Annotated in this window: 54 protein-coding genes and 1 pseudogene (1 of these 55 only partly in view); 28 read left to right on the top strand and 27 right to left on the bottom strand. The window is 61.9% G+C overall.

The annotated features are described in order from the left end of the window. From dctP to ACP151_RS07260, 7 genes are all read left to right on the top strand, one after another. Positions 1-229, top strand: partial view of a TRAP transporter substrate-binding protein DctP gene (dctP, locus tag ACP151_RS07290; RefSeq protein WP_424978219.1) — the 3' portion only. It extends 779 nt beyond the left edge of the window; the window shows 229 of its 1,008 coding nt (coding positions 780-1,008); its start codon lies beyond the left edge, outside the window; it ends in the stop codon at positions 227-229. A gap of 7 nt (positions 230-236) precedes the next feature. Beyond that, positions 237-773, top strand: a complete 537-nt coding sequence (locus ACP151_RS07285; protein WP_424978218.1) for a TRAP transporter small permease — start codon at positions 237-239, stop codon at positions 771-773. Beyond that, entirely contained in the window at positions 773-2,065 is a 1,293-nt protein-coding gene (locus ACP151_RS07280) for a TRAP transporter large permease (protein WP_424978217.1), read from the top strand. The genes ACP151_RS07285 and ACP151_RS07280 overlap by 1 nt, the downstream gene beginning before the upstream one ends. Positions 2,066-2,081: 16 nt before the next feature. Continuing rightward, complete coding sequence (locus ACP151_RS07275) at positions 2,082-2,486, top strand: OsmC family protein (protein WP_424978216.1); 405 nt, start codon at positions 2,082-2,084, stop codon at positions 2,484-2,486. A gap of 48 nt (positions 2,487-2,534) precedes the next feature. Next, complete coding sequence (locus ACP151_RS07270) at positions 2,535-3,731, top strand: cytochrome P450 (protein WP_424978215.1); 1,197 nt, start codon at positions 2,535-2,537, stop codon at positions 3,729-3,731. A gap of 153 nt (positions 3,732-3,884) precedes the next feature. Then, positions 3,885-6,302 carry a GcvT family protein gene (locus ACP151_RS07265; RefSeq protein WP_424978214.1) on the top strand — a complete coding sequence of 806 codons (2,418 nt, stop codon included), beginning with the start codon at positions 3,885-3,887 and terminating at the stop codon, positions 6,300-6,302. Between the two features lie 137 nt (positions 6,303-6,439). Further along, a complete protein-coding gene (locus ACP151_RS07260; RefSeq protein ID WP_424978213.1) occupies positions 6,440-6,973 on the top strand; it encodes a GNAT family N-acetyltransferase in 534 nt (177 codons plus the stop codon). Positions 6,974-6,988: 15 nt separating this feature from the next. Here ACP151_RS07260 and ACP151_RS07255 read toward each other — a convergent pair whose 3' ends face one another. From ACP151_RS07255 to ACP151_RS07245, 3 genes are all read right to left on the bottom strand, one after another. Further along, complete coding sequence (locus ACP151_RS07255) at positions 6,989-7,360, bottom strand: type II toxin-antitoxin system death-on-curing family toxin (RefSeq protein ID WP_424978212.1); 372 nt, start codon at positions 7,358-7,360, stop codon at positions 6,989-6,991. 24 nt (positions 7,361-7,384) lie between these two features. Then, on the bottom strand, positions 7,385-7,609 hold the full coding sequence (locus ACP151_RS07250; protein ID WP_424978211.1) for an AbrB/MazE/SpoVT family DNA-binding domain-containing protein: 225 nt from the start codon (positions 7,607-7,609) through the stop codon (positions 7,385-7,387). Between the two features lie 81 nt (positions 7,610-7,690). After that, complete coding sequence (locus tag ACP151_RS07245) at positions 7,691-8,578, bottom strand: LysR substrate-binding domain-containing protein (RefSeq protein WP_424978210.1); 888 nt, start codon at positions 8,576-8,578, stop codon at positions 7,691-7,693. A 206-nt stretch (positions 8,579-8,784) separates the two neighbouring features. Here ACP151_RS07245 and ACP151_RS07240 point away from each other — a divergent pair, with 206 nt between their 5' ends. Continuing rightward, positions 8,785-10,131, top strand: coding sequence for an MmgE/PrpD family protein (locus ACP151_RS07240; RefSeq protein ID WP_424978209.1), 1,347 nt, complete (start codon positions 8,785-8,787; stop codon positions 10,129-10,131). 92 nt (positions 10,132-10,223) lie between these two features. On the opposite strand, the gene ACP151_RS07235 is transcribed toward ACP151_RS07240, so the two are convergent. Next, complete coding sequence (locus tag ACP151_RS07235) at positions 10,224-11,645, bottom strand: aldehyde dehydrogenase family protein (protein WP_424978208.1); 1,422 nt, start codon at positions 11,643-11,645, stop codon at positions 10,224-10,226. A gap of 307 nt (positions 11,646-11,952) precedes the next feature. Here ACP151_RS07235 and ACP151_RS07230 point away from each other — a divergent pair, with 307 nt between their 5' ends. Continuing rightward, positions 11,953-13,362, top strand: coding sequence for an efflux transporter outer membrane subunit (locus tag ACP151_RS07230; protein WP_424978207.1), 1,410 nt, complete (start codon positions 11,953-11,955; stop codon positions 13,360-13,362). A 36-nt stretch (positions 13,363-13,398) separates the two neighbouring features. On the opposite strand, the gene nqrM is transcribed toward ACP151_RS07230, so the two are convergent. The 3 genes from nqrM to ACP151_RS07215 all read right to left on the bottom strand — a co-directional run bounded on the left by nqrM (position 13,399) and on the right by ACP151_RS07215 (position 14,982). Next, positions 13,399-13,644: a (Na+)-NQR maturation NqrM gene (gene nqrM, locus ACP151_RS07225; protein WP_424978206.1), complete on the bottom strand. Its 246-nt coding sequence runs from the start codon at positions 13,642-13,644 to the stop codon at positions 13,399-13,401. Positions 13,645-13,679: 35 nt separating this feature from the next. Continuing rightward, positions 13,680-14,714 carry an FAD:protein FMN transferase gene (locus tag ACP151_RS07220; protein ID WP_424978205.1) on the bottom strand — a complete coding sequence of 345 codons (1,035 nt, stop codon included), beginning with the start codon at positions 14,712-14,714 and terminating at the stop codon, positions 13,680-13,682. Positions 14,715-14,793: 79 nt separating this feature from the next. Beyond that, positions 14,794-14,982 carry a hypothetical protein gene (locus ACP151_RS07215; RefSeq protein WP_424978204.1) on the bottom strand — a complete coding sequence of 63 codons (189 nt, stop codon included), beginning with the start codon at positions 14,980-14,982 and terminating at the stop codon, positions 14,794-14,796. Between the two features lie 110 nt (positions 14,983-15,092). Here ACP151_RS07215 and ACP151_RS07210 point away from each other — a divergent pair, with 110 nt between their 5' ends. Further along, the gene (locus ACP151_RS07210; RefSeq protein ID WP_424978203.1) at positions 15,093-15,617 is read left to right on the top strand and encodes a CBS domain-containing protein; all 525 of its coding nucleotides are present in this window, start codon (positions 15,093-15,095) and stop codon (positions 15,615-15,617) included. A gap of 224 nt (positions 15,618-15,841) precedes the next feature. Here ACP151_RS07210 and ACP151_RS07205 read toward each other — a convergent pair whose 3' ends face one another. Then, positions 15,842-16,285, bottom strand: a complete 444-nt coding sequence (locus ACP151_RS07205) for a MarR family winged helix-turn-helix transcriptional regulator (RefSeq protein ID WP_424978202.1) — start codon at positions 16,283-16,285, stop codon at positions 15,842-15,844. A 155-nt stretch (positions 16,286-16,440) separates the two neighbouring features. On the opposite strand from ACP151_RS07205, the gene ACP151_RS07200 reads away from it, so the two are divergent. Beyond that, positions 16,441-17,019 carry a YceI family protein gene (locus ACP151_RS07200; RefSeq protein ID WP_424978201.1) on the top strand — a complete coding sequence of 193 codons (579 nt, stop codon included), beginning with the start codon at positions 16,441-16,443 and terminating at the stop codon, positions 17,017-17,019. Between the two features lie 92 nt (positions 17,020-17,111). On the opposite strand, the gene nqrF is transcribed toward ACP151_RS07200, so the two are convergent. From nqrF to ACP151_RS07135, 13 genes are all read right to left on the bottom strand, one after another. Next, a complete protein-coding gene (nqrF, locus tag ACP151_RS07195; RefSeq protein WP_424978200.1) occupies positions 17,112-18,335 on the bottom strand; it encodes an NADH:ubiquinone reductase (Na(+)-transporting) subunit F in 1,224 nt (407 codons plus the stop codon). A gap of 17 nt (positions 18,336-18,352) precedes the next feature. Then, entirely contained in the window at positions 18,353-18,961 is a 609-nt protein-coding gene (gene nqrE, locus ACP151_RS07190) for an NADH:ubiquinone reductase (Na(+)-transporting) subunit E (RefSeq protein ID WP_424978199.1), read from the bottom strand. Further along, on the bottom strand, positions 18,961-19,614 hold the full coding sequence (locus ACP151_RS07185; protein WP_424978198.1) for an NADH:ubiquinone reductase (Na(+)-transporting) subunit D: 654 nt from the start codon (positions 19,612-19,614) through the stop codon (positions 18,961-18,963). The genes nqrE and ACP151_RS07185 overlap by 1 nt, the downstream gene beginning before the upstream one ends. Then, on the bottom strand, positions 19,614-20,417 hold the full coding sequence (locus tag ACP151_RS07180; protein WP_424978197.1) for a Na(+)-translocating NADH-quinone reductase subunit C: 804 nt from the start codon (positions 20,415-20,417) through the stop codon (positions 19,614-19,616). The genes ACP151_RS07185 and ACP151_RS07180 overlap by 1 nt, the downstream gene beginning before the upstream one ends. Then, positions 20,410-21,618, bottom strand: coding sequence for an NADH:ubiquinone reductase (Na(+)-transporting) subunit B (locus ACP151_RS07175; protein ID WP_424978196.1), 1,209 nt, complete (start codon positions 21,616-21,618; stop codon positions 20,410-20,412). The genes ACP151_RS07180 and ACP151_RS07175 overlap by 8 nt, the downstream gene beginning before the upstream one ends. A gap of 5 nt (positions 21,619-21,623) precedes the next feature. Next, the gene (locus ACP151_RS07170; protein ID WP_424978195.1) at positions 21,624-22,967 is read right to left on the bottom strand and encodes a Na(+)-translocating NADH-quinone reductase subunit A; all 1,344 of its coding nucleotides are present in this window, start codon (positions 22,965-22,967) and stop codon (positions 21,624-21,626) included. A gap of 401 nt (positions 22,968-23,368) precedes the next feature. Then, positions 23,369-24,493, bottom strand: a complete 1,125-nt coding sequence (locus tag ACP151_RS07165) for a mandelate racemase/muconate lactonizing enzyme family protein (protein ID WP_424978194.1) — start codon at positions 24,491-24,493, stop codon at positions 23,369-23,371. Beyond that, entirely contained in the window at positions 24,490-25,584 is a 1,095-nt protein-coding gene (locus ACP151_RS07160) for an alcohol dehydrogenase family protein (RefSeq protein ID WP_424978193.1), read from the bottom strand. Before ACP151_RS07160 ends, ACP151_RS07165 begins: the two co-directional genes overlap by 4 nt. Before the next feature lie 96 nt (positions 25,585-25,680). After that, the gene (locus tag ACP151_RS07155) at positions 25,681-25,920 is read right to left on the bottom strand and encodes a hypothetical protein (RefSeq protein WP_424978192.1); all 240 of its coding nucleotides are present in this window, start codon (positions 25,918-25,920) and stop codon (positions 25,681-25,683) included. 3 nt (positions 25,921-25,923) lie between these two features. Beyond that, positions 25,924-27,375, bottom strand: coding sequence for an aldehyde dehydrogenase family protein (locus ACP151_RS07150; protein ID WP_424978191.1), 1,452 nt, complete (start codon positions 27,373-27,375; stop codon positions 25,924-25,926). Further along, the gene (locus ACP151_RS07145) at positions 27,372-28,526 is read right to left on the bottom strand and encodes an aromatic ring-hydroxylating oxygenase subunit alpha (protein WP_424978190.1); all 1,155 of its coding nucleotides are present in this window, start codon (positions 28,524-28,526) and stop codon (positions 27,372-27,374) included. The genes ACP151_RS07150 and ACP151_RS07145 overlap by 4 nt, the downstream gene beginning before the upstream one ends. Positions 28,527-28,621: 95 nt before the next feature. Then, positions 28,622-29,536, bottom strand: a complete 915-nt coding sequence (locus ACP151_RS07140) for a LysR substrate-binding domain-containing protein (protein WP_424978189.1) — start codon at positions 29,534-29,536, stop codon at positions 28,622-28,624. 92 nt (positions 29,537-29,628) lie between these two features. Then, entirely contained in the window at positions 29,629-30,579 is a 951-nt protein-coding gene (locus ACP151_RS07135) for a GlxA family transcriptional regulator (RefSeq protein ID WP_424978187.1), read from the bottom strand. Between the two features lie 225 nt (positions 30,580-30,804). On the opposite strand from ACP151_RS07135, the gene ACP151_RS07130 reads away from it, so the two are divergent. From ACP151_RS07130 to ACP151_RS07115, 4 genes are read left to right on the top strand one after another with little or no spacing between them, the layout of a single operon-like run. Continuing rightward, positions 30,805-31,515, top strand: a complete 711-nt coding sequence (locus tag ACP151_RS07130) for a GntR family transcriptional regulator (protein ID WP_424978186.1) — start codon at positions 30,805-30,807, stop codon at positions 31,513-31,515. Positions 31,516-31,523: 8 nt separating this feature from the next. Beyond that, positions 31,524-32,441 (top strand): dihydrodipicolinate synthase family protein, encoded by a 918-nt coding sequence (locus tag ACP151_RS07125; protein WP_424978185.1) that lies wholly within the window; start codon positions 31,524-31,526, stop codon positions 32,439-32,441. 3 nt (positions 32,442-32,444) lie between these two features. Beyond that, entirely contained in the window at positions 32,445-33,944 is a 1,500-nt protein-coding gene (locus tag ACP151_RS07120) for an aldehyde dehydrogenase (RefSeq protein ID WP_424978184.1), read from the top strand. Next, the gene (locus tag ACP151_RS07115; protein WP_424978183.1) at positions 33,941-35,281 is read left to right on the top strand and encodes an NAD(P)/FAD-dependent oxidoreductase; all 1,341 of its coding nucleotides are present in this window, start codon (positions 33,941-33,943) and stop codon (positions 35,279-35,281) included. The genes ACP151_RS07120 and ACP151_RS07115 overlap by 4 nt, the downstream gene beginning before the upstream one ends. Positions 35,282-35,366: 85 nt before the next feature. On the opposite strand, the gene ACP151_RS07110 is transcribed toward ACP151_RS07115, so the two are convergent. The 4 genes from ACP151_RS07110 to ACP151_RS07095 form a co-directional block, all read right to left on the bottom strand. Then, a complete protein-coding gene (locus tag ACP151_RS07110; protein ID WP_424978182.1) occupies positions 35,367-36,101 on the bottom strand; it encodes an SDR family NAD(P)-dependent oxidoreductase in 735 nt (244 codons plus the stop codon). Continuing rightward, entirely contained in the window at positions 36,098-36,832 is a 735-nt protein-coding gene (locus tag ACP151_RS07105) for an SDR family NAD(P)-dependent oxidoreductase (protein ID WP_424978181.1), read from the bottom strand. Before ACP151_RS07105 ends, ACP151_RS07110 begins: the two co-directional genes overlap by 4 nt. A gap of 14 nt (positions 36,833-36,846) precedes the next feature. Beyond that, entirely contained in the window at positions 36,847-37,950 is a 1,104-nt protein-coding gene (locus ACP151_RS07100) for a mandelate racemase/muconate lactonizing enzyme family protein (RefSeq protein WP_424978180.1), read from the bottom strand. 61 nt (positions 37,951-38,011) lie between these two features. Next, a complete protein-coding gene (locus tag ACP151_RS07095) occupies positions 38,012-39,568 on the bottom strand; it encodes a trimethylamine methyltransferase family protein (RefSeq protein WP_424978179.1) in 1,557 nt (518 codons plus the stop codon). Between the two features lie 479 nt (positions 39,569-40,047). Between ACP151_RS07095 and repA the strand changes: the two genes are divergently transcribed. The 8 genes from repA to hutU all read left to right on the top strand — a co-directional run bounded on the left by repA (position 40,048) and on the right by hutU (position 50,386). Beyond that, positions 40,048-41,223, top strand: a complete 1,176-nt coding sequence (gene repA, locus ACP151_RS07090) for a plasmid partitioning protein RepA (RefSeq protein WP_424978178.1) — start codon at positions 40,048-40,050, stop codon at positions 41,221-41,223. After that, entirely contained in the window at positions 41,223-42,197 is a 975-nt protein-coding gene (repB, locus tag ACP151_RS07085; protein ID WP_424978177.1) for a plasmid partitioning protein RepB, read from the top strand. The genes repA and repB overlap by 1 nt, the downstream gene beginning before the upstream one ends. Positions 42,198-42,376: 179 nt before the next feature. After that, a complete protein-coding gene (repC, locus tag ACP151_RS07080) occupies positions 42,377-43,519 on the top strand; it encodes a plasmid replication protein RepC (RefSeq protein WP_424978176.1) in 1,143 nt (380 codons plus the stop codon). A gap of 246 nt (positions 43,520-43,765) precedes the next feature. Beyond that, a complete protein-coding gene (locus tag ACP151_RS07075) occupies positions 43,766-45,091 on the top strand; it encodes an MFS transporter (protein ID WP_424978175.1) in 1,326 nt (441 codons plus the stop codon). Positions 45,092-45,172: 81 nt separating this feature from the next. Then, a complete protein-coding gene (gene hutI, locus ACP151_RS07070) occupies positions 45,173-46,405 on the top strand; it encodes an imidazolonepropionase (RefSeq protein WP_424978174.1) in 1,233 nt (410 codons plus the stop codon). Beyond that, the gene (gene hutH / locus ACP151_RS07065; protein WP_424978173.1) at positions 46,402-47,925 is read left to right on the top strand and encodes a histidine ammonia-lyase; all 1,524 of its coding nucleotides are present in this window, start codon (positions 46,402-46,404) and stop codon (positions 47,923-47,925) included. Before hutI ends, hutH begins: the two co-directional genes overlap by 4 nt. Then, on the top strand, positions 47,922-48,707 hold the full coding sequence (gene hutG / locus ACP151_RS07060) for an N-formylglutamate deformylase (protein WP_424978172.1): 786 nt from the start codon (positions 47,922-47,924) through the stop codon (positions 48,705-48,707). The genes hutH and hutG overlap by 4 nt, the downstream gene beginning before the upstream one ends. Next, complete coding sequence (gene hutU, locus ACP151_RS07055) at positions 48,704-50,386, top strand: urocanate hydratase (protein WP_424978171.1); 1,683 nt, start codon at positions 48,704-48,706, stop codon at positions 50,384-50,386. The genes hutG and hutU overlap by 4 nt, the downstream gene beginning before the upstream one ends. Before the next feature lie 47 nt (positions 50,387-50,433). Here hutU and ACP151_RS07050 read toward each other — a convergent pair whose 3' ends face one another. Beyond that, positions 50,434-51,108: a GntR family transcriptional regulator gene (locus tag ACP151_RS07050; RefSeq protein WP_424978170.1), complete on the bottom strand. Its 675-nt coding sequence runs from the start codon at positions 51,106-51,108 to the stop codon at positions 50,434-50,436. A gap of 107 nt (positions 51,109-51,215) precedes the next feature. Between ACP151_RS07050 and ACP151_RS07045 the strand changes: the two genes are divergently transcribed. From ACP151_RS07045 to ACP151_RS07025, 5 genes are all read left to right on the top strand, one after another. Next, on the top strand, positions 51,216-51,818 hold the full coding sequence (locus tag ACP151_RS07045; protein WP_424978169.1) for an amino acid synthesis family protein: 603 nt from the start codon (positions 51,216-51,218) through the stop codon (positions 51,816-51,818). Then, positions 51,790-52,605: an alpha/beta fold hydrolase gene (locus ACP151_RS07040; protein ID WP_424978168.1), complete on the top strand. Its 816-nt coding sequence runs from the start codon at positions 51,790-51,792 to the stop codon at positions 52,603-52,605. The genes ACP151_RS07045 and ACP151_RS07040 overlap by 29 nt, the downstream gene beginning before the upstream one ends. After that, complete coding sequence (locus tag ACP151_RS07035) at positions 52,602-53,528, top strand: flavin reductase (protein ID WP_424978167.1); 927 nt, start codon at positions 52,602-52,604, stop codon at positions 53,526-53,528. The genes ACP151_RS07040 and ACP151_RS07035 overlap by 4 nt, the downstream gene beginning before the upstream one ends. Beyond that, entirely contained in the window at positions 53,525-54,562 is a 1,038-nt protein-coding gene (locus tag ACP151_RS07030) for an LLM class flavin-dependent oxidoreductase (protein WP_424978166.1), read from the top strand. The genes ACP151_RS07035 and ACP151_RS07030 overlap by 4 nt, the downstream gene beginning before the upstream one ends. A 142-nt stretch (positions 54,563-54,704) precedes the next feature. Then, a complete protein-coding gene (locus ACP151_RS07025; RefSeq protein WP_424978165.1) occupies positions 54,705-56,168 on the top strand; it encodes an aldehyde dehydrogenase in 1,464 nt (487 codons plus the stop codon). Between the two features lie 189 nt (positions 56,169-56,357). On the opposite strand, the pseudogene ACP151_RS07020 reads toward ACP151_RS07025, so the two are convergent. Then, a pseudogene (locus ACP151_RS07020) lies at positions 56,358-56,583 on the bottom strand (IS5/IS1182 family transposase); the annotation flags it as partial.

Raw genomic sequence — 56,583 nt, 5'->3', positions numbered from 1 at the left:
AAAGGACCTGTGGGACCGCACCAACCAGTATGAAGATGACTTTGAGCGTGAACTGGCAGCGCGGGAGGAATTGGGAAAGAACGGCGTCACCTGGGGCGACGACTTCCCGCAGGAAGACCGCGACCTGTTTGTTGCTGCGGTCACGGAAACCTGGGCCATGCTGGCCGAGGAGGCGGGCGGCAAGGCGCCAGCCTACCGTGAACGCGTGCTGACTGCATTGGGCCGCTGATCCGGACATGACCCGGACTGCAAGGAACTTTGTCGCGCTGGGGCTGGACCGTCTGGCCCTGGCCTGCGCAGGTGCGGCTGCACTGTGCATGATCGCCATTGTCGGCATCATTGTCACCAGCGTGCTGATGCGCAAATTCGCCAACACCCCGCTGCACTTCACGGAGGAAGTGGTCGGCCTGCTGCTAAGCGTGTCGCTGTTCCTGGGACTGCCAATGGTGACATTGCGGGCCAAACACGTCCGGGTGGCGCTGTTGGCGGATTTCCTGAAAGGACGCGCCCATGCAGCGGTTCAGATCGCTGCGCTTCTGGTGGGCTGTGTCTTCTTCTTCTGGCTGATCGTCGAGACGGTTCCCTGGTTCGAATTTGCCTTCAAACGCAACCTGAAAACCGAAACCTCGCGGGTGCTGCTGTACCCTTGGATGGCCGTCATGCCGCTGTCTCTGACGCTGACCGCTGCGGTGCTGGTGGCCCGGCTGACCGGGCTGATAGAGCGGCGAGACGACAGCGAGGCGGATCGCCCTTTCACGGATGAGGCTTCCTGATGGCATTCTGGCTGACGTTGATCGGCGGGTTGGTGGCGACCGCCGGCACCGGTGTTGCCCTGGGCGCCGCATTGGGGCTCACCGGGCTTTTGATCCTGCACTTCTTTTCCAACGGCGCAACCTCGCTGGCGGTGGACGCGATCTGGAGTGTTTTCAACTCTTTCACCCTCAGTGCGGTGCCGATGTTCATCCTGCTGGGCGAAGTCCTGTTGCGCAGCGGTATCAGCGAGAAGGCCTATTCCGCCTTTTCGCCGCTGTTCCGGCGGATCCCTGGCGGGCTGTTGCACACCAATATCGCCGTCTGCACGTTGTTTGGCGCAGTCAGCGGCTCCAGCCTGTCGACGGCTGCTGCAGTGGGGTCAGTGGCCTATCCAGAGATGTCCAGGCGCGGCTATGACAAAGATGCCATTGTCGGCAGCCTGGCCGGCGGCGGCACCCTTGGGCTGCTGATCCCGCCCAGCCTGTCGTTTCTGATTTACGGCGCCCTGACAGAGACCTCGATCGGGCGGCTGTTCGCGGCGGGCATTATTCCGGGTTTTCTGGTGGGGGCGATGTTCATGGCCTATCTGCTGGTCAAATCCATCCGGAACCCCGCAATTGCACCGCGCAGCGAGACCCCGGTGCCGCTGGGTCAGGCCCTGGCGGGTTTCGCGCAGATTTGGCCGCTGCTGGCGCTGATCCTTGCGGTGATCGGCAGCATTGTCGGCGGTCTTGCGACCCCAACCGAGGCCGCGGGCGTTGGCGTGGTTCTGGCTGTCATCATCTGTTCCATCTGGGGGGATCTGACCTGGCAGAAACTGGGTGAAGCAGTCTATCATTCGGTGCTTTTGTTCACCTCTGTCGGCTTTCTGGTGCTGGGGGCAACCATTCTGGCAAAGTCTGCCAGCATCCTGGGCATTCCGCAGCAGGTGCTGGAAGCCGTGTCTGAAAGCGGACTGGGAACCTACAGCGTTCTGCTGATCGTCGTGCTGATCTATCTGCTGCTGGGCTGTTTCTTTGACGGGCTGTCACTGATGATCATGACCCTGCCGGTAGTGTTTCCGCTGCTGACAGGGCTGGGCTTCGACCCGGTCTGGATCGGGGTGATCATCACCATTGTGATCGAAATCGGCCAGGTGACGCCGCCGGTCGGGCTGAACCTGTCGGTGCTGACGGCGCTGACCGGCAATGACGTCAGTCTGGGCCGTGTTGCCATTGCCACGGTGCCCTATTGGCTGATCCACCTGTTTGCCATCCTGCTGCTCGCCTTGTTCCCGGCCCTGGCACTGTTCCTGCCCGGCCTGCTGTTCTGATTTAGGAAATCTGAAAATGGTTGTGAAAGTGAAACCCAAAAGCTTTGGCCCGGTGTTCGTCTTGTTTGATGGCAGCGCAGAGCTGCTCTACGCCTATGGCGACCCGTCGCAAACCAGCCCCTATCCGCCGGTCACCTCGCCGGTTGATACGATGCTGGCGTCTTTGGCGGCCTGTATCGTGCGGTCAGTGGAATGGGCCGCAAACCAGCACAAAGCCCCGCTCAGCCCTTTTCAGGTCAGGGTGGACGGGCTGAAATCAGCCGAACTGCCAGGACGGATTGAAACGGCCCGGATCACTGTCATTGGCAGCTTGGTTGAGGATGCTGAAGTCGCCGCCAGAATTCTGAAGCAGGCCAAATCGATCTGCACAGTCAGCAACTCAATGAACACCGAAGTCACGGTAACCCTGCAGCCGGATTGACACAGCGGCCCCAGCCGCGGTTTGCCCGCTGCTCACCTGGAAACACAGATGACTGATCAGATGATGAATGCCGGCGACATTCCCGTTGATACGCTGACCACATTGGAGATGCTGGACCGGGATCCCGCTGCCGTCTACCGGCGCTTGCGGCGGGAAACCCCGGTTGTCAGGATCAAGGCGATCAACCGGATCGTGCTGACCAAAGCAGACGATTGCCATCTGGCCAAGACGGACACCCGCCATTTCCACTCCACCGACAGCACAAGCGCGATGCAGCGGGCGTTTGGTGGCCACACCTTGATGCGCAAGGATGGACCTGCGCATCTGCAGGAGCGGCAGGCCATGTGTCCAAGTTTTCATGCCAGTCACATGTGCAGCACATGGCAGCAATTGTTCGATCAAGTTGCCGATGCGGTGGTCGCTGCGCTGCCAAACGCCGGCGTCACTGATCTTCGTCAGTCTCTGGCGGCTCCTTTGTCGGCGCTTTACGTGCAACAGGTTCTGGGGATTGAGCCCAGCAGCCAAGATCAGCTGTTCGAATGGGCCAATGCGCTGATCACCGGCGCGATGAATGCAGGCTTCGATCCGGCGGTCTTTGCCATCAGCGACCGCGCCAACGACGAGATGAACGCCTGTTTCGACCAGATGATCATCCATCATCGCCGCAATCCCAATGCGTCTCTTTTGTCGGTGATGGCAAATGCTGCTGATCCGCTGCCGCTGAGCCAGATCCGTACCAACATGAAAATCTGTGTCGGCGGGTCGGTGGTTGAAAGCCGGGATGCGATCCTGTCCACTCTGGACGGGTTGTTGCGAAACCCTGACCAGTTGCGGTTCTCGATTAAAACCGGCCGCTGGGATCTGGCCTGCGAAGAAGGCCTGCGCTGGGTCGCGCCGATACAGGCCAGCCCGCGCATCATCGCCAAAGCTGTTGCGCTGCGCGGCGTGACCCTGCCCCAAGGAGAAACGATTATGGTGATCCAAGGGTCTGCCAACCACGACGAGGACTATTGGCAAAACCCGGAGCAATTCGACATTCACCGCCCGCAGATCGCGAACCAGACCTTTGGCCTTGGCCCGCATCGCTGCATGGGCGGCGATATGTACCGCCGTCTGGTCAGCGACGCCTTGCTCCCCAAGTTGTTCGAACGGTTTCCGAATTTGACCGCAGCAGCAGACACCCCGGTGGAATACCGCGGCTTTGCCTTTCGCGGGCCCACGGCCCTGCCGGTTCAACTGAACTGATCCGCAATGACCCCGCAACTCCGGGGCCAATGGGGCAGATTTTTTCATGGGTCATCTGCCACCCTCTTCGCTAGTGTCGCGCGCAGGAAATGACGGTGCTCTCTTGCCTGCAGGGCGCGCCGTGCCGGAACCGCAGGCAAGGGAACACATCGCATGAAAACCCATGCACAGGCAGTTGTCATCGGCGGTGGGCTGGTCGGCTGCTCGATCCTCTACCATCTGGCGAAACTCGGCTGGACCGACGTGGTACTGCTGGAACGTGACGAGCTGACCGCAGGATCCACCTGGCACGCGGCGGCCAACATCCACGGGCTGCACGACAACAACAACGTGACCCGCATCCAGCACTACACGATGAACCTGTATAAAGAGCTGGAGAAGGAAACCGGACAGGGCTGCGGCGTGTTCCAGCCGGGCAGCCTCTATCTGGCCAAGACCGAAGAGCGCGAGCACCAGCTGCGCCTGCAAGAGGCCAAGGCGAAATACTATGGTCTGAACTTTCATGAAGTCAGCCGTGAACAGGCCAAGGAACTGCACCCGCTGGCCCAGTTCGACGACATCCGCTGCATCATGTTCGAACCCGACGGCGGCAATGTCGATCCTTCGGGCGTGACCATGGCCTATGCCGCCGGCGCCCGCGCCATGGGGGCCCAGATCGAACGCTTCTGCCCGGTGATCGGCACCGAACAGCAGCCCGACGGTTCCTGGATCGTGAAAACCGAAAAGGGCGACATCCACACGCAATGGGTGGTGAACGCAGGCGGTCTCTGGGGCCGTGAGGTCGCCGCCATGGCCGGTCTGACCCTGCCCCTGCAGCCGACCGAGCATCAGTATTTCGTGACCGAAAGCATTGACGAGGTCGCCAATCTGGGCCGCCGCCTGCCCTCTATCGCTGACCGCGACGGCGAATACTATTTCCGCCAGGAGGGCAACGGCTTCCTGATCGGCGCCTATGAAAAAGACATGCGGTTCTGGGCCGAAAACGGCACCCCGCTGGACTTTGCCCACGAACTGTTCCCCGACGATCTGGACCGGATCATGGAGAACGTGATCCGCGCCACCGAACGTGTTCCTTGCGCCGAGACCGCAGGCGTCAAACGCGTGATCAACGGCCCAATGATCTGGTCGCCCGATTCCAACGCCATCTGGGGCCCGGTGCCAGAGCTGAAAAACTACTTCTGCTGCACCGGCATCATCCCCGGCTTCTCGCAGTCCGGCGGGCTCGGCCTCTTGGCAGCGCAGTGGATGATCGAGGGCGAGCCGCAGTACGACATGTTCGCCTGGGATCTGGCGCGCTTTGGCGACTGGGCCGACAAGGCCTTCACCAAGGCCCGCGTCGAAGACCAATATGCGCATCGTTTTGCCATCCATTTCCCGAACGAGGAACGCAGCGCCGGCCGCCCGGCCCGCGTGCGCCCCGCCTATGAAATGCAAAAGGACATGGGCTGCGTTTTCGGCCTGAACTGCGGCTGGGAGCATCCCGTGTGGTTCTCCGGCACCCCCGGCACCAGCGACACCAACAGCTTCACCCGTCAGAACTGGTGGGAGCCCGTGGGCCGTGAAGTGAACATGCTGCGCGAAAACGTCGGCGTGATCGACATCTCCAACTTCGCCAACTACGTGATCAAGGGCGCGGGCGCGTTTGACTGGCTGGACAAGCTGGTCTCCAACAAGGTGCCCACCGAAGTCGGTCGTAGTTGCCTGACCCCGCTGATTTCCGTGCGCGGCGGCGTGGCTGGTGATTTCACCATCACCAAGGTGGCCGATGACGAATACATGATGGTCGGTTCCGGCATGGCGGAACGCTATCACCAACGGTTCTTCAACATGGTTGAACTGCCAGAGTGCACCACATTCGAGGTTGCCACCGACCGTATCACAGGCTTCAACGTGGCCGGTCCGAAATCGCGTGACATGCTGCAGCGGATGACCAATGCGGATCTGTCGAATGAGGCTTTCCGCTTCATGCGCTCGCGCACCATCGAAGTGGGCGGTGTCGAATGCCTGGCAATCCGCGTCTCCTTCACTGGCGATCTGGGCTGGGAACTGCACTGCGCCGAAGACGATCAGGTCAAACTCTATTCCGCCCTGCTGGCAGCGGCGGCCGACTTCGACGGTGGCCCGGTGGGCGGCCGTGCGCTGGGATCATTGCGGATCGAGAAGGGCTATGGCTCCTGGGGTCGCGAATACAGCCAGGAATACTGGCCGCAAGAGGTTGGCCTGGCCGGACTGGTCAAGCTGGACAAGGACTTCCTGCACAAGGATGCCTATCTCAAAATCAAGGACAACGCCCCGCGCGAAATGCTGGTGGGTTTCGAGATCGAAGCCGACAAAAACGCGGACGCCACCGGCGGTGAGCCGATCTTTACCGCAGATGGCAAACCAGTGGGCCGGGTGACGTCGGGCGCCTATGGCTACTCGGTCGGCAAATCGCTGGCGCTGGGATATGCCGATCCCAAAGTGGCAGGTCCGGGAGACGAGGTTGAAGTCTATATCCTCGGCAAACCACATAAGGCGCGTATTCTGGAAACCGCGGCCTTCGACCCTTCGGGCGCACGTCTGCGGGCCTGAGCCTCAATCATCCCAATGAACACATGCAGCCCCGGTCAAATGGCCGGGGCTGCCGTGCTTTTGTCGTGCCCATGACCTATATTCATCAGCAGGCTGCCGGACGGAACCGCAGAGCGGTGGCCGCAAGGGAGCACAGCATGATGCCGGAAATCGAAATCATTCATTGCGATGCACTGCCACCGGAACAAGAGCTGAGCAGCATTCTGACGCAATACTATGATCTTATTGTCCAGCGGATGGGCGCCATGGGGCTCAGCATTGACCCGGCGGCCCCGCAAAGCGCGCTGGCGGAGTTCTGGGCCAACGCCGGCGATTACCTGCCTCCGAACGGTTGCCTGCTGCTGGCACGGGATGAAAACGGACAAATCGTCGGATGCGGCATGCTGAAACGGCTGGACCGGGAAACCGGAGAGCTGAAACGGGTTTTCGTCACCGAAGCTGCCCGTGGCACCGGGACCGGGCGGCGGCTCATCGAAACGCGCGAGGAAGCCGCACGTGCAATGGGGCTGAAACGGCTGGTGGCCGACACGCTGACCCCCAATGTCGAAATGCGCAGCCTCTACCCCAAGCTTGGCTTTACCGAGGTGCAGACGCCGCTGAAGACAACGAGCTATCTCGATCAGCCGATGCTGCGTCCGCATATGCATTTCTTTGTCAAGAACATCGGGTAGCCCGGCACGCGGCAATCAGAGTGCCTGCATCCCGGCTTTCAGCCACTCCGCAAATACAGCTTCATCCACATCGCCGGTGGCCAGATCCTCCATCATCCGCACACCCTCAACCGGGTCGGGGCGGAACTGGAAACCGTTGAGACGCAGGAAGGTCACAGCTGTTACAAAGGCTGTCCGCTTGTTGCCATCGACAAAGGCATGCGCCTTGGCGATGCCGAACGCATAGGCCGCGGCCACTTCTGCCACGTCAGCATCGGAAGAGGCCGCCAGGTTCATCGCCCGGGCGCAGCCCATCCCCAACAGCGCCTTGTCGCGCATCCCTGCCGCGCCGCCATGGCGGGCAATCTGACGGTCATGAAAAACAGTAACGGCGCCAGCGGCACTCATTTGTAGCTGCTCACGGAAATCCGCTCATGCCAGCGCCTGAAGCAGGTCGCGGTTCTCGTCCATAACCACTTCTGCCGCCGCCAGCGCCGCAGCCACCGAGGGGTCATGCGCCATCACACGCAGGCTGCCGTCATCGCCACGCACCACAAACAGCGTATCGCCTTCCTTGGCGTCCAGCATCGTCAGCATTTCCGTCGTCAGGGTGATGACGGCAGAGTTTCCAACTTTCCTGATCTTGGTCTCAATCATGGGCAGGCCTCGTGTATATATACCCGTATATACGGCAGCGGGCGCCAAATTTCAATGCCGCCGGCAGGTCGCACTCAGCGGCTATAGCGCTACTTGCGCTGCGGCCTTCAGCAGCCAGGTCTTGAAATGCTTGACCGAAGGCGTCGCAGCCTTGTCCTTGAAGGTGGCGAAATAGGTCCAGGGGCAGTCCAGATCAAAATCAAACGGCTCTATCAGCCGCCCATCCGCCACATGCGCGCGCACCAGGGATTTCGGCAGCACTGCGCAGCCCATGCCATTCACCGCAAACTCCAGCCCCATGTTCGAAGAATTGGTCTGCAAGCCGCCCTTATGCTCGATCCCCGTCAGCCCGAAATGCCTGGCGATCTTCTCCCAATAGACCGGGCGGCCCAGAATATGGATCAGCTTGCCATCGACCAACTGTTCAGGCCGCGTCAAAACCGTGCCGCCGACTCGGTAATCCGGCGCGCAGACCAAAGCCAGTTTTTCGTCCCATAGTTTCACCGCTGGGCCTTCCACATCCTCCACATGATTGATCGTGATCGAAATATCCGACACTTTGGTCTCCACATCCACCCAGATGGTGCTGTGAATGGTCAGGTCGATCTCTGGATGCGCCTTGGTGAAATCCTCCACCACGTGGATCAGCCATTTCTCTGCCAGGCTGACCGGGCAGGAAATCACCACCTCCCGCTTGTGGCTTTGTGAAATCAGCAGCTGGGTTGCACTGTCAATCTCCTGCAGCGCATGGCGGACAGAGGGCAGATAGGCCTCTCCCACATCGGTCAGCGACAAGGATCGGGGGTGGCGCACAAACAGCGGCCGGCCGATGAATTCCTCCAGGCTGCGCACATGGTTGGACACCGCGGATTGGGTGCAGTTCAGCTCATCCGCTGCCGTGGTAAAACTCAGATACCGCGCTGCGGCCTCGAAGGAACGGAGGAACGTCAGGTGGGGAAGATTCTTCATCATGGATCCGGCAGCGGTTGCGGGGCCATGTTCCCATGCTTTGAGATGGGCCGCAATTCCAAAGGGACTGCGCCCGAAACTGGAAAAAGCGACGCATGGCGCATCATTCGCGAAATATTTCAGCCCTAAGACCTCGGTTTATTTGTGGGTCAGCCCATGCAGTTCCCCCTAGCCTGTTCGCATACCGCCCTAGCATGAGGCCCGCCATGACCGCCGCCTTCGACCGAGCCGCTGATTTCACCTTTGACCTCGCCCCCGGCGACCTGCCCCAAAGCACCCGCGCGGCCGCAGCACTGATGTTTCTGGATACCCTCGGCATCACCATCGGTGCTGGCCCGATGGAGGCTGGCCGCATCGCCCGTGAAACCGCCGTCGCGCTCTATGGCTGCGGCGCAGAAGGGCTGGCGGCGCGGATGATGTTCGATGGCCGCAGGGTCAGCGTCGCGGGTGCGGCCTACGCAGCTGCCACCGCCACCGACAACCTGGACGGCCACGATGGTTATTGCCCGACCAAGGGCCACATCGGCGTGGTTGTGATCCCGGCGATTGCCGCCCTGGCAGAAACCGTGCCCGATTTCTCCGGTCCTGAGGCGCTGGCGATCACCACACTCGGGTATGAGCTGGCAGGCCGCGCGGCGCTGTCATTGCACGCAAGCGTCAGCGACTACCACACCTCCGGCGCCTGGAACGCCCTGGGGGTCGCCGCCATTGCAGCGCGGATGCGCGGTCTCAGCCGGGATCAGCTGCGCCAGGCGCTGGGGATTGCCGAATACCACGGCCCCCGCAGCCAGATGATGCGCGAGATCGCCAATCCTTCGATGCTGCATGACGGGTCCGGTTGGGGTGCGATGGTCGGCATGTCCGCGGCAATCCTGGCCGAGAAGGGTTTTACCGGCGCGCCGGCCATCACCATCGAGGACGACCAGGCGGCAGACCACTGGGAAGACCTCGGCAGCTTCTGGCAGATGGAGCATCAATATGTGAAACCCTACCCGATCTGCCGCTGGGCCCATGCGCCGATCGATGCCCTGCGGCAGGTAATGCTGGACAACAATCTGACGCAGGATCAGATCGCCAAGATCCACATCAACACCTTCCATGAAAGCGCTCGCCTTTTCCCGGGCCTGCCTTCCACCACCAGTCAAGCGCAATACTCGCTCGGCTTTGCGGTTGCGGTGCAAGCCGCATATGGGCGGATCGGGGTCGAACATATCTCTGGCGATGGCCTGGACGATCCCCTGGTGGCCGCGATCCACAAACGCATCTCGGTTTCCGAAGCGGCCCGCCACTCGGTCCGCTTCCCTGTCTGCCGGGTGGCTGATGTGGTGGTCACGCTGACCAACGGTCAGAACATCGCATCCGGCGACATCCATGCCCGTGGCGGTCCCGAAGCACCGTTCTCGCAGAATGACGTCGTGCGGAAATTCATGGAATTCGCCACGCCTTCACTGGGTGAAGCCCGCGCTGGCGCCATCTGCGACACAGTGCTGGGCTTCAGCAAGGCAGACAGCAAGTTTTCCGATCTGGGACGGCTGATCTACAGCGCCCCGTAACCCGACCGGCAGGGATGCAAACACTGTCATGACGGCACGTCAAAAGCCGTCGGCACCCCCATCCCGACTGCTGCCGGGATGGGGGCAGTCTCTTATCCGAAGTGCAGGGTTTTGACTTCCTGATAATCCTCCAGCCCCAGCATGCCGCCTTCGCGGCCATTGCCGGACTGCTTGTAACCGCCAAAGGGCGAGCCATAGTTGAAGCCGCCGCCATTGATATGAACCGCGCCTGCACGCAAGCGCGCGGCAACCCGCTCAGCCCGCTCTGGATCGCCGGTCTGCAAATAGGCGGCCAGGCCGTAAGACGTGTCATTGGCGATGCGGATGGCGTCTTCCTCATCCTCGAACGGGATGATCACCAGAACCGGGCCAAAGATCTCCTGCTGGGCAATCGCCATTTCATTGGTCACATCGGCAAAGATGGTGGGGCGCACGTACCAGCCCTGTTCCAGCCCTTCAGGCCGACCAAGCCCGCCAGCCAAAACCGTGGCACCTTCGTCGATGCCTTTCTGGATCATGGTCTGTACCCGGTCGAACTGGATCCGGTCGAACATCGGGCCGATGTGGTCGCCTTCCTGGGCCGGGTCGCCCACCGCCTGCCCTTCGGCGGCAGCTCTGGCGATCTCCAGCACCTGATCATAGCAGCTGCGCTCCACCAGCATCCGGGTTGGTGCGTCGCAGCTCTGGCCGGTGTTGTACATGCATTCCAGCACCGAATTGGTGACTTTCTCCTGCAGGTCCGCATCCGCAAACACCAGGTTCGGCGATTTGCCGCCCAGCTCCAGCGTCACCCGCTTCACGGTGTCTGCAGAATCCTTGGCCACCGCGACCCCTGCCCGGGTCGAGCCGGTAAAGGACATCATGTCCACGTCAGGATGGCGCGACAGGCCTGCGCCCACGGTCGGCCCGTCACCATGGATCAGGTTGAACACACCCGCCGGATACCCCGCATCGTGAATCATCTGCGCGTAAACGGCAGCCGACATCGGTGTATGCTCTGACGGCTTCAGCACGCAGGTGGACCCAGTTGCCAGCGCCGGCAGCACTTTCAGCGCGATCTGATTGATCGGCCAGTTCCAAGGCGTGATCAGCCCGCACACCCCGATCGGCTCACGGACCAGAATATCCCCATTCGGCAGCGTCTCGCGCAGCACCTGCGATTTCAGCGCGTCCAATATGCCTTCCAGATGCCCAATCCCGGAATCCGCCTGCGCCTCGCGCGCCATGGAAATCGGCGCGCCCATCTCGGCACTCATCGCCTGCGCCATCTCTTCGCGGCGTTCCCTGCTGATGTCCAGCAGGCGCTCCAGCAGCGCAATCCGCTCCTCCCGCGTGGTCCGCGAGAAACTGTCAAACGCTGTCTTTGCCGCCGCCACCGCAGCGTTCACATCTGCCTCGTCACCTAGGATAATGGTGCCGATCTGCGCTTCTGTCGCCGGGTTCAAAACCGGGAATTCACGGGCTGAATGCGGCGTTACCCAGGCACCGCCGATATAGAATTTTTGCAGGTCCATCAGGTTGTTCTCACAGTTGCGCCGCTTAGGCGGCCAGGAAGTAGCGAAGATGCAGAACATCTGCATGCGGCAGCCGCTGCGGGCACCTCCGCGCAGCGGCATTGACCTGGCAGACTGCCCGTCTTTGCCTGCGAATAGTAGGCCGAATCCGCCAGAAAATCTGCCTTTTCCGCAACTGCCCGGCTGTGGGATAGGCGCATCAGTGCGTTTCTAAGACCCCAATTGGCGCAGGAAGCGTTTCACGACTGGCACAGACCATGTCTATGCTATGTAAAAGCCCGCCAAAAAGGGCGACCAGAGGCAGACCATGAGCAAAAACAATTGGACAGCGCGGTCCGTGCTGCTGGCAGGTTCTTTCCTGTGCGGCTGCACAACCGTTGGCATTGACTACAACCGACCGGATTTCGCGGTGCCTGTCAGCTATTACCAATCCCGCAGCTATGCCACCGCCAAAGGCGCCTCCGAAACATGGTGGCACGGGTTGGGCGACGCCACACTCAACCAGATGGTCGCCGCGGGACTGCAACAAAACCTGGGGATAAAGGCGGCCAAGAAACGGCTGATCGCAGCAGAGGCTTTGCGCCGCGGCTCAGGCCGCCCGCAGCAGGTCAACGGCGACTTGGAGGGCCGTTCAGTCTTCTCGCGCCGCGAATCGCAGAATAGCTCCACCAGCACCGACTCGGCGGAACTCAGTGCCGCCTATGTCTTTGATCTGTTCGGCGGGTTCGAGCGCCGCTCCGAGCGGGCCGTGGCCGACCGAGATGCCCAATTCTATCAGCTGGCCATCACCCGGCTCGCCGTGGCCGACGCCATCACCCGGACCTATATCCAGGCGCGCTTCTTCCAGCGCGGCGCCGCGGTCACCCGCAAAACCATCCAATTGCGCCAGCAGATCCTGCAAACGGTCAGGGAACTGAAGGAAGCCCGCGCAGTTCTGGCGCTGGACGTCGAGCGCACAAAACTGCAGGTCGCCAGCGCCAAAGCGGACCTGCCTGCCTTCATTGCCAGTTACGAAGCCTCGGTCTTTGCCTTGGCCTCGCTTCTAGATCGTGATGCGTCTGAAGTCTTTGCAATGATGCAGGGCAACTATGGCCAGCCCGCTCCTGCCACACAGCCGGAACTGGGCGTGCCCGCCGCTCTGCTGCGCAACCGTCCCGATGTGCTGCTGGCTGAGGCCCAGCTGCGCGGCGCCACCGCCGACATCGGAGTCTCCGAAGCGGACCTTTATCCCTCTTTGCAGATCACCGGCAGCGTGCAGGCAATCCGCGGCACGCCTGACCTCTACTCCATCGGTCCTGTACTGAACGTGCCGCTGTTCAATCAGCCAGTGCTCCGTGCCGTCCATCAAAGCGCAATCGCCGAGGCCAGAGCCGCTGAATACGATTACCGTGCATCCGTGCGGGCCGCGGTGGAAGAGGTGCAGTCGCAGCAAAGCAGTCTGCGCGCGGCCCGCGAACGCACTGCTGCCCAGGCTCGGGCGGTGAATCTTGGCACCAAAGTTGCCGGCCTCGCGCGTGAAACGTTCAAAGCCAGTGAAATTACTCTTTTCGACCTTCTGAACACCGAAGAAGCGCTTCGCGAAAACGAGCTGGACCTGATTGCCGCCCGCCGCGACCTGGCGCTGGCCTGGGCCAGCCTGCAAATTTCGCTGGGCAAAGGCTGGGCGCCGCAACAGGATCCGGACAGCGCAGTGGTTCTGGTTAAAAAATCAGACTAAGAAAACATGCATCGGCGCGACAATTTCAGGCCTTGATCAGGCCTGCTGCGCCTCGCGTTCCATCTGTTCGACCATCTTGCGCGCGCGCTTGCACTGCAGCTTGTCGCGCAGCGGGCTGTCGGGGTCGACGTCCTTGGAGCAGACCACGCATTTGTCCGCACCCGAGATCGCATTCAGGCCGCCGCAGCTGCCCTTGATCCTCTTGCCCATCAGGATAACCCCCAGCGACATGCCCAGGGTGATGATCAGCAGCAGGATGAAGGCCAGAAGAAAGGTGCTCATGGGTAGGTCCCTTGCAGGAATGCCAGGCGGGCGGTTCAGTTTCCGGTCAGCGCATCGAACGCGCTGCTTGCCGACGTCATATAGGCATCTTCACCGGCTTGCACGTCCCGTTCGATAAAAAACACGGCAAGTTTATGCTGCTCGGCCAGCGTCAGCCCGTCTTTGCGCCCCAGAACCAGCATCGCTGTGGCCCAGGCGTCGGCCAGCATGGCGTTTTGTGCTATCACCGTCACTGAGGTGGTCGCATGAGTCACCGGCCGACCCGCAACCGGGTCCAGAATATGGGAATAGCGCCGACCCTCAAATTCAAAGTAATTGCGGTAATCGCCAGAGGTCGCCAGCCCGTGATTGCTGACCGGTACAATCAGCTGGACAGTCTGGGCAGCGGAATCGGGTTTTTCGATACCGATCCGCCAGGCTTCGCCCTTGGCGTTTTCACCTTTGGTCACCAGATCGCCGCCGATCTCAACCATGTAGTGTTCAACGCCGAACCCGTGCAGGGCCGTCGCCACCGCATCAACCCCATATCCCTTGGCGATGGCGGACAGGTTGATGCCGGTTTCCGGTGCGGTCTTCTTCAGCGTGCCGGCCGCGGCATCCAGCACCAGCAGCCGGGACTGCCCGACGCCTTCCAGCGCAACGGCAATGGCATCATCCGTCGGCACCGGGTCTTGCGGCTTGCGCGGGCCGAACCCCCACAGTTCGATCAGCGGGCCCAGGGTGACATCAAACTTGCCGCCGGATTTGTCATGCACGTCACCCGCCGCCGCCAGTACATGGGCAAACTCAGGCGAGATCCGCACCGGAGCGGTGCTGCGCGCAGCCGAGAATGTGGAAACCTCCGAGGCCGGGTCCCAGTTCGACATCTTGGCGTTGACAGCTGCCAGCGTGCCTTCCACCGTCTTCTTCAGCACGTCGGGGTCCAGATCATTGCCCAAGGCGATCACGCTGTAGGTGGTGCCCATGGTCTCGCCGCTTAGCCGCACCTCCTGTGGCTCAGAGCCGAACCAGCAGCCAGATACGGCCAGCACCGCAGACAGGAGCAGGGCTATCAGGGACTTTCTGGGCATTCGGCAACCTCCGGCGGCAAAACTGGCGCAGCTATGCCCGCGCGCCCCGGCAGAGTCAAACCGCGCGCCGGGTCAGCCGTCAGAACTTCAACGGTACAAAGGCCAGCGCCAGCAGGCCAATCGCCGCCGGAACCCCGAACAGCCAGGACCGGGCCCGCGCATTCGATGCCTCGGACTTCCAGTTCTGCCGGTACATATGGCCGCAAACCACCACCAGAAACACGGTCAAAGCGCCGGTTACGGGGGTCAGGTAAAGGGTTTCGAACATGTTGTTTTCCCGCCGTTGTTAGCGCTCGCGTCATTTCGCCCCTTTCCGGATCCTAATCCGCCGTTAAGATGGGGGCATAACCTGATGCAGGATAGGAGGAGACCCCGCGCATGGCACCGTTCTCATACCAGCCTCCCACCCGGGGCGACAAGTCCGGGCAGGCAAGCCACAGCCAATCGCCTGAATCGAATTTGTCGCACGGCCAATCCACCGTCGCCAGTTTCCTGGAAACCAAGGGCGACGCTATCTTTTCGGTCCGCCCCAATGACACGGTCGGCCACGCGGTTGAGGCTTTGAAGGAGAAACGCATCGGCGCGCTGGTGGTCACCGACCAGAACGGCGCGTTGCAGGGCATTCTGTCAGAACGCGACATCGTGCGCCGCCTTGCGGACACCCCTGGCCACACCCTGCCGCAGCTGGTCGAGGAGATCATGACCCGCGAGGTGAAAACCTGCGCACCGGATGATCTGCTGATTGACGTGGCCAAAGTCATGAACGAGGGCCGCTTCCGCCATCTGCCAGTGCTGAAGGACGGCAAGCTCTGCGGCATGGTCACTGTCGGCGACGTGGTGAATTTCCGCCTCAAGGAGCTGGAATACGAAGCCCTGCGCATGAAGCAGATGATCGTCGGATAAGGCGCATACCGGATGGTCCGCCTTCGGGCGGATCAATTCTGGCAGCAGGCTCTGCCGCGGCGTACAGGGCATTGGCAGCAAAGACCCTGCGCTGCGTGAGGCTGCGGGTCGCCGCACCTTTGAAAAACAGAACCCGATCCGGAGGGTTTCCTCAAGTTAGAGGGCCAGCTGCAATATTGGCAGCGGTCTAATGGGCATGGACCATTCAGCCCAGCCTGTTGTGGTTACGAAAACGGTCCCCTGCCGGTGTCCTGCAGGATCTCCAGAAACTCCGGCAGGTCCTCTGCTTTGGCCAACGCCTGCATGTTGCGCTTCAGAACCGGACCGTAAACGTCCCACATCCGCCGCCGCAGGGCCGCTCCTTCCTCTGTGATATGCAGCACCTTGCCCCGGCGATCCTGCGTGCAAACGGTTTCCCGGATCAACCCCTGTTTGGCCATCTGCGCCAGAATGCGGGACAGGTTGGACTGCTCAAACAGCAGGCTCTGGGTCAGCTCATAGGCGCGCCGCCCATCCGTCCCAGACCGTTCAATGCCCCACAGAACATCATACCAGCGCAGGCTGGGCAGGCTGGCCGCGCTGAATTCTGCTTCCATGTCCCGGTGCAACTGCCGGTAAGCGCGGTTCAAGAGAACCCAAATTCTGGTTTCGCGTTTGTTCGGTGTCATGTGCATTCACAAGTGAGTGAGTGTGCAGCTCTGCCTGAGAGTTGCCGGTAGCTAGCAACAAATAGATGCCATAGCATCTACTATGGGTTCAAGACGTCCTTTGGCCCGTATCTTTTAGAATTGCACCAAGACTAAAATCAGACAGGGATACCGTCATGATGATCAAGATTGCCACGCTTGCAACCGCAGCACTGTTTGCCGCGCCCGCCGCATTTGCCGCCACCTACAAGACCGACCAGGGTCATACCGAAGTTCAGTTCAGCTGGAGCCACGCCGGTGTCTCTGTCCAGAGCGGCGAATTCACCGAAGCCTCGGGCACCCTCGATCTTGACCCGGAAAACCCGGAAGCGGCCTCGCTGAGTGTCACGATCAACACAAAAAGCCTCAGCACTGGTTTCGGCCCGTTGGACAATCACCTGTCCAGCGCCGATTTCCTGGAGGTCGAGACCTATCCGGAAATCACCTTTGTCAGCACCGGCATCGAAAAGACCGGTGACACCACTGCCAAGGTCACTGGCGACCTGACCATTCACGGCACGACGCAATCCGTTGTGCTGGATACCACCATGACCCATATCGGCCCGCACCCGCTGGGCGGCGCAATCGAATATTATCAGGGCGACTGGGCGGCGTTTTCGGCCTCGACCACCATTGACCACCAGTCGTTCGGCGTCGGAGGGTTTTCTACCGGGCCGATCACCATCCGCATCAGCACCGAGATGAAAGCTCAGTAGCGGCCGTCCGGGTTCAACAAATTCAGTTCCCACAAAATCAAAAGCCCCGGATGTTTCCATCCGGGGCTCTTTTGTTCCGCGTCACTTTTGGCTCAGCCGCCGAAGTCATCCAGCATGATATCCTCGCGGTCCACGCCCAGATCCAGCAGCATGTTGATCACCGACTGGTTCATGATCGGCGGGCCACACATGTAGAACTCGCAATCTTCCGGCGCCGGGTGGTTCTTGAGGTATTCCTCGAACAGGACGTTATGGATAAAGCCGGTGTAGCCTTTCCAATCGTCCTCCGGCTGGGCATCGGACAGGGCGACATGCCAGTCAAAGTTGTCGAACTCTTCGGCCAACTGGTCGAAGTCCTCGACAAAGAACATCTCTTTCTTGGACCGCGCCCCATACCAGAAGCTGATCTTGCGATCGCGGTTCTGCAGACGTTTCAGCTGGTCGAAAATGTGGCTGCGCATCGGTGCCATGCCGGCACCGCCGCCGATAAACACCATTTCCTTCTGGGTGTCGCGGGCAAAGAATTCGCCGAACGGACCAGAGATCGTGACTTCGTCACCCGGCTTCAGGTTGAAGATGTAGGATGACATCATGCCGGCAGGAATGCCCACAGAACCCGGAGGCGGCGAGGCAACACGGACGTTCAGCATGATAATGCCCTTTTCGTCCGGGTAGTTCGCCATCGAATAGGCACGCTCAACCGGCTCGTCCACGACGGATTTATACTGCCACAGGTTAAAGCGGTCCCAGTCTTCGCGGTATTCTTCCTGCACGTCGAAATCGGTGTAGGAAAGCTGATGCGCGGGCGCCTCGATCTGGATGTAGCCGCCAGCGCGGAAATTCACATCTTCACCTTCGGGCAGTTCCAGAACCAGCGCCTTGATGAAGGTCGCGACGTTGTCGTTCGACCGCACCTTGCAGCGCCATTTCTTGACGCCAAAGACCTCTTCTGGGACTTCGACTTCCATGTCCTGCTTGACCGCAACCTGACAGGACAGACGGTCGCCGCAGCCTGCTTCGCGCTTGGTGATGTGGCTTTCTTCGGTCGGCAGGATAGAGCCGCCGCCGGAATGCACACGCACCCGGCACTGGGCACAGGTGCCGCCGCCGCCGCAGGCGGAAGGGACAAACAGCTTTTCAGCTGCCAGTGTCTGCAAAAGCTTGCCGCCTGCAGGCACCGAGATGGTTTTTTCACCGTTGATGGTGATGTTGACATTGCCGGTCGAGACCAGGCGGGAGCGGGCGGCCAGAATGATGGCCACCAGCGCCAGCACGATCAACGTGAACAGGACAACGCCGAGCGAGAAAGTTTCCATAACTTCGTAACGCTCCCTTACAGTTTGACGCCGCTGAAGGACATGAAGGCCATTGCCATCAACCCAGCGGTGATAAAGGTGATGCCCAGGCCCTGCAGGCCATCCGGCACATCGGAATACTTCAGCTTCTCGCGCACACCGGCCATTGCAGTGATCGCCAGCGCCCAGCCAAAGCCGGAGGAGAGACCATAAGTGGTTGCTTCCGCAAAGTTGTAATCCCGTTCCACCATGAACAGCGAACCGCCCAGAATGGCGCAGTTCACAGTGATCAGCGGCAGGAAGACCCCCAGCGCGTTGTAGAGCGGCGGGAAATACTTATCGAGGATCATCTCCAGGATCTGCACCATCGCCGCGATCACCCCGATATAGGAGATCAGACCGAGAAAGGTCAGATCCACATCCGGGAACCCCGCCCAGGCCAGCGCACCCGGCTTCAGCAGATAGGTCAGCAGCAGGTTGTTGGTTGGCACAGTAATGGCCTGCACCACCATCACCGAAATCCCCAGACCCAGCGCGGTGGAGATCTTCTTGGACACCGCGATAAAGGTACACATGCCCAGAAAGAACGAGAGCGCGAGGTTCTCGACAAAGATGGCCTTAACGGCCAGTGAAATCAGCCCTTCCATCAGTGGCCCTCCACCGCTTGGATTTTATATTCACGCTCTTCGACCTGGTTCGGTTTCCAGGTGCGGAACGCCCAGATCAAAAGGCCGATCACAAAGAACGCCGAGGGCGGCAGCAGCAGCATGCCGTTTGGCACATACCAGCCGCCGTTGTTCACGGTTTCCAGAATGGTGATGCCAAACAGGGAACCAGCGCCGAACAGCTCGCGGATCACGCCGACCAGCATCAGGATCAGGCCATAGCCCAGACCGTTGCCAATGCCGTCAATGAAAGAGGCCACCGGCGGGTTGCTCATGGCAAAGGCTTCGGCGCGGCCCATCACGATACAGTTGGTGATGATCAGACCCACAAAAACCGACAGGGTTTTCGAGATCTCAAAGGCGTAGGCCTTCAGCACCTGATCCACCAGGATCACCAAGGAGGCGATGATCACCATCTGCACGATGATCCGGATCGAACTGGGGATCTGGTTGCGCAGGATCGAAATGAACATCGACGAGAACGCGGTCACGAATGTCACCGCCAATGTCATCACAAAGGCCACCTGCAAGGATGACGTCACCGCCAGCGCCGAGCAGATGCCCAGAACCTGCAGGGTGATCGGGTTGTTGTCGACCAATGGGTCGACCAGCATGTCTTTCTTGGTCTGCGCCATCAGAACTCTCCCGCTTGCAGGGCGGCCAGGAAGGGTGCGTAGCCCTCTTCGCCCATCCAGAATTTCACCAGGTTGTCGACACCCACCGAAGTCAGCGTGGCACCGGCCAGCGCGTCGATATGGTGGTCGGGTCCGGCAGGGCCTTGCGCCTTGGCGACGGTGATCTGCAGGATGCCCTCGGCATCATGCAGTTTCTTGCCGCTCCACAGAGATTTCCAGCGCGGGTTGTCCACCTCGGCGCCCAGCCCCGGGGTTTCGCCGTGCTGGTAGAACTGCAGGCCAAAGATGTCGTTGCCGTTTTCCTCTACCGCGATGAAACCGTAAAGGGTGGACCACAGACCATAGCCGTGAACCGGCAGGATCACCTTGTCCAGCGCGCCTGCGTCATCGCGCAGCAGATAGACGGTCTTGTACCGTGACTGGCGGCCAATGCCTGCCGGGTCCACATCCAGCGCGCGGCTCAGCTCGGGGTCCTGCGCAGCAGCGCGCCCGTCAAAGCTGGCAGCGTCGAACTGGTCGGTGAACTGGCCAGTCTGCAGATCCAGCACCTGCGGCTCAAACGCCTTAAAGGCTTCGGCCACATCAGATCCGGGCTGATAAAGCCCCGCCACCTGCAGAACGTTCAGCTGCTTGTCGAGCTTCTTGTTGATCTCCTGCACCGGGCGCAGGGACACGGCGGCGGTGGACACGATCATCGAAGCCAGCAGGCAGACGCCCACCGCGATCACCAGGGTCTTGCCGACCGAGTCCGGGGACGCGGCGAGGAAGCGGCCAATCAGGCCTTTGCTTTGGGTCTCAGCCATGGCGGCGCGCCCTCCGTTTGATGTTTGCCTGCACGACGAAGTAGTCGATCAGCGGTGCAAAGACGTTGCCGAACAGGATCGCCAGCATCATGCCTTCGGGGAAGGCCGGGTTCAGCACCCGGATCAGCACCACCATCACACCGATCAGCGCGCCATAGATATAGCGGCCCATGTTGGTGTGGGATGCGGACACAGGTTCCGTGACCATGAAGACCAGACCAAAGGCATAGCCGCCCAGCACCAGATGCCAGTACCACGGCATTGCAAACATCGGGTTAGTGTCAGAGCCAATGGCGTTCAGCAGCAAGGAGAACGCAATCATACCACCCAGACAGCCCGCGATCAGCCGCCAGTTGGCGATCTTGGTCGCCAGCAGGAACACCAGACCAATGGCGCAGGCCAGTGTGGAGGTTTCGCCAAAGCTGCCCTGAATGGTGCCATAGAAAGCATCGGACCATTCAATACCCTTGGCCGCCAGCGCCTGCACGCCTTCGGCAGCCGACACACCCAGCGCCGTGGCGCCCGAGAAACCGTCAACCGGGGTCCAGACAGAGTCACCCGACATATTGGCCGGATAAGCAAAATACAGGAACGCACGGCCGGTCAAAGCCGGATTCAGGAAGTTCTTGCCGGTGCCGCCAAAGACTTCCTTGCCGATCACCACGCCAAAGATGATGCCAAGCGCCACCTGCCACAGCGGCGTCGAGGCCGGCATAATAAGAGTGTATAGCATCGAGGTCACCAGAAAGCCCTCGTTAACCTCATGGCCGCGCACGGTGGCAAAGACGACCTCAAAGATGCCGCCCGCAACCAGCGTCACGATATAGATCGGCAGGAAATACAGGAACCCATGTGCGATATTGGCCACCGGGTTGGCCGCATCCAGCGAGATGCCGAACATCTGCAGCAGGGCAATGCGCCAGCCGGTAGCTGCATCAGCCCCCAGCGCGGCAATTGCCGAATTTGCCTGATAGCCGGTGTTCCACATGCCCCACAGGATGCAGGGGATGGTGGCGAGCACCACATAGGTCATGATCCGCTTCATATCGACATATGAACGCGCGTGCGGCGCCGCGGTGGTGACGGTTTTCGGGGTATAAAGGAAGCTTTCCACCATCTCGTAGACGGGGAACAGTTTTTCATATTTGCCCCCCTTCTCGAAATGAGGCTCGATCCTGTCAAAGAAGCTGCGCAATCCCATCCGGCTCAGCCCTCCTTTTCAATCTTGGCCAGGCAGTCGCGCAGCGCTTGCCCGTATTCATATTTGGCGGGGCAGGCAAAACCGACGAGGCCCATGTCCTCTTCGTCCAGCTCCATCGCACCCAGCGCTTGTGCGGTATCGGTGTCCATCACCAAAAGCGCCCGCAGCAATTGCGTCGGCAGGTAGTCCTGCGGCATCAGCTGCTCAAAGGTGCCGGTGGGCACCATCGCCCGGCGGCCACCGTTCAGGTTGCTGGTCAGGCCGAACAGCTTGCGGGTCAGGGCCGAGCCCAGCACCGGCTGCACCGCATATTTGCTGCCCATCGGGCGTATCCAGCCCAGCGGGATCTGCTTGCGATCTTCCTCGATGAGGGCAATCTGGCGGGCAAAACGGCCAAGGAACGCCAGCGAACCTGCCGCCTGACGGCCCGACAGGATAGACCCGGAGATCACCCGCACCGGACCGTCCGCAGCAATCTCGCCGCGGGTCAGCTCATCCGTGGAGGCGCCAGCGACTGTGCGCACCAGACGGGGGTTGCTTGCGGCGGGACCGGCAATGGCAACCACCACAGAAGGATCCAGATGTCCGGTCTGCAGCAGGCGGCCGATGGCGATCACGTCCTGATAGGAAATCGTCCAGACCTGATCTTCGGCACGCACCGGGTTCAGGAAGTGGATATGGGTACCGGCCAGCCCCGAAGGATGCGGACCGGAGAATGCGGCAGCTTCAACACCGGCAATATCGCCGCCCGGAATGCTGTCGCCTGTTTTCTGACACAGATAGGTGGTGCCTTCGGTCAGCAGTGTCAGCGCCTTCAGGCCCGCCGCAAACGCCTCACCTGCGTCATTGATGACCAGCGCGGCATCCGCGGCCAATGGCTCGGAATCGATCGCGGTCACAAAGATCGCGCCCGGCTTGGAGCCCGGTACCGGCATCTTGGAATAGGGACGGGTGCGGAAGGAGGTCCAGAGACCCGCCGCACATAGTTTCTCTGTCAGCCCTTCGGCAGTGTCCGAATTGCCCGTCGCAGAGAAGTCGATGCCGGTATCTTCCGCATCGGAAACCGCAATCACCACGCTTTCCAGAACCCGGCGGGCGCCGCGGTTGATTGCCACGACTTTGCCAGTCGCCGGCGCCACCATCATCGCCTCTTCCGCATCCTTGTTGCAGAACAGCGGGGTTCCGCGCTGAACCTCCTCGCCTTCCTGCACCAGCATACGGGGTTTCAAACCCAGATAGTCGGGGCCCAGCACCGCCACCGAGGCGATGGTCGGACCGGGGTGAATGACCTGTTCCGGCGCGCCTGTCACCGGCAGATCCAGCCCCTTCCTCAAGTTAAATGTCTTCATATTTGCGCTACGTCCTTGTGAGGCCGATTCCCGTGGCGGTACTTATCTGTTTCCGGCGGCAGAGACAAAGAAAACGCAAGTTCGCGGTCGCTTTTGTCTCATTTCCAGCCGGGTCCGGCCCTGATTGATCCGGCGCACTCGAATCAAATTTACCACCGAATGGCAAGCCCGGCTCCCCGCTTGCCGGGTAAATTCCTGCGTGATCGCAGCTTCTGGGCCAGAATGCCGTCTTAGGGACCGTCAATACGACAGATGCGGCCTGCCGAAACGGCAGGCGCGCAGGGGCGCTGTGGATAAGACGCCGCGGAAAAACAACTTCTGCCAGAGCCGCCCAGCCTGATGGCGCTAACTTTCGCGGCATCAAAGATATGATTCGCGCCGGATTCGGATTTTGCGGTTCCTTACGCGTCCCAAACGGCCTGTGGCGCCCCCATCAGATCACGGTCCACGGTGATCCCCAGACCCGGCGCATCTGGCACCAGAACGCCGCCGTCTTTGACGGCTGCGTCGAACTCTGCGGTTTTCAACGTCACCATATCGCGGCAATCCAGAATGCAGCGCAACGACCGTTCCGGCACCGTCGCGCCCAGATGCGCGATGGCGGAAAACGCCACCACAGAGCCGACCGTGTCCTGCACGCTGACCGTGGCACCCGCCGCCAGGCACATGTCCCGGTGCCGCCGGCCATGGGTCAGCCCGCCCGCCTTGGAGATCTTGAGCCCTATACCGTCGGCCACGTCCTCTGCCAGCATCAGGGCGATGTCCTCATCCTGCTGGACCAGCTCATCCAGGATGATCGGCACATTGCAACGCTGGCGCAGCGACATGGTCTCGCGCCAGGTCCGGCAAGGCGCCTCCAGCACAAAATCCAGCCCCTCGGGCAGCATCCGCAGCATCCGCAACGCGGTTTCGGGCGTCAGCCCGCCATTGGCATCAACCAGAAAGAACTCGCCCGGCTGCCGGTCTGCAAGGGACGCGCGGATGCGCTCGGCGTCCAGCGCCGGGCCACCTTCGCCGTCAAGGGCACCGATCTTGACCGAATGGCCCAGATAGCCCATCTCGCGGTGCTGCGCCACGCGGGCACGCATGTCTTCGGGGCTGCCTGCATAGATCGAGGAAATCACCGGCAGGCGTGTGCCGGTTGACCCGCCCAGCAGCTCGCAGACCGGCATGTTCACCGATTTGCCGAACAGATCCCAGCAGGCCAGATCAATTGCCGATTTGGCATGATTGTGGCCCAGCAGCGCCTCATCCATCGCGTCGTTGATACGGTCCATCTGGCGCGGGTCGCGGCCCAGCAGATAGGGCGCGATCTCGGCAATCCCGGCGCGGACCCCCAACGCATGCGCGGCAATATAGGTGGAACCGAACGGCGTGCTCTCACCCCAGCCTTCCAGCCCGCTATCAGTGGTGACGCGCACAAAAGTCGCATCAAAGCTGCGGTATTCCCGCCCGCCCGACAGCATGTAAACGCCGCCGGAATACGGCAGGTCCAGCTGGTACAGTTCAATCTTCTTGATCTTCATGACGTGACCTCAGGGATCATCAGCACCAGCTTGCCGGTGTGCTTCTTGCTCAGGAAATCCTCCTGAGCGGTGGCGATCTCTGACAGCGGATAGGTCTTGGCCACCAGCGGGCGGATTTCCCCCGCCTCAATGTAAGAGATCAGATTGGCGAACACCTCATCCTCCTGGAAGGTGCAGCCCATCAGGGTCAGATCCTTGAGGTATAGCGTGCGCACGTCGATCTCGGAAATCGGCCCGGCGATGGCGCCTGCGGTGGTGTAACGTCCGCCCCGGCGCAGCACGTCCAGGAACGACGGCCATTGCGGCCCAGCCACCAGATCAACCACCACGTCGACGGAACCTTCGCCCAGTTCCGCGCGCAAGTCGGCATTTCGGTCGACGACGCGGTCGGCCCCAAGCGCCAGAACCTCATCGGCCTTGGCGGCAGAGGACAGCGCAATCACCGTGGCACCGCGGCGTTTGGCCAGCTGCACAGCGGCAGAGCCAACGCCGCCGGACGCGCCGGAGATCAGCACCGTCTCTGCGCCCAGCCCAACCCGGTGCAGCATGTTTTCCGCAGTGGAATAGGCGCAGGGGATCGAGGCGAGTTCCGCATCGGACCAGTCGCAGGTCACCGCATGGGTTTCGCGCGCAGGCGCCACTGCGAACTGGGCAAAGCCGCCATCGCATTCGCTGCCGAAGGTCCAGCATTCATAAGGGCGGTAGTCCACATAGGTCCGCAGCATATTGCGCACCAAAACCCGCTCGCCGATGCGCGACGCGTCAACGCCCTGCCCCACCGCAGCGATATGGCCGCAGGCATCCGCGCCCTGAATGCGCGGAAACGCCAGCGGCTTGCCGGACCAGCTGGCGTCATCATCGTCGACACTGTCAAAACCCGTGGCACCGCCCGCGTTGGTGTCGGCATCCACCGCCTTGGAATACCAGCCGATACGGGTGTTGATGTCGGTATTGTTGATGCCGGCCGCCGCGACGCGGATCAGCACCTCGCCGGGAGCGGGCTGCGGCACCGGCGCGTCGGTGCGGTACTCCAGCTTGTCGATGCCGCCATGGCCGGTCAGCAGAACCGCCGACATTTTTTCCGGAATCATGCCCGTTTCTCCTCGTTTGAAATCAGATTGGCCGGCCCTCCCCTGCCGGCCAAAACAGGCCGATACCCCTGCGGGGCCACCGGCCTGAGACTTGTATCACAGCTCCAGCGGATGCGCGCGGCCGCGCTCCGCCAGGCGGCGGTTCAGCACCTTTGCCTCCGGCATCCCGGCCTCCAGCGCAAAAACAAAGGCATGCGTCAGGTAAAAACAGGCCGCATCGATGCTGGCCGCAGCCTCTGCCTGATCACCGGCCAGCGTGTATAGCCGGACCAGCTCTGCGCTGTCGTTGTCTTCATGCGCCTGCAGCAGCGCTCGGTCGAGGTCTGCGCGCTCCACCCGTCACCCCTTCAACGAGATTGCGATGTTCTTGGTGCGCACGTAATTATACAGCGCCTCCAAGCCCTTCTCGCGGCCAAACCCGGATTTGCCAACGCCGCCGAACGGCGTCGAGATACCGCCCGCAAACCATTCGTTCACAAACACCTGCCCGGCGCGCAGACGGTGCGCCGCCCGGTGCGCCCGTGCCAGATCGCGGGTAAAGACACCTGCAACCAGCCCGAACTCGGTGCCATTGGCCATGGCGATTGCCTCGGCTTCGGTGTCAAAGGGCGTGAAGCAGGTGACAGGGCCGAAAATCTCTTCCTGCGCCACCCGGGCAGACGGGTCCACATCCGCCAGAATGGTCGGCGCCATAAAGTAGCCCTCCCGCTCCAGCCGGGCACCACCCGAGGCCGCCCGTGCGCCGCTTTGGCGGGCGGTGGCGGTCAGGGTTTCGATCCCGTCCAGCTGACGAGCCGAGATCACCGGGGTCAGGCCGGGGTTTTCCAGCCCGTGACCAACGCTAAGACCGTTTGCCAGCGCAGCGGCGCGTTCCACCGCCTCGTCATAGATTGAGCGGTGAACCAGCACCCGTGACATGGCAGAGCAAACCTGACCGGCGTTGTAGAAGATACCGCTTTGCAGAGAAGACATCAGCGTGTCCAGATTGGCGTCCTCAAACGCCACCGCTGCGGATTTGCCGCCCAGTTCCATCAGCGCAGGCGTCACCGGATTGGCCGCCGCACGCAGAATGGCCTGGCCAGTGGGAACCGAACCGGTAAAAACGATCTGATCCACCGCAGCGCTTTCCACCAGCCGCGCGCCCAGTTCGGCGCCGATGCCGTTCAGGATCGAGACTGCCCCGGCGGGCACCTCAGCGCGTTCCAGCGCCACGCCCAGCATCGCCAGCGCCATCGGGTCCAGCTCCGGGGATTTGATGATCACCGAATTGCCCGCCGCCATGGCCGGCGCAAGAGAGCGCGCGGCAATCGACACCGGGAAATTCCACGGCACGATCTGGGCAGAGACACCGTAGGGCTCATATACCGTGTAGTCAGCATAATCCGGGCCGAGCGGGATCGATTTGCCTTCGATCTTGTCGGCCATGCCGCCGTAGTATTCGAAATACTGCGCGGCTTCTTCGAATTCATCATGCGCCGCACTCAGACTCTTGCCGCTTTCGCGGCACAGCAGCTGTGCGCCTTCGTCGGCAATGCCGCGGATCTCTGCTGCGATGCGCTGCATCAGCTGGCCGCGGTTGGCAGGTTTCATGGCCGCCAGATCGCCGCGCTCGAAACTTGCTCGGGCCGCCTCCAACGCCTTGGCCAGGGTCTCTTCGCCCGCCAGCGCGCAATCGGCCACATGGTCACCATTGCCCGGATCTTCAACAGCCAGACGTGCGCCGCCGTCGCCTTCCACCCAGGCACCGGCCAGGAAATTCCTGGCCAGCCCGTCCTTCAGAAAGGCGCTCATGCTGCGCGTCCCTTGGTCACCTGATCGGCCACCCAGGCGTGGAAATTATGGGTCGGCCCGTCCATCGCCGGAGAGAACCGGCCACCGTCGAACAGCTCACCGTGGCGGCCCTTCTGCATGCCCTCGACGACAAAGACGTCTTCCTCGAACACGGTCTTCCACAGTTTGGCGTTCTCGGTGCGCAAGTTGTCCAGCTCTGGCGTTTCTTCGGTCGACTTGGCGTAATACAGCTCGATATGCTCGACAGTGTTTTCGGTATCGACCGGCTCCAGAATGATCGCAAACGCATGGTCGCGCTGCACACCCAGCAGAACGTTCGGGTAAACAGCCACATATTCGCCGCCCTCGTCCCATTTGCTGGAAAGCCCGTCGAAATCCGGGAACAGCTGGCCGTCTTCGCCCTTCAGCTGGCGATAGACCAAAGTCCCCTGGCCAGAGTAGTGGCCCGGCACTTCGATGTTGTAATGGTCTTCCAGACGGGAATAGCTGTTGAGCCCCGGATGCACCCAGGGCAGGTGGTAGCTTTCGCAGTAGTTTTCGACCGCCAGTTTCCAGTTGGTCTTCACTTCCAGCGTGAAACCAGAACTTTCGCCGCCGTGATGCACCGGGGTTTCGAATTCCTTCCAGCGCTGCAGCAGGTCGGCATGGACCTCTTCGAACTCCGGCGCTGTGCCGTCCACATTCACAAACACCACGTCGCGCCAGACATAGGAGCGGATGCGCACCAGGCCCAGCTCGTCCAGCTTGATGTCTTCATGCTTGTTGTTGCCGGGGCCGCCCACATGCGGGGTCGAGACCAGACGGCCGTTCAGGCCATAGCACCAGCTGTGATAGGGGCAGCGGATCGCGCCGCGGATCTTGCCGGGCTTGTCCACCAGGATCATGCCGCGGTGGCGGCAGGTGTTCTGAAACACGCCGACGGCACCGTCGGTGTCACGCACGATCAACAGCGGCATGCCCAGAAAATCCACCGGTTTCGCATAGCCCGGCTCCGGCACATCCTTGCCAAAGCCGATGCCGGACCAATTGGCAAACAACACCGATCGTTTTTCTTCGGCAAAGACGGTGGGGTCGATGTAATGGGCGTTCGGCAGCCCGTTGGCCACATTGACCGGAGCCATCACCGGGGCAAGCGTGTCATGCTTGTTCATCTGGGTCTCTCCAATGCTGGGAAAAGATGTGCGCGTTGTGCGCCATAGAATGGAGACAGCCGATTCACTCAATATCAGGAATTTTCGCCTTTGGCTTAGCTGGATTCACCCGAGCCTCGACTGACCTCGTCAATCACCCAATTGCGGAGCAATCGGGCGGATTCCGACAGCTCCGTATCCGGGCGGCCCACCAGATGGAACCCATGCGGCGCCGTCAGCACATGCGGGCCGATCGGCACCAGTTGGCCAGAGGCCAGCAAAGGGTGCAGCAGCCGCTGCCAGCCCAGCACCAGCCCGACCCCGTCCTGCGCCGCCTGCAGGGCAACCGCATAGTTGTTGACCCGCACACCAGCTGCGATGGGACCGCCGTAGCCAAGCTGGGCAAACCAATCGGCCCAGGTGGTCCAGCTTTTGTCGTCGGATTCCAGATGCAGCAGCCGCTGCTGCGCCAGCTCCTCCAGCGGACAACCGGTGAGCCGTTCGGCCAGTTCCGCGTTTGCGACAGGCACCAGATGATCGCGGTACAGTTCCGTCTGTTCCAGTCGCGTGTCCCGTTCACGCCCGTAGCGGACGTAGAAATCCACATCCGGCATGCTGCGGAACTGCCGGTCATTGACGATCTGGTTGACGTTCACATCCGGGTTCTGGCGCCAGAACCGCACCACCGACGGCGACAGCCACAACGAGGCCACCGCCGAAGTTGACCCGATGGTGACAGTATCCCCGGCCTGACGGTCGCGGATGGTCTTCAGGCTGAGCGAGATCTTGGAAAACGACGAGGCCAGGGTTTCAAACAGCGCTTCGCCCTCTTCTGTCAGCTCGACCCCGCGGTGTTTGCGCTGAAACAGCGGCGCCTGCAGCTCTGCCTCCAGCGCCTTCACCTGATGGCTAACTGCGCCGGGGGTCACCGACAGCTCCTGCGCGGCATTCTTGAAACTCAGGTGCCGGGCCGCGGCCTCAAAGGCCGCCAGCGTGGTCAGGGGCGGCAGGTTGTAATGGCGGCGGGACATCTGCGGCTCCTGGCATATAGCTCGGCTGAGGGCGTTTCATTTCAATATGGGAAATGCGCCTTTGAATGCCAGCCCCGGTTTTGTCGGCTGCCTCAATCAATCCGGCTCCGTTGCAGCATCGGCGTTACATTAAAGGCCGCCTTGTACACCCGCGAGAAATGGCCGGGACTGTCAAAACCACAGGACAGCGCCACATCGGTCACCGATGCCTCGGTCTGGATCAGCAGATTGCGGGCGCGCTCCAGCCGCATCTCCATCGAATACTTCTTGGGGGAGGTGTTCAGGTATTTGCCGAACAGCCGCTCCAGCTGGCGGGTGGAAATTCCGATTTCCTCGGCAATCAGCGCAGGGGAAATGGGATCGCTGATATGGTCGTGCATCATCTGGATCGCCCGGGCCAGATGGCTATTGCGCATGCCATTGCGGGACTGCAGCGAGACCTTCTGTTCAGCCGTCGCATTGCGCACCGCGTTATAGACCATCTGATCCGCCACCGCGACGGCAAGGTCATATCCATGATCCCGTTCAATCAGATGCAGCATCAGGTCCGCCGTGGCGGTGCCACCCGATGCTGTCACGTGTTTTTCATCGGCCACAAACACATTGCGCACCAGATTCACCTCTGGAAAGGCCTCCATGAAACTATCGTGGTATTCCCAGTGAATTGCCGCCTGCATGCCGTTCAGAAATCCGGCCTCTGCCAGCACCCAAGCACCAGAACACAGCGCCCCCACCGCAACGCCGCGCGCCTTTTCCCGGCGCAGCGCGGCCAGCAGCGGCCTGGTCACATGGTTGCGCATGTGGATGCCAGACAGGGCAAACAGCCGGTCGCATTTGGGGATTGCATCAAACCCGTAATGGACCAGCGTCACCGACCCGTTTGAACAGGTCGCGGTCGCGCCGTTTTCCGATCCGAACGACCAGTCATAGAGGTCCTGACCGCTGACCAGATTGGCGATCCGCAACGGCTCTACTGCGCAGGAAAATGCGAGATGCGAGAATTCCTCGACCAGAAGAAAGGCAAAATGCTGGGTATTGGACATGGGGTGACCGCCTGACAAGAACCGCGAAGGACCGCCCTGTGCAACACGGCCCTGCGGTCCCGACAGGTTAGGCCCCCTGCCCCGGTCACTACAAGCTGCTGCACGGCGCAAAGCGTCCGCAAACTGCACACATCACATTTTTTCTGTGTACACAATATGTATTTTTATGCCATAGAGCCGAAAATCCACAGAATCCCGCGCCGCTCGCGTGTCAGGAGAGATGCCATGAAAGACACCTCCAAAAACCGCAAGACAGAGCTGTACATCCGCCTCAAGACCGCGATCATGACGCTGGAACTGCGCCCCGGCGCCGATCTGGACGAGGCAAAACTGTCCGAAGAGTCGGGGCTCTCTCGCACGCCGTTGCGCGAAGTGCTGCGCCAGCTGGCGGGCGAAGGCTATGTGGATCTCCGGGAAAACCGCGGCGCGCGGGTCAGCGAGATGTCCCATATGACCCTGCGCGATTTTTTCCTGGCCGCTCCGATGATCTATGGCGCAGTGCTGCAGCTGGCCGCCAAGAACGCAACCTCTGCCCAAATTGCACAGCTGAAAGAAGCGCAGGAGACCTTCAGGGCTGCGCTGCGCAGCGGCTCTGGCGCCGACCGGGCGATGGCCAATAACCACTTTCACGAAATCACCGGCGAAATGGCGGATAACATCTATCTGCTGCCATCCTTTCAACGCCTGCTGATTGACCATGCCCGCATCGGCATGACCTTTTACCGCCCCCGGGACGCCCGGATGGCGGAGAACCTGGATGAAGCCAGCACCCAGCACGACGCCATCATCGCCGCCATCGCGGCCGGGGATGAGGCAAAGGCGGGTCAGCTGGCCATCGATCACTGGAACCTGTCGCGCGATCAGATCGAACTGTTCGTCATGCCCGCCGGGCTTGACCTGCCGCTCGGTTCTGTCGCCCGAACACCCCCTGCATGAGGACGCAGATGACCCCAATTTTCAAATTTGAAGGGATCTACACCCCAGTGGTGACGCCCTATCACGAGGACGGCAGCGTCAACTGGGACGCCCAGGCCGAGGTGATCGAATATCTGGTTGCGAACGGCGTGCACGGGCTGATCTCCGGTGGTTCGACCGGCGAAAACTATGCCCAGACCGTTGAGGAACGGCTGGAACTGGCCCGTTTCACCCATGCGCAGCTCAAAGGCCGCCTGCCGCTGGTTGTCGGCACCGGCGCCATGCTGACCGGCGATTCCATTGCGCTGGCCTCTGGCGCCAAAGAGATCGGCGCCGATGCGATCCTCTTGGCCTCACCGCCCTATTCGGTCCCGACCGACCGCGAAAACGCGCTGAATGCGCTGGCCATCGACAAGGCCGCCGATCTGCCGGTGATGCTGTACAACTACCCGCACCGCACCGGCACCATGATGGGCGAGGAGTTTCTGGACCGCGTTGGTCGCTCCCGCAATTTCTGCGGCATCAAGGAAAGCTCGGGCGATATCAACCGCGTACATCTCTTGGCCCGCGACTATCCGCATATCCAGCTGGGCTGCGGCATGGACGACCAGGCGCTGGAGTTCTTTGCCTGGGGCGCGCCCTTCTGGGTCTGCGGCGGCTCCAACTTTCTGCCGCGCGAACACGTCGCGCTCTATAAGGCTTGCGTTCTGGAGGGCAACTTTGCCAAAGGCCGCCGCATCATGTCCGCGATGATGCCGCTGATGCGGGTCTTGGAACAGGGCGGCAAGTTCATCCAGACCATCAAACATGGCGTCACCATGAACGGCATCGCCGCAGGCGCCATGCGACCGCCTCTGAAAGGTCTGAACAAGGACGACAAACGCGCGCTGGAACAGGTCGTGCGGGTGCTGAAACAGAAAATCGCTGACATCGAAGCGGAGGGTTAAGGCATGACTTTGCTCACTCAGGACGAATACAAATCCATTGCTGCCAATCTGGACCTGCCCACGGGCGCGTTCATCGACGGCAAATACTGCCCAGCCACCTCCGGCAAAACCTTTGAGACCGTGAACCCGGCCACCGGCGAGAAACTGGCGGATATCGCCTCTTGCGGCGCCGCAGACGTGGACATCGCGGTCGAAAAGGCACGCGAAGCCTTTGACGACGGCCGCTGGTCACGCCTGCACCCATCCGAGCGCAAGGATGTGCTGATCCGCCTGTGCAAACTGATGACCCGCAACGCCCGCGAACTGGCGGTGATGGAGAGCCTCGACAGCGGCAAGACCATCTATGACTGCGAAACCGTCGACGTGCCGGAAACCATCCACTGCATCAAATGGCACGCCGAGGCGGTCGACAAGATCTATGATCAGGTCTCACCTGCGTCGGACGATCACATCGCCATGGTGGTGCGCGAACCCATCGGCGTGGTTGGTCTGGTGCTGCCCTGGAACTTCCCGCTGTTGATGCTGGCCTGGAAAATCGGCCCCGCACTGGCGGCGGGCTGCTCCGTGGTGGTGAAGCCAGCGGCCGAAACCACCCTGACCGCGCTGCGCGTGGCTGAACTGGCAATGGAGGCAGGCCTGCCCCGCGGTGTGCTGAACATCGTACCCGGCGGTGGCGCCGACGTGGGTGAACCCATCGGCCGCCATATGGACATCGACATGGTGTCCTTCACCGGCTCTACCGTGACCGGCAAACGGTTCCTGACCTATTCCGCCGAAAGCAACGCCAAGGAAGTGGTGCTGGAGATGGGCGGCAAGAACCCCGCCATCGTCATGGAGGACGCCGAGAACCTGGACCGCGTGGCGCAGCACATTGTGAACGGTGCGTTCTGGAACATGGGCGAAAACTGCTCGGCGTCCTCGCGCCTGATCGTGCACAAGGACGTCAAGGCAGAGCTGCTCGCTCGCATCGCGCATCACGCCAAAGCCTGGAACATAGGTGACCCGCTGGACCCCGAAACCCGCATGGGCGCGCTGGTGTCCCAGGCGCATTTCGACAAGGTCTGCGGTTATCTGGAGCAGGCAGATAACGTGGTTCTGGGCGGCAAGGCGCAGGGCGGCGCCTTTGTCGAAGCCACTGTCGTCGAAGTCCCCGGCAATGACGCCGCACTGGCGCGCGAAGAGATCTTTGGCCCCGTCTTGTCGGTGATCGAGGTTTCCGGTTTCGACGAAGCCATCCAGATCGCCAATGACACTGATTACGGTCTCTGCGCCTCGATCTTTACCGCCAATGCCAAACGCGCCATCCGCGGCGCGCGGGCCATCCGGGCGGGCACGGTGACGGTGAACAGCTTTGGCGAAGGCGACATCTCCACGCCTTTCGGGGGCTACAAGCAGTCGGGCTTTGGCGGCCGCGACAACTCGGTTCACGCCCATGACCAGTACACCCAGCTGAAAACCATCTGGATCGATCTGGCCGATGACGCAGACGAGGCTGTGGATTGAGCCGCTACGCTGCCAAACGCCTGCCCCGGCAGACTGGGGCTGCGGGATGGAATGCCATCCTGCCACCGCAAGACACCCTGCCGGAGCTGGAAAGCGATCTGACCGCCGATGTGACCATCATCGGCGGCGGATTTGCCGGATTGTCAGCGGCCCGCCGCCTGCACCAGCTGGACCCGTCGCTGAAAGTGGTCCTGCTGGAGGCCGGGCGCTTCGCCGAAAGCTCTGCCGGGCGCAATTCCGGCTTTATGATCGACCTGCCGCATGATCTGGCCTCGGACAATTATGCAGGCGACGCGCTGGAGGCTGACCGCGCCGCCATCGCCATGAACCGCCGGGCGATATCCTTTGCCACAGAAGTGGCCGGGGACTGCGCCCTGCCGCAGGACATGTTCGATCCCGCAGGCAAAATCAACGCTGCGGCCACCCGCGCGGGCGACCGGCACAACCGCGATTTCGCCGCCCATCTGCTGCGGTTGGGAGAGCCGCATCAGCTGCTGAACCGGCAGGAGATGCAGGACCGCACCGGGAGTGCGCATTACACCTCTGGCCTTTATGCGCCGGGCACGGTGATGATCCAGCCCGCAGGCTATATCCGCGCCCTGTCGGCGCATCTGGCGGCGCAGATCAGCGTCTTTGAAAACACCCCCGCAACGGGTTTCGAAAAACAGGGCGCAGGTTGGTTGGTCGCAACCCCAAAGGGCCGTATCAGCACCGGCAGGATCATTCTTGCCAACAACGGCCATCTGGAAAGCTTTGGCTTTTACCAGCGCCGCCTGATGCATATCTGCCTTTATGCCTCAATGACCGAGCGACTGACGCCGGAGCAGATCAGGCGACTGGGCGGCGCCAGCCGCTGGTCAGTGACGCCCGCCAATCCGATGGGCACTTCGGTGCGGCGGATTTCAGGCTCTTACGGCGACCGTATCCTGATCCGCAGCTGCTCCAGTTTTCATCCCACCATCGAGACCAGCCAGATGCGTCTGCGCAATGCCGGATGGGTGCATGACCGCAAGTTCACGGAGCGGTTTCCGCAGCTGGAGGGCGTGCGGATGGAACATCGCTGGGCGGGCATGCTCTGCCTCAGCCGCAACGGCGCGGCGGCTTTTGGCGAGCTGGACCGGGGGGTGTATTCAGCCTGCTGCCAGAACGGTCTTGGGATCGCCCGCGGCACCCTGCAAGGGATCGGCGCGGCAGAGCTGGTTGTTGAGGGCGGCTCGGAGATCGCCAGCCATTTTCTGGCGCAGCCGGAGCTGCCCAGGCTGCCGCCGGAGCCTTTTGCCTCGCTGGGTGCCAATACCTACCTGATGTGGAAGGAATGGCGATCCGGGAAAGAGTAAGGGTTGGGGGCGCTGCCCCCGGCCTGCGGCCTCCCCCGGAGTATTTTCAGAAAGATGAATGGCCAAGGGGCCGCAGTCCGCTGCGTCAGGGCAGGCTCAGCTGGGCCATGCGGCCGCCATCGACGGTATAGACCTGGCCGGTGATGAAGCCCGCATCCTCGGAGGCCAGAAACGCCACCAATGCCGCCACTTCCGCAGGCTTGCCGGTGCGGGCCACCGGGTGAATGCGGCCGATGTCCCGGCGGAAGGCCTCCGGGTCGGGCATCGAGGCAATGAAATCATTGTTCAGCTCCGTATCGATCCAGCCCGGCGCCACCGCATTGCAGCGGATGCCCTCGGGACCGTGATCAACTGCAACTGCGCGCGTGAGGCCGTGCAACCCCGCCTTGGAGGCGCAATAGGCCGCGTGGCCGGGATTGCTGCCCAGCCCTTCGATAGAGCCTGTGTTGACGATATTGCCCTTGGTCCTGCGCAGATGCGGCAGCGCCGCCCGGATCATCAGGAAAGGTGCAGTGAGGTTCACCGTCAAGCTGCGCTGCCAGTCCGCGGGGGACATGTCCTCGACGCGGGCCTCCTGCATCATGCCGGCGTTGTTCACCAGCACGTCCAGCCTCCCTGCCCTGCGGACAGTTTCAGTCACCACCTCTGCGGGGCTGTCCGGATTGGTGAAATCCGCCGGGATTGCCTCAAACTCCGTGTCCGCGCCGCGCTGCGCGGTAAAGACACGGGCGCCCTCGTCAGCCAGCCGGCGGGCAACCGCCTGACCGATGCCGCTGCGGCCGCCGGTGACCAGCGCAACCTTGCCGTCAAACCGGCTCATGACACCGGTTTCCCGCCATTGACCTCGACCAATGCGCCGCACATGTAGCGCGCCGCGTCCGAGGCCAGGAACATCACCACATCGGCAATGTCATCGGGCTCTGCGATCCGCCCCAGAGGCACCGTCGTGCCGAGTTCGGCAACAGCTGTATCCGGGTCAAAGCCGCGCTTTGCAAACCCGCTGCGCAGCATCGGGGTGTTTACCTCATTTGGGCAGACCGCATTGATGCGGATACCCTGATGGGCGTGATCCATGCCCATGCATTGGGTCAGCGAGGCTATTGCTGCCTTGGTCATGCAATACAGCGCATGGTTCGGACCCGGCGCCTTGCCGCCCCAACAGGAGGCGGTGTTGACAATGGCGCCGCCGCCGGTCCGTGCCATCAGCGGGATCGCGGCGCGGCAGATCCGGAACGGCGCCTGGACATTCACCCCCATCGACAGATCCCAGTCCGCATCCGAGGTATCGGTCACCGGGCCGCGAGTGATGACGCCCGCGTTGTTTATGACGATGTCAAGGCCACCCAAGGCATCAAAGGCCGCCTGCGGCAGCGCGTTTGCATAATCTGCGTCCAGCAGGTCGCCCGGCAGATGGGCCTCCGCCTTGAGAGCGCTGGTGTCGCGGTCCGCAACTGCCACCCTGGCGCCTGCAGCCTGTAGGCGCTGCACAATGGCCGCACCGATGCCGCCTGCCGCGCCGGTGACCAGTGCGCATTTTCCCTGAAAATCCATAATCCTGTCTCCAATCAGAAAGACGCGACCGGCGCGCCGAACAGGCCTGCGTCCGGGGTGATGCCCAGGCCCGGACCCTGCGGCACCGCGATATGGCCGTCTTCGATGCGGATGCCGTTTTCCGCGTCATAGTTGCCCGCGATATAGGGGGCAGCCAGCCAGACGCCCTCCAAAAGCTCCGGTTTCACCGTGGCGCCGATATGGGTGCAGGCCGCTGCGATAATGTCACCGCCCCAGCTGTCGTCACAAGTATGCGGCAGGTTGCGGGCCTCGCAAATGTCGCGAAAGGCGCGCATCGGCTGCAGCCCGCCAATGCGGGTGACCTTCATTCCGAAGCCATCCACCAGCCCGGTGCCTGCAGCAGTGATTACCGTATTCAGGCTGGTGCTGTTTTCATCCATGTAGATGCCGTGGCCGATCTGCGGGCGGATTTTCTGCAGGTCTTCCAGCGTGTTGCAGGGCTGTTCCATGATAAAAGGAATGTCCGGGCACTCGCGGCTGACGCGCAGCGCATCGCGGGTGGTCCAACCGCGGTTGCCATCCACCGCCAGCCGCATGCCGGACCGGCCGATGGGCTCCCAGACCTTGCGAATGGTTTCGATGTCGATCTCCACGGGGCGGCCGCCGACTTTGATCTGCAAGCGCAGATAGCCCTCTGCCTGTTTTTCTGCCGCCAGGCGCGCGATGTCGTCCGGGGCGCCGACACCGGTGGCATAATAGGACGGGACCCGGTCGGTTGCCGCCCCGCCCAGCAGGGCCGAGACCGCAAGGCCCAGATGCTTGCCCAAAAGGTCATGCGCCGCGATGTCGATTGCCGCTTTGGCGTAATTATGACCGTTCAGCAGCCCGTCCATGCGGCGGTGGAGCGTCACCGGGGCAACCTCGGCACCGATCAGCCCCTTGGCCATCGCAGCAAGCGCCGCACGGGCGCCGTCGCCGTGGGATTCGGCATAGGTCGGCCCAACCGGGCAGGTTTCGCCCCAGCCTTCCAATCCGTTGTCCGCCACCAGTTTCACCAGCGTTGTGTCCAGTGCCCAAACTTTGGCATTGGCCATGGTATAGGGACCGTTCTTCACCGGCAGATCATGCTGGTAGATATGGATTTCCGCGATTTTCATGTTTCGTCCGTGTTAAAAAAACGGCCCGCCCGGATCGAAGGGCGGGCCAGTCGGGGGAAAGTCAGTGGCTCTGGTTCAGCTCATCCGCAGCTGGGATCTCGCGCTCGCGCCGGGCGATGTAATCCAGCAGCGCCTCATTCTTGGCCTCATCCAGTTTTGGCTCCTGGTATTCGGCCAGCAGCTTTTTGGCGCGGGTCAGCGCGCGTTCGGTGATCTCGACGCTGCCCTCGGCCTGCCATTGCTCGATCGAGTTGTTGTCGAACATCTCTGGCATAAAGAACGCCTGTTGGAAGTTCTCCTGGGTATGCGGGTGGCCCAGATAGTGACCGCCGGGGCCAACATCCGGCACCGCCGCCAGCGCCTGATCAAAGTCCTGCCATTTCGGCCCCTCCGCCATCCGGTAGGCCATCGCGCATTGTTCGGCGTCGACGATGAACTTGGCAACCGAGCAATGCATGCCGGCCTCGTTCCAGCCTGCAGAATGCCAGATGTAATTGGCGCCGGCGTGCAGGACTGCTGACAAAGTGCTGGCAGATTCATACCCCGCCTGCGCGTCGAACGTTTTGGCGCCGCCCAGCGTGTTGGAGGTGCGCCACGGCACCTCGTAAAACCGCGCCATCTGGCCGATCATAAAGTTCATCAGGCTGATTTCCGGCGTCCCCGCCATCGGCGCGCCGGATTTCATGCTGACAGTCGACAGATAGTGGCCATAGATCGCAGGCGCCCCTTTGCGGATGACCTGCGTATAGGCCAGCGCGCTCAGCGCCTCTGCATTCAGCTGCGCCACGGTTGCCGGGACGGAGGCAGGCGTATTGGCACCGCCCAGCACAAACGGCGAGCACAGAACCGGCTGATTGCGGCGGCAGAAGGCGCGCATCGCGCCCAGCATGGTCTCATCCCAGACCAAAGGCGAGTTGCCGTTGCAATTGCCTGTGACCACCGGGTGGCTGTCGATGAAATCCTCTCCAAACAGGATCGCGCACATGTCGATCACATCCTCGGCGTTCTTGGGGCTGGTGGTCATGCCCATGAACGTTTTGTCGGAGTATTTCATCGACGAATAGGTGATGCGCAGATGCCGCTGGCTGATCGGGTGATCATAGGGTTCGACGATGTGATGCGCCGAGGAATGCATCGCCGGCATCATATGCGCCAGCTTATGGAACATCGCCAGATCTTCCAGCATCGGATTGCGACGCACATCGTCCAGATCGCGCAGGAACGGCGCGCCGGTCATCGGGATGAACATCGAATGCTTGCCGCCCAGGCGCAGGTTCTTTTTCGGATCGCGCGCGTGATAGGTGAAATCGCTGGGGATGGTTTTGATCAGCTCACGCACCAGCCCGCGGTCCAGATAGACCAGCTCTCCCTCCACCTTGGCACCGGCACGCTTCCAGTCCTCCAACGCGATGGGATCGCGGAACTGGACACCGACGTTTTCCAGAATGTCCATTGACGCATTGTCGATCTTCTCAACCTGGGCGCCATCCATCACTTCGCACAGCGGGATATTGCGGGTCAGGCCGGGCAGCATTTCAAAATTCGGCGCAGTGCGCAGGGCGCGGCGGGCGTGGCGGCCGCCGGCGCGCGAGCGGGTCGCAATGGCTTGCTCAGTCATGGCAGTGTTCTCCTTTGGCAAAGAGTTTGGCGGCGCTCTGGCGGGTTGACGTGCAGGATTGCGAAATCCATTTGCAAAAACCGACACTCCGGTTGCGGGAACCGGCCTGCGAAGGCAGAAAGCAACGGGTCTGTGATCCATGGATTAAAAATCCAGCCCATTTAGAGCCTAAAACAGGTGTTTCGCAGAGAATCCCTGTTCCCTTGCGGCCCCAGCGGCGCTTTGCGATTGCGCAAAATGCACAATGGAGCGGAAATTTATCCACAGCGTTACACACATCCGACAGTCAGATGAAAACCACATAAATTCAATATGTTGATATGAAAACTGCCATCCTGTGTGTCGCCAGACGGGGAACCATTGCGCCAGCCTGCTATCCCTGAAAGAAGGAATCTATTGCACAACGGCCTTCGCATTGCGTATAGAAACGATAAATAAGGCGATGACGCAAAACAGCGTTACTATCGAGAGGGCAGCAGGTGGCAGTAGCACTCCACATCAATCAGCGTATCCGCGAGAACGCGGAAAACCTCAGTGCGGCCCTCAACAGCCACATGCTGGCCAGTTTTGCGCCGGATGCAAGGAAGGAATTGCGCCTGTTCAGCGCCGGCGAGGCGGCAGAAATGCTGGGGATTTCGCCCAGCTTCCTGCGCAAGCTTCATTTTGACGGTAAATTCCCCGAGGTGCACACCACGCCGGGCGGGCGCCGCCACTATTCCGCTGCTGACCTGCTGGCAATGCGCAAGGTTCTGGATGCATCGGCCAAAACACCCGGAACCTATCAGCGCGGCCGCCGCGAGGGCGACAAGGTGCAGGTGCTGTCCTTCCTGAACTTCAAGGGCGGGTCGGGCAAGACCACGTCGTCGATCCACACTGCACAGCGGCTGGCGCTGAAAGGCTACCGGGTTCTGGCAGTTGATATCGACCCGCAGGCCTCGCTGACGACGCTTTTCGGCTATAGGCCAGAGGTCGATTTCCTCGAAACAGGGACGATTTTTGACGCAATCCGCTATGATGACCCCCTGCCCCTGCGCGACATCATCCAAGAGACCTATTTCGCCAATCTGGATCTGGCCCCCGGCGGGCTGATCCTGCAGGAGTTTGAGCACGAGACCCCGCAGGCGCTGATCAACAATGTGCAGCCCGCGTTTTTCTCGCGCATGGCCGCCGCGCTGCAGGAGGTCGAAAAGGATTACGACGTGATCATTTTCGATTGCCCGCCGCAGCTGGGCTATCTGACCATGTCGGCACTCTGCGCCTCGACCGGCGTGATCATCACCGTTGTGCCGAATATGCTCGACATCGCCTCGATGTCGCAGTTCCTGCAGATGAGCGCGGAATTGCTGGATGTCGTGTCCAATGCCGGTGCCTCGCTGGAGTTCGACTTCCTGCGCTTCCTGATCAACCGGTATGAGCCGAACGACGGACCGCAGCAGCAGGTGGTCGCCTTCCTGCGGCAATTGTTTGGGGATGAAGTGATGGTCGCCCCGATGCTGAAATCCACAGCGATTTCCGATGCCGGACTGACCCAGCAGACGGTCTATGAGGTCGAAAGATCCATGTTTCACAGGTCAACCTATGACCGTGCGGTGGATTCACTGAATCAAGTTAACGATGAAATAGAATCGCTCCTTCAACACGCATGGAGGCGTTGATGGCACGCAAAGGCATTCTCAGCACGGCACTCAGCAACCCGGCAGCATCCGCTGGCGGGCCGAAACCCAAAATGATGCCGCGCGGCGCGGTCGGGGCGCTGCAATCCTCGCTCAGCAAGCTGCAGGAAAGCGCCGTGCAGGAAATCGACGCGGCCCTGATCGACGACGCGGGATATGAGGACCGGCTGGGCCTCAATGGCATTGCCCATAAGCAGCTGGTGGACAGCCTGCGGACCTATGGGCAACAGGTTCCTGTGCTGCTGCGCCCGCACCCCAAGACGCCGGGGCGGTTTGAGATCGTCTATGGCCGCCGCCGCCTAATGGCACTGCGCGAATTGGGCCTGCCGGTCAAGGCAATGATCCGGCAACTGGACGATCATGCGCTGGTGATGGCCCAGGGGCAGGAAAATACCTCGCGGCTGGATCTGAGTTTCATCGAGAAAGCGTCCTTTGCGGCGCAGCTGCAGGACGGCGGCTATGACCGGCCGACAATTGCCGCTGCGCTGTCGATTGACCTGCCGATGGTGTCACGGATGCTAAAGGTCGGCACTGCGTTTGAGCTGCCGTTTTTGCGGGCCATCGGCTCTGCCCCCGGCATTGGCCGTGACCGCTGGATGCTGCTGGTCAAACTGTTCCAGGACCCCGCCGCGCGGACCCGGGCGATCACCCGGACAAACCGGCCCGATTTTACCACCTTTGACTCCGACGGCCGGTTCGAGGCGGTTCTGACCCATGCCCGGGGCGTAAGCCAAGCGGAGCACTCGCGCCCTGCCCCGCCAAAAACCCGCGCCCTGCCCGACAGCAACGGTGCTGAGATTGCAGGCATCAAGACAACCGCCAAGGGCATCACCCTGACGATCTCTGGCAAACACGCGCCCGGCTTTGACGCCTGGTTCGACGCGAACGCAGAAGAGATCCTGGCGGAACTTCACGGCCGCTGGCAGCAAGACCAGCCTGAGCAGCCGGAAGAATAAGAAGAGCAGAGAAACAGGACAGGAGGCACGTAAACAGGCAAAAGAAAAGCCCCCCAGGACATTACATCCCAGAAGGCCGTTCTCAGATTTAGCACCTTTGGAATAGCCCTTCAGACTCGTCACTGTCAACTCCATGCCCCGCATGGAGGCGGGAATTCTTTGTCTTTCGTGAAAATAACATGGAACAGGCGTCCCAAATCGCATTTGGGCGGCAGGACCTGTGTGGCCAGCTGGCGGGTACTCACGACAAGTGGGATCTTCTGGCTGCGCTGACGCATGCCGCCGCGGAATTTGAACTGAGCCACCGCAGCCTTGGCGTGCTCAAAGCCCTGCTGACCTTCTTCCCAGAGCGCGCCTTGCCCGCCGAACCGGACAGCGCCATCGTGTTCCCGTCGAACCGCAAGCTGATGGAGCGGCTCAACGGAATGCCCGAAAGCACCCTGCGCCGCCATCTGGCCGCCCTCACCCGGATTGGCATTGTCAGCCGCAAGAACAGCCCGAACCGCAAACGCTACGCGCGGCGCAGCGGCGATGACACCCGTTTGGCCTTCGGTTTCGACCTCAGCCCCCTCGCCCGCCACGCCAGTCAGATCTTTGACGCCGCATTGGATGCGCGTGCCAGGGCCGAACGTCTGGCGATGCTGCGTGACCAAGTTGCCGTACTGCGGCAGGCGTTGCTGGACGCAGCCGATGAAGCTGCAGCCCCCCTGCTGGAAGCCGCCCGCAAACTGCTGCGCCGCAAGCCTTGCGAATTGGGTCTGACTGCGATGGCAAAGACCCTGGAGGCGGAAATTGCCAGCCGGACACCTGCGGAGACCCACCAAGCTCCTGCCCTTTCTGCACGCAAAATGAGCGCCCCTGTCAGCCAAAATGAGCGGCACATACAGGATTCAGTAAAAAAAGATTCTGACTCTGAACAGGCGCAGACCAAAGCGCCCTGCCCCCAGCCCATCACCACAGAGGCACAGGACAGCGATGCCGAGAATACCGGTGATCTGGTCAAGGTCCTGCGCGCCTGTCCCGAAGTACAGACCTATTACCCCGGAGCTTTGCGCAGCTGGCAGGATGCCGACCGTATCGCAGAAACGCTGTCCCCGATGATGGGAATAGAGATGCCGGTTCTAAGCGATGCCCGTGCCGCCATGGGCCGCAAAGACGCTGCAACGGTGGTGATCTGCATGCTAGAGAAACTTGGGTCCATCCGCAGCCCCGGCGCATATCTCCGCCGACTTGCACAAAAGGCTCGGGCAGGCCAGTTTTCCACTGCGCCAATGCTGAACGCGCTGCTGCAGACGGGAAACGGGGTGCACCATCGCGCATGATTGTCAGCTGACAATCATGCGTCGCTGAACCTTGCAGACAAAACAGCAGGACCACCCGGACCTGTTCAGCCGCATTGCAGCCTCTGCTTAACATACGAAACTTGCCCGTCGCGCTGGCTGTTGCCGGAATTGTCAGCTGACAATTTTCAAAAGCCGCCACTGTCACGGTCCATTTGAACCATTGCCTTTGGCCCTGTCAGATGCCCAGAGTGGCGCAAACATTTCCAGCCAAAGGCAAGGCCTCACATGCTCTCCATCCTTCGCAACCGGACCTATAGGCATTTGTTCCTGGCACAGATCGTCGCCCTGACCGGCACCGGCCTGGCCACCGTCGCTCTTGGGCTGCTGGCCTTTGATCTGGCCGGCGACCGTGCCGGGGTGGTTCTGGGCACTGCGTTGACGATCAAGATGATCGCCTATGTCACCGTCGCCCCCATTGCTGCCGCCTGGACGGAACAGTTGGACCGGCGCAAAGTGCTGATAGCCCTGGACATGCTGCGGATGGCTGTCGCCGTTTGCCTGCCGTTCGTCAGCGAGGTCTGGCAGGTCTATGTGCTGATTTTTGTGCTGCAATCCGCATCAGCCGGATTTACCCCTGCATTTCAGGCCTCGATCCCTGACGTGCTGACCGAAGAAAAGGACTATACCCAGGCGCTGTCGCTGTCACGGCTTGCCTATGAGCTGGAAAGCCTCTTCAGCCCGATGCTGGCAGCGGCGCTGCTGGTGCTGGTCAGTTCCTCAACCCTGTTCTGGGGCACTGCGGCGGGGTTTGCCGGCTCTGCTTTGCTGCTGCTGTCCATCACGTTGCCGTCACCCGCGCCTAGGACGCCACGGCCAATCTGGGAACGCACCAGCCGTGGCATCCGCAATTATCTGCGGACACCGCGACTGCGGGGGCTTCTGGCGCTCAACTGGGTGGTTTCGGCAATGGCAGCGATGGTGCTGGTCAATACAGTGGTCCTGGTGCGCGCCGGAATGGAGCAGGGAGAAAGTGCAGTGGCGCTGGCACTGGCCTGTTTCGGCGGTGGAGCGATGCTGTCGGCAATGCTGCTGCCGCGCCTGCTGCAGCACATTCCCGACCGTCGCGTGATGCTGGCAGGCGGTGCATTGGGGAGTGCGGCGCTGATGGTTCTGGCATTGACCACGCTGGCGCAGCCGCTGGGCTTTGTCCGGCTGGCAATCGCCTGGTTTGTGATCGGTCTGGGCTATTCTGCGGTCCTGACACCGTCGGGACGGCTCTTGGCGCGGTCCGCCCATGCCGCGGACCGGCCCGCGATCTTTGCAGCGCAGTTCACCTTGTCGCATGCCTGCTGGCTGGTGTTTTATCCGCTGTCGGCCTGGCTGATGGCAGTCTGGGGCGCGGGCGTGGCGATGCTGGTGCTGGCACTGTTGGCCTCCGCCGGTCTGGTCGCTGCGCGCCACTTGTGGCCAGCGGACAGTGGTGCACCGGTTGCACACAGCCACCCGGACCTGCCGCCGGATCATCCGCATCTGCAGGGCAGCCATACACATGCGCATCCGATCATTATTGACGATCTGCACACAGAAATACCCCGGAAACAGCGTATCTGACCCCTGTGCCCCGATATGTGAGCGGGTGATTTTATGACTAGACATAATAACCAAAACAAGTAGCTTATTGCCCGATCGGAAATGAAGCGACTCGGGGGAAACTGCGTGACGGAAAGCTATGTTCTGACGGGCGTGAAACTGGCCACGATGGCCAGTTCTGACACGCCCTACGGGCTGATTGAGGATGGCGCTGTAGCGGTCTCGGACGGGAAAATCGTCTGGGCCGGGGCACGGCAGGAATTGTCAGCTGACAATTACCCGTGGACGCAAATCGAACTGGACGGGCGGCTGGTAACTCCGGGCCTGATCGACTGCCACACGCATATCGTCTTTGGCGGCAACCGCGCGATGGAGTTTGAGATGCGCCTGAAGGGCGCGTCCTACGAAGATGTTGCGAGGGCAGGGGGCGGCATTGTCTCAACCGTGTCGGCAACCCGCGCGGCCTCGCTGGAGGATCTGGTGCAGAAGGCGCTGCCCCGGCTGGATGCGCTGATCGCCGAAGGTGCCACGGTGGTTGAGGTCAAATCCGGCTATGGGCTGGATCTGGAAACCGAGCTGAACATGCTGCGTGCGGCCCGCCGTCTTGCGGACTTGCGCCCGGTGACCGTGAAAACCACTTTTCTCGGCGCCCATGCCACACCCGGTGAATACAAGGGCCGGGATGATGACTATATCGACACCGTCTGCATTCCCGCCCTGCGCACGGCCCATGCTCAGGGGCTGGTGGATGCGGTGGATGGGTTCTGCGAAAACATCGCCTTTGCGCCTGCCCAGATCGAACGGGTGTTCCAAGCAGCGCAGGAGTTGGGACTGCCGCTGAAACTGCACGCCGAACAGCTGAGCCATCAGGGCGGCACCGCATTGGCTGCGCGGTACGGCGCGTTGTCAGTCGATCATGTGGAATATGCAACCGAGGATGACGCACGGGCTATGGCCGCCGCAGGCTCTGTCGCGGTGATCCTGCCGGGCGCTTATTACACCATCCGCGAAACGCAGGCGCCGCCGATCGACCATTTCCGCGCGCATGGCGTGCCGATGGCGCTGGCAACCGATTGCAACCCCGGCTCCTCGCCGCTGACTTCGTTGCTGCTGACAATGAACATGGGCTGCACCCTGTTCCGGATGACACCAGAGGAGGCGCTGGCCGGTGTGACCTGCAATGCGGCCAATGCGCTGGGGCTGAACGACCGGGGCCGGATCGCTGCCGGTATGCGCGCCGATCTGGCGATCTGGGACGTGGAGAGCCCTGCCGAGCTGGCCTACCGCATCGGCTTCAACCCGCTGTACAGCCGTATCTATGAGGGAAAACGATGATCGAAATGATCCCCGGCACGGTCACGCTTGCCACGCTGGAAGATATCTACCGCAACCTGACTCCGGCCAGGCTGGCGTCTTCGGCGCGTGAACCGGTGGCGGCTGCCGCCAGGATGGTTGCGGATGCCGCTGCCGGTGAGGACGCCGTTTATGGCATCAACACCGGTTTTGGCAAGCTGGCCTCGACCAAGATCGCACCGGAAGACACCGCCACGCTGCAGCGCAATCTGATCCTCAGCCATTGCTGCGGGGTAGGGGAGGCACTGCCGGAGGATAAGACCCGGTTGATGATGACGCTGAAACTGCTGTCGATGGGCCGCGGTGCTTCGGGCGTGCGCTGGCTGGTGATCGAACAGATTGAGCAAATGCTGGAACGTGGCGTGGTGCCGGTGATCCCGTCGCAGGGCTCGGTCGGCGCCTCTGGCGATCTGGCGCCGCTGGCGCATATGGCGGCGGCGATGATCGGGGCAGGGGAGGCGACATTCGACGGCACCCGCATGTCCAGCGCAGACGCGCTGCAAAAAGCTGGATTAGAGCCTATTATTCTGGGCCCCAAGGAGGGTCTTGGGCTGATCAACGGCACCCAGTTTTCCACCGCCTGCGCCTTGGCCGGTCTGTTTGACGCCTGGCGCATGGCCGAGGCCTCGGTGACCATCGCGGCGATGACCACGGACGCCATCATGGGGTCCACCGCGCCGCTGGTGGCCGACATCCATTCCCTGCGGGGCCACGCCGGGCAGATTGATGTGGCCCGTGAAATGCGCGGTATCATGGACGGGTCCGAAATCCGCGAAAGCCACCGCGAGGGGGACACCCGCGTGCAGGACCCCTATTGCATCCGCTGCCAGCCGCAGGTGGTGGGCGCGGCGCTGGACGTGCTGCGGATGGCCGCCAAGACGCTGGAGATCGAGGCCAACGCCGTCACCGACAACCCTCTGGTGCTGGTGAACGAAGGCCGCATTGTCTCGGGCGGCAACTTCCATGCGGAATATGTGGGGTTTGCGGCGGATCAGATCGCGCTGGCGGTGGCCGAAATCGGCGCCATCGCGCAGCGCCGGGTGGCGCTGATGGTGGACCCGACCCTCAGCCACGACCTGCCGCCGTTCCTGACGCCTGATCCGGGGCTGAACTCTGGTTTCATGATTGCCGAGGTGACCACAGCGGCGCTGATGAGCGAGAACAAACATCTGGCGAACCCCTGCGTCACGGATTCCACTCCGACGTCAGCCAATCAGGAGGATCACGTGTCGATGGCCGCCCACGGTGCGCTGCGTCTGGGACGGATGAACGCCAACCTGTCAGTGATCCTCGGTGTCGAAATGCTGTGCGCCGCGCAGGGGGTAGAAGCCCGCGACCCGCTGCAAACCTCGGCCCGGCTGCAGGACGTGTTGGGCATGCTGCGCAGCGATATCCCGGCGCTGGCCGAGGACCGCTATCTGGCGCCGGATATCGAAGCTGCCAGCGCCATGGTCCGTGCAGGCCGGGTTGCTGCCGCTGCGGGCGTGGAGATCAGCGCATGATCGAAGTGACCCAAGGTTCATCGCCGCTGGTGCTGGGACTGCCCCACACTGGCACCGATGTGCCGCCGGAAGTCTGGAACTGCCTCAATGAGACGGGCCGGGCGCTGGCCGACACCGACTGGCATATCCACGACCTGTATTCCGGCCTGGTGGAGGACATCACAACCGTCCGCACGCCGATCCACCGCTATGTGATCGACGTGAACCGCGATCCGGGTGGTATCAGTCTCTATCCAGGGCAAAACACCACCACTTTAGTGCCGCTGACGGATTTTGACGGGCTGCCGATCTGGCGCGATGGTATGGCGTCGGATGAGGCAGAGATCACCCGCCGCCGCGAGGCCTATCACGCGCCCTATCATGCGGCGCTGATGGCAGCGCTGGAGCGGGTGAAGGCGATCCACGGCTTTGCCATCCTTTATGACTGCCATTCGATCCGCGGCAATATCCCGTTCCTGTTTGAGGGCCGTCTGCCGGATTTCAACACCGGCACCAATCTGGGCACCACCTGCGCGCCTGAAATCGAGGCGCTGACCGTGGCCCGTTGCGCGGCGGCAGAGGGCTATTCCTCGGTGCTCAATGGCCGTTTCAAGGGCGGCTGGACCACCCGCCACTATGGCCGCCCTGCGGAAGGGCTGCACGCCATCCAGATGGAACTGGCGCAGGCCACCTACTGCCAGGAGGCGCCGCCCTGGACCTATCTGCCGGAGCGCGCGGATGTCTTGCGCGCCCATCTCACCGAAATTCTGACTGATCTGAAAAACTGGAGGCCCTCGGCATGAGCGATCCCCGCAAGAACACCCGCGACATCTTTCCGCCCACCGGTTCGGAAATCACTGCCAAATCCTGGCTGACCGAGGCACCGATGCGGATGATGATGAACAATCTGCATCCCGATGTGGCGGAAAACCCGCATGAGCTGGTGGTTTATGGCGGCATTGGCCGGGCCGCGCGCACCTGGAAGGATTTCGACCTGATCGTCGAGACTCTGAAGACCCTGGAGGAAGACCAGACCCTGATGGTGCAGTCCGGCAAGCCGGTCGGCGTGTTCCAGACCCACAAGGACGCGCCGCGGGTGCTGATCGCCAACTCCAATCTGGTGCCGCATTGGGCCAATTGGGACCACTTCAACGAGTTGGACAAGAAGGGCCTGATGATGTACGGCCAGATGACCGCTGGTTCGTGGATTTACATCGGCACGCAGGGCATCGTGCAGGGCACCTATGAAACCTTTGCCGAAGCCGGGCGCCAGCATTTCGGCGGCGACCTGACTGGCAAGTGGATTCTGACCGGCGGTCTGGGCGGCATGGGCGGCGCGCAGCCGCTGGCCGCTGTATTCGCCGGTGCCTGCTGTTTGGCGGTGGAGTGCAACCCCGACAGTATCGACTTCCGCCTGCGCACCAAATATCTGGACGAAAAGGCCGAGACCCTGGACGAGGCGCTGGAGATGATCGCGCGCTGGACCGCGGCGGGCGAAGCCAAATCCGTGGGCCTGCTGGGCAATGCGGCAGATGTCTTTGCCGAGCTGGTAGAGCGGGCCAAGGCGGGCGGAGCGAAACCCGATATCGTCACCGACCAGACCTCGGCGCATGATCCGGTCAATGGCTACCTGCCGCAGGGCTGGACCATGGCGCAGTGGAAAGAGATGCGCGAAACAGACCCTAAAGCGGTGGAAACAGCCGCCCGTGCCAGTATGCGCGTGCAAGTCGCGGCGATGTGCCAGTTCCATGCGATGGGCATTCCCACCGTCGATTACGGCAACAACATCCGCCAGATGGCGCTGGAGGAAGGGCTGGAGAACGCCTTTGACTTCCCCGGTTTCGTGCCCGCCTATATCCGCCCGCTGTTCTGTCGTGGCATCGGCCCGTTTCGCTGGTGCGCCCTGTCGGGCGACCCGGAGGATATCCGCAAGACCGACGCCAAGATGAAGGAGCTGTTCCCCGAGAACGAAGGCCTGCACCGCTGGCTGGACATGGCGCAGGAACGCATTGCCTTTCAGGGCCTGCCTGCGCGGATCTGCTGGATCGGCCTTGGTGACCGCCACAAGGCGGGCCTCGCCTTCAACGAGATGGTCCGCAACGGTGAGCTGTCAGCGCCGGTGGTGATTGGCCGCGACCATCTGGACAGCGGTTCGGTGGCCTCTCCGAACCGCGAGACAGAGGCGATGATGGATGGGTCGGACGCGGTGTCCGACTGGCCGCTGCTGAACGCGCTGTTGAACACCGCGTCTGGTGCGACCTGGGTGTCGCTGCATCACGGCGGCGGCGTTGGCATGGGCTTTTCCCAGCATTCCGGCGTGGTGATCTGCTGTGACGGCACCGAAGACGCAGACCGCCGCATCGGCCGTGTGTTGTGGAACGATCCGGCCACCGGTGTCATGCGCCATGCGGATGCAGGATATGACATCGCCAAGGACTGCGCCCGCGAGCACGGGTTGAACCTGCCGGGCATCTTGGGCTGATCTGCGGCCAGGCAAACTGTTCAGCCGGCTTTCGTATCGAAGGCCGGCTATTCTTCTTTCAGCTGCCGCTGTGCGGTGGCTTTGGCGTCGCTCAGATGCTGTTCGATTGCCGTTCTGGCGGCTTTGGCATCCCCTGACACAATGGCCTGGCAAATGCCCTGCATATGGGCCGGACCGGATTTTTGCCGGTCTTCGCTGGACAGTGTGACCGCCCGCAACCGGCTGATGCGGCCGTTCAGACGCTGGGTGATTTCCCAGGCGACGTTATGGCCTGCACCATCAAAGATGATCCGGTAGAATTCAGTTGTGGCCCGCAGCATCGGACCGGGCACGCCTGCGGCCACGGCCTGTTGCAGATCCTGCAGCGCCTGCTGCAATGCCGCAGCCAGCTGCGACGTGATGTTTTGCGCGCAGGCGGTGGCGGCGGCGGTCTCCAGCATCTGGCGGATGTCGTAGATCTGCCGCGCGTCCTCCCAGCTGAGCTGTGCCACGATTGGCCCCTTGCCGGGCAGGATTTCCACCAGCCCCTCGGCCTCCAGATAGCGGATGGTTTCCCGCACCACAGTGCGGCTGACCCCAAGCTGGTCGCACAGGGGCCGCTCTACCAGCCGTTCACCGGGGGCAAACTGGCCTGCGATGATCGCCGCGCGCATCCGTTCCTGCACGATATCGCGCAGGGTCTGCGGCTGATGGTCTATTTTGCTCATGATAGGGCCGGTCATGTTTCCTCCGATAGCAACGGGGACAGGGCGGAACAAGGCTGCATTGACATATTGTATGATGGTATACCATATTACAGCAACTGGAATCAGACAGGAAAGATCCGCCGATGCCCGCCGAAATCCGCAAGACGCTGCTGCATGTCGAAGAGACCCTGATCGAGGGCGGCAAGGCGGCGGAAACGCCGCTCAGGATGATTGCCGCGGTGGCGGTGATCACAAACCCCTGGGCGGGGCAGGGGTTTGTCGAAGACCTGCGCCCGGCGATCCACGACTGCGCGCCGGGTCTGGGCGAGAAGCTGACAGCGATGATCCTGGAGGCCGCAGGTGGCGGCGATAAGGTTGAGGGCTATGGCAAATCCGCCATCGTGGGTGTCAATGGAGAGGTGGAGCATGCCTCTGCGCTCATCCATACGCTGCGCTTTGGCAATCACTTCCGCGAGGCGGTGGGGGCGAAATCCTATCTGGCTTTCACCAACACCCGCGGCCCGGCCAATGCGCCGCTGCAAATCCCGCTGATGGACAAGAACGACGGTGGCCGGCGCAGCCATTACCTGACCATCCAGCTGTCGGTGGCGGATGCGCCCGGCCCGGATGAAATCGTGATCGCGCTTGGCGCCTCCATCGGCGGGCGGCCGCATCACCGCATTGGCGACCGCTATCAGGACCTGAAGGAACTGGGCCATGACGCCGACAACCCTGCCGCGGTCTGACCCCTACGGGGCCGTCACCTGCCTGCGGGCTGGGCCGGAAAACGGGCAAGGGGCGCCGGTTGTGCTGATCCACGGGGTTGGCATGCAGGCGGCGGCCTGGGGGCCGCAGATTGAGGCGTTGTGCCTGACCCATCAGGTCATTGCGCTTGATATGCCCGGCCATGGCGGCAGCGCGCCCCTGCCGGGCTGGGCTGATCTTCCGGAATATGTGGCCTGGCTGCATGAGGTTCTGCAGGCGCTGGATCTGGGGCCTGTGTCACTGGCGGGCCATTCCATGGGTGCGCTGATTGCCGGCGGGTATGCTGTTAGCCAACCAGAGGACACGGCGCGGGTGGCGCTGTTGAACGGGGTATTCCGGCGGTCCGCTGAGGCTCGGGCTGCAGTGGAAGCCCGTGCGGCTGAAATTCGCGCGGGCAGTTTTGATCTGGAAACACCGCTGGCGCGGTGGTTTGGAAAGGGCGCAGCTGACCAGCACGCGCGGGCGCAGGTGGCAAAGTGGCTGTCGGGCGTGAACCTGGAGGGCTACGCTGCCGCCTATACCGCCTTTGCCCATGGTGACAGCACCTATGCGGACGGGTTTTCGGACATCGCTTGCCCGCTGCTGGCATTGACTGGCGATGGCGATCCGAACTCAACCCCCGCGATGGCGCGGGCCATGGCAGAGACCGCGCCGCAGGGCCGGGCGGTTGTCATCGAGGGGCATCGGCATATGGTCAACCTGACCGCTCCCGCCGCGGTCAACGCCGCCCTGCGGGACTGGCTGAACACAGAAGGGGAGCCGACATGAGCGACATCGATCCGCGCGCCTTGCGCAATGCATTCGGCACCTTCATGACCGGTGTCACCGTGGTGACGGCATATGACCCGGACGGCAATCCCATCGGCTTTACCGCCAATTCCTTTACCTCGGTGTCGCTGGACCCGCCGCTGGTGCTGGTCTGTATTGCCAATTCCTCCAGCAACTACGCGGCCTTTGAACAGGCGGATGGCTTTGCCGTCAATGTTCTGGCCGAGGATCAAAAGGACGTCTCCAATACTTTCGCACGGCCCGTCGAGGACCGCTTTGCCGCCGTCAGCTGGCAGCAGGGGCCTGAGGGCAGCCCGGTGTTTGAAGGCGTTTCCGCCTGGTTTGACTGTTCCATGCACAAACGGGTGGCGGCAGGCGACCATCTGATCCTGATCGGCAGGGTCGCGGCGTTTGAGACCTCGCCCGCGCCGGGGCTGGGCTATGCCCGTGGCGCCTATGTGACCGCAGCGGCAGAGGCCGAAGCCCTGACACAAGGCGCCAAGCTGATCGTCTCTGCCCTGATTGAGCATGAGGGCAAGGTGCTGCTCATGGGCAATGAGCAGGGCAAGCTGACGCTGCCGGAAACCCGGGTGGGCAAAGAGGGCGCCTCGGCGGCCCTGGCCCGCCTGATCGCGGACACCGGTGTCGCGGCGGAGCCGGGGTTCATCTATTCCGTTTTTGAGGACGAAGCGCGCGAACATCAGCACATCTCTTTCCTGTGCCAATCGGCCGGCGGCACACCGGCCAAGGGTGTTTTCACAGAGCTGACCCAGTCCACGCTGATGGATATCGCCGATGCGGCGGTCTGTACCATGCTGGAACGGTTCGCCAGTGAGGCCCGGATGGGCAATTTCGGGGTGTATTATGGCAATCAGACCACCGGGCAGGTCCGCCCCGTGGCGACAGGGAGCAAGGGCGCATGAAATTTTCTCTCTTTGCGCATATGGAGCGGATTTCTGAAGGTGAGGATCAGAAGCAGCTGTATGACGAATTCATCCAGCTGTGCAAAATCGCCGATGACGGTGGCATGCACGCGGTCTGGACCGGCGAACATCACGGGATGAATTTCACCATCTCGCCGAACCCGTTCCTGAATCTGGTGGATGTGGCGCGGCACACCAGGAATGTGCGGCTGGGGACGGGGACGGTGATTGCGCCGTTCTGGCATCCGATCCGGCTGGCAGGCGAGGCGGCGATGACTGATATCATCACCGATGGCCGTCTGGATCTGGGCATTGCGCGCGGGGCTTACAGTTACGAATACGAACGCATGTTGCCTGGCATGGATGCCTGGGAGGCGGGCCAGCGCATGCGCGAGCTGATCCCGGCGCTGCAGGGCCTGTGGCAGGGCGATTATGCGCAGGAAGGGGAGTTCCACTCCTTTCCGGAAACCACGTCATCGCCGAAACCGGTGCAGCAGGATGGCCCGCCGATCTGGGTGGCTGCGCGCGATCCCAACAGCCATGAATTTGCGGTTGCGCAGGGGTGCAACGTGCAGGTGACGCCGCTGTGGAAAGGCGACGCGGAAATCACCGAGCTGATGGGCAAGTTCAACGATGCCTGCGCCAAACATTCCGAGATGCCCCGGCCCAAGATCATGCTGCTGCTGCACACCTATGTGGCGGACAGCGCCGCGGATGTGAAACGCGGGGCGCAGGAGCTGAACCGCTTTTACAACTATTTCGGCGCCTGGTTCATGAACAAGCGCGGTGTCAGCCAGGGGCTGATCGATCCTTTGAGCGACGAGGAAATCGCCGCGCATCCGTTCTATAGTCCCGAGGCGATGGAGCGCGATCTGGTGATCGGCGAACCGGCAGCGGTGATTGAGCGGCTGAGAAAATATGAGGCGCTGGGATATGATGAATATGCGTTCTGGATCGACAGCAGCATGAGTTTCGAGCGCAAGAAAGCCTCGCTTGAACGGTTCATCGCGCACGTCATGCCGGCCTTTCAGTAGCTGAGACCCGGTGCGCAACAGGACGCGCCGGGCCTCATTGGCCTGTGGGTGGTGAATGAGCTTGCCGCTCAAGGGGCAGTGTGCGGTCAATTGGTGAAAAATAACTTCAACCTTCGTCAAAAGTTCATCAAAGGAGCTGAACATGCAGACCTTCCAGCAGTATATCGGCGGCGCCTTTGAGGACGCAGGCGCCTCTTTCGCAAGTCTTGATCCGGCCACCGGCAAACCCTGGGCCCAGATGCCAAGCGCATCAGCTGCGGATGTGGATCGGGCCGTGCGGGCGGCGGAGGCTGCGTTTTTCTCCGCTGATTGGGCGGGGATGACCGCCACCCAGCGCGGCAAGCTGCTGATGCGGCTGGCCGATCTGGTGGCCGAAAACGCGCCCCGGCTGGCCAGGCTGGAAACCCGCGACACCGGCAAGATCATCCGCGAGACTTCAGCCCAGATTGCCTATGTGGCGGAGTATTACCGTTATTACGCAGGGCTGGCGGATAAGATCGAGGGCGCGCATCTGCCAATTGATAAACCGGATATGGAGGTCTGGCTGCGGCGCGAGCCGGTGGGGGTGGTTGCGGCCATCGTGCCGTGGAATTCGCAGCTGTTCCTCTCCGCTGTGAAAATCGGCCCGGCGCTGGCGGCAGGCTGCACGGTGGTTCTGAAAGCCTCCGAGGAAGGCCCGGCGCCGATGCTGGAATTTGCCCGGATCTTTGATCAGGCGGGCTTTCCGCCTGGGGTGCTAAACGTGATCACCGGCGGACCGGAGGCAGGGGCGGCGCTGACCAGCCATGCATCGGTGGCCCATGTGGCCTTTACCGGCGGGCCGGAGACTGCGCGCCATATCGTGAGGAACTCGGCGGAGAACCTTGCCTCTACCTCTTTGGAGCTGGGCGGCAAGTCGCCGTTCATCGTGTTTGATGACGCCGATCTGGAAAGCGCTGTGAACGCGCAGGTCTCTGGCATTTTTGCCGCCACCGGGCAAAGCTGCGTCGCGGGATCGCGGCTGGTGATCCAGAAGGGCATCAAGGACGCTTTCCTGGCCCGGTTGAAGGAAAAGGCCGAAGCGGTGGTGATCGGGGCGCCGGATGACATGGCGACTGAAGTCGGACCGCTGTGTACCCTGAAACAGCGGGATCACGCGCTGCGGCTGATCGAGGCGTCGGTTGCGGCTGGGGCAGAACTGGTCACGGGCGGCACTGCGGCGGACGGGGAGGGGTTCTATTTTCCGCCAACGGTGCTGGATTGCTCAGCCGCGCCAACTGCGCCCTGCCTGTCGACCGAATTCTTCGGCCCTGTCCTGTCGGTTGTCAGCTTTGAGACCGAGGCGGAGGCTTTGGAGATTGCCAACACCACCGCATTCGGCCTTGCCTCGGGTGTGTTCACCCGGCACCTCACCTGCGCGCACCGGATGATCCGGGGTATCCGGGCCGGGATCGTCTGGGTCAATACCTACCGCGCGGTCAGCCCGATTGCGCCCTTTGGCGGCCATGGGCTGTCCGGTCATGGGCGCGAGGGCGGTCTGCAGGCGGCACTGGATTACACCAAGGTCAAAGCCGTCTGGCTGCGCACCAGTGACGAGGCGATCCCCGATCCCTTTGTGATGCGCTGAATTGCCAGCGGCGGGAACGAGGGGGCTGCCTGCCCCCTCGCGCTCCCCCGGGGATATTTTGAGCCAGAAGAAGATGGGGCGGCCTGTTAGTGGCGGATGCGCTATCCGGTGGCGCAGACCCGGCAGGGGAGCGCGTGGCGTTGTTGCGCAACTCGTTTTGAGGACGAGCTTCCCCTTTCCGCGGCGGATTCATCCATCACACACGATCTCGGCGGTGCCGAGGGCCGAGAATCGGTTCATGAGAGCGATGCGGATGTGGATTTCGGCGGTTTGTCTGTCTGGGTCCCTCGCCATGATGCGTTCGCCGAATGCCTTGAGGCATAGCATTTTGGCCTCCACGCGACTTCGGATGTGATAACCACTCCATCGTTTCCACAGCGCCCTGCCGAAGCGTTGCGAAGCGCGCAGTATCTCG

Source organism: Leisingera sp. S232 (assembly GCF_049800895.1).
Classification (GTDB): Bacteria; Pseudomonadota; Alphaproteobacteria; order Rhodobacterales; family Rhodobacteraceae; genus Leisingera.
The sequence above is the reverse complement of the archived record's forward strand: the minus strand, read 5'-3'. Positions and strand labels throughout refer to the sequence as shown.

Excerpts from the sequence above, each read along its gene's own strand:
- ACP151_RS07285 (WP_424978218.1), top strand. The coding sequence starts at position 237 with ATGACCCGGACTGCAAGGAACTTTGTCGCGCTGGGGCTGGACCGTCTG.
- ACP151_RS07280 (WP_424978217.1), top strand. The coding sequence starts at position 773 with ATGGCATTCTGGCTGACGTTGATCGGCGGGTTGGTGGCGACCGCCGGC.
- ACP151_RS07275 (WP_424978216.1), top strand. The coding sequence starts at position 2,082 with ATGGTTGTGAAAGTGAAACCCAAAAGCTTTGGCCCGGTGTTCGTCTTG.
- ACP151_RS07270 (WP_424978215.1), top strand. The coding sequence starts at position 2,535 with ATGACTGATCAGATGATGAATGCCGGCGACATTCCCGTTGATACGCTG.
- ACP151_RS07265 (WP_424978214.1), top strand. The coding sequence starts at position 3,885 with ATGAAAACCCATGCACAGGCAGTTGTCATCGGCGGTGGGCTGGTCGGC.
- ACP151_RS07260 (WP_424978213.1), top strand. The coding sequence starts at position 6,440 with ATGATGCCGGAAATCGAAATCATTCATTGCGATGCACTGCCACCGGAA.
- ACP151_RS07255 (WP_424978212.1), bottom strand. The coding sequence starts at position 7,360 with ATGAGTGCCGCTGGCGCCGTTACTGTTTTTCATGACCGTCAGATTGCC.
- ACP151_RS07250 (WP_424978211.1), bottom strand. The coding sequence starts at position 7,609 with ATGATTGAGACCAAGATCAGGAAAGTTGGAAACTCTGCCGTCATCACC.
- ACP151_RS07245 (WP_424978210.1), bottom strand. The coding sequence starts at position 8,578 with ATGAAGAATCTTCCCCACCTGACGTTCCTCCGTTCCTTCGAGGCCGCA.
- ACP151_RS07240 (WP_424978209.1), top strand. The coding sequence starts at position 8,785 with ATGACCGCCGCCTTCGACCGAGCCGCTGATTTCACCTTTGACCTCGCC.
- ACP151_RS07235 (WP_424978208.1), bottom strand. The coding sequence starts at position 11,645 with ATGGACCTGCAAAAATTCTATATCGGCGGTGCCTGGGTAACGCCGCAT.
- ACP151_RS07230 (WP_424978207.1), top strand. The coding sequence starts at position 11,953 with ATGAGCAAAAACAATTGGACAGCGCGGTCCGTGCTGCTGGCAGGTTCT.
- nqrM (WP_424978206.1), bottom strand. The coding sequence starts at position 13,644 with ATGAGCACCTTTCTTCTGGCCTTCATCCTGCTGCTGATCATCACCCTG.
- ACP151_RS07220 (WP_424978205.1), bottom strand. The coding sequence starts at position 14,714 with ATGCCCAGAAAGTCCCTGATAGCCCTGCTCCTGTCTGCGGTGCTGGCC.
- ACP151_RS07215 (WP_424978204.1), bottom strand. The coding sequence starts at position 14,982 with ATGTTCGAAACCCTTTACCTGACCCCCGTAACCGGCGCTTTGACCGTG.
- ACP151_RS07210 (WP_424978203.1), top strand. The coding sequence starts at position 15,093 with ATGGCACCGTTCTCATACCAGCCTCCCACCCGGGGCGACAAGTCCGGG.
- ACP151_RS07205 (WP_424978202.1), bottom strand. The coding sequence starts at position 16,285 with ATGACACCGAACAAACGCGAAACCAGAATTTGGGTTCTCTTGAACCGC.
- ACP151_RS07200 (WP_424978201.1), top strand. The coding sequence starts at position 16,441 with ATGATGATCAAGATTGCCACGCTTGCAACCGCAGCACTGTTTGCCGCG.
- nqrF (WP_424978200.1), bottom strand. The coding sequence starts at position 18,335 with ATGGAAACTTTCTCGCTCGGCGTTGTCCTGTTCACGTTGATCGTGCTG.
- nqrE (WP_424978199.1), bottom strand. The coding sequence starts at position 18,961 with ATGGAAGGGCTGATTTCACTGGCCGTTAAGGCCATCTTTGTCGAGAAC.
- ACP151_RS07185 (WP_424978198.1), bottom strand. The coding sequence starts at position 19,614 with ATGGCGCAGACCAAGAAAGACATGCTGGTCGACCCATTGGTCGACAAC.
- ACP151_RS07180 (WP_424978197.1), bottom strand. The coding sequence starts at position 20,417 with ATGGCTGAGACCCAAAGCAAAGGCCTGATTGGCCGCTTCCTCGCCGCG.
- ACP151_RS07175 (WP_424978196.1), bottom strand. The coding sequence starts at position 21,618 with ATGGGATTGCGCAGCTTCTTTGACAGGATCGAGCCTCATTTCGAGAAG.
- ACP151_RS07170 (WP_424978195.1), bottom strand. The coding sequence starts at position 22,967 with ATGAAGACATTTAACTTGAGGAAGGGGCTGGATCTGCCGGTGACAGGC.
- ACP151_RS07165 (WP_424978194.1), bottom strand. The coding sequence starts at position 24,493 with ATGAAGATCAAGAAGATTGAACTGTACCAGCTGGACCTGCCGTATTCC.
- ACP151_RS07160 (WP_424978193.1), bottom strand. The coding sequence starts at position 25,584 with ATGATTCCGGAAAAAATGTCGGCGGTTCTGCTGACCGGCCATGGCGGC.
- ACP151_RS07150 (WP_424978191.1), bottom strand. The coding sequence starts at position 27,375 with ATGAGCGCCTTTCTGAAGGACGGGCTGGCCAGGAATTTCCTGGCCGGT.
- ACP151_RS07145 (WP_424978190.1), bottom strand. The coding sequence starts at position 28,526 with ATGAACAAGCATGACACGCTTGCCCCGGTGATGGCTCCGGTCAATGTG.
- ACP151_RS07140 (WP_424978189.1), bottom strand. The coding sequence starts at position 29,536 with ATGTCCCGCCGCCATTACAACCTGCCGCCCCTGACCACGCTGGCGGCC.
- ACP151_RS07135 (WP_424978187.1), bottom strand. The coding sequence starts at position 30,579 with ATGTCCAATACCCAGCATTTTGCCTTTCTTCTGGTCGAGGAATTCTCG.
- ACP151_RS07130 (WP_424978186.1), top strand. The coding sequence starts at position 30,805 with ATGAAAGACACCTCCAAAAACCGCAAGACAGAGCTGTACATCCGCCTC.
- ACP151_RS07125 (WP_424978185.1), top strand. The coding sequence starts at position 31,524 with ATGACCCCAATTTTCAAATTTGAAGGGATCTACACCCCAGTGGTGACG.
- ACP151_RS07120 (WP_424978184.1), top strand. The coding sequence starts at position 32,445 with ATGACTTTGCTCACTCAGGACGAATACAAATCCATTGCTGCCAATCTG.
- ACP151_RS07110 (WP_424978182.1), bottom strand. The coding sequence starts at position 36,101 with ATGAGCCGGTTTGACGGCAAGGTTGCGCTGGTCACCGGCGGCCGCAGC.
- ACP151_RS07105 (WP_424978181.1), bottom strand. The coding sequence starts at position 36,832 with ATGGATTTTCAGGGAAAATGCGCACTGGTCACCGGCGCGGCAGGCGGC.
- ACP151_RS07100 (WP_424978180.1), bottom strand. The coding sequence starts at position 37,950 with ATGAAAATCGCGGAAATCCATATCTACCAGCATGATCTGCCGGTGAAG.
- ACP151_RS07095 (WP_424978179.1), bottom strand. The coding sequence starts at position 39,568 with ATGACTGAGCAAGCCATTGCGACCCGCTCGCGCGCCGGCGGCCGCCAC.
- repB (WP_424978177.1), top strand. The coding sequence starts at position 41,223 with ATGGCACGCAAAGGCATTCTCAGCACGGCACTCAGCAACCCGGCAGCA.
- repC (WP_424978176.1), top strand. The coding sequence starts at position 42,377 with ATGGAACAGGCGTCCCAAATCGCATTTGGGCGGCAGGACCTGTGTGGC.
- ACP151_RS07075 (WP_424978175.1), top strand. The coding sequence starts at position 43,766 with ATGCTCTCCATCCTTCGCAACCGGACCTATAGGCATTTGTTCCTGGCA.
- hutI (WP_424978174.1), top strand. The coding sequence starts at position 45,173 with ATGAAGCGACTCGGGGGAAACTGCGTGACGGAAAGCTATGTTCTGACG.
- hutH (WP_424978173.1), top strand. The coding sequence starts at position 46,402 with ATGATCGAAATGATCCCCGGCACGGTCACGCTTGCCACGCTGGAAGAT.
- hutG (WP_424978172.1), top strand. The coding sequence starts at position 47,922 with ATGATCGAAGTGACCCAAGGTTCATCGCCGCTGGTGCTGGGACTGCCC.
- hutU (WP_424978171.1), top strand. The coding sequence starts at position 48,704 with ATGAGCGATCCCCGCAAGAACACCCGCGACATCTTTCCGCCCACCGGT.
- ACP151_RS07050 (WP_424978170.1), bottom strand. The coding sequence starts at position 51,108 with ATGACCGGCCCTATCATGAGCAAAATAGACCATCAGCCGCAGACCCTG.
- ACP151_RS07045 (WP_424978169.1), top strand. The coding sequence starts at position 51,216 with ATGCCCGCCGAAATCCGCAAGACGCTGCTGCATGTCGAAGAGACCCTG.
- ACP151_RS07040 (WP_424978168.1), top strand. The coding sequence starts at position 51,790 with ATGACGCCGACAACCCTGCCGCGGTCTGACCCCTACGGGGCCGTCACC.
- ACP151_RS07035 (WP_424978167.1), top strand. The coding sequence starts at position 52,602 with ATGAGCGACATCGATCCGCGCGCCTTGCGCAATGCATTCGGCACCTTC.
- ACP151_RS07030 (WP_424978166.1), top strand. The coding sequence starts at position 53,525 with ATGAAATTTTCTCTCTTTGCGCATATGGAGCGGATTTCTGAAGGTGAG.
- ACP151_RS07025 (WP_424978165.1), top strand. The coding sequence starts at position 54,705 with ATGCAGACCTTCCAGCAGTATATCGGCGGCGCCTTTGAGGACGCAGGC.